This is a genomic window from Streptomyces sp. NPDC021093 (assembly GCF_044333135.1).
Taxonomy (GTDB): domain Bacteria; phylum Actinomycetota; class Actinomycetes; order Streptomycetales; family Streptomycetaceae; genus Streptomyces.
This window is the reverse complement of record NZ_JBIRQJ010000011.1, coordinates 283653-332079: the sequence shown is the minus strand read 5'-3', so window position 1 is coordinate 332079 and position 48427 is coordinate 283653. Positions and strand designations below refer to the sequence as shown.

At 70.9% G+C, this 48427-nt stretch carries 34 protein-coding genes and 1 pseudogene; 16 read left to right on the top strand and 19 right to left on the bottom strand.

The genetic code is table 11. From position 1 onward, the window contains the following. Positions 1-133: 133 nt before the first annotated feature. The 6 genes from cobT to ACH4SP_RS32685 all read right to left on the bottom strand — a co-directional run bounded on the left by cobT (position 134) and on the right by ACH4SP_RS32685 (position 9775). Complete coding sequence (gene cobT, locus ACH4SP_RS32710) at positions 134-4417, bottom strand: nicotinate-nucleotide--dimethylbenzimidazole phosphoribosyltransferase (protein ID WP_398420275.1); 4284 nt, start codon at positions 4415-4417, stop codon at positions 134-136. Positions 4418-4915: 498 nt separating this feature from the next. Next, positions 4916-6175 carry a precorrin-6y C5,15-methyltransferase (decarboxylating) subunit CbiE gene (gene cbiE / locus ACH4SP_RS32705; RefSeq protein WP_398420273.1) on the bottom strand — a complete coding sequence of 420 codons (1260 nt, stop codon included), beginning with the start codon at positions 6173-6175 and terminating at the stop codon, positions 4916-4918. 78 nt (positions 6176-6253) lie between these two features. Continuing rightward, complete coding sequence (locus ACH4SP_RS32700) at positions 6254-6904, bottom strand: GNAT family N-acetyltransferase (RefSeq protein WP_398420271.1); 651 nt, start codon at positions 6902-6904, stop codon at positions 6254-6256. A 173-nt stretch (positions 6905-7077) separates the two neighbouring features. Then, entirely contained in the window at positions 7078-7935 is an 858-nt protein-coding gene (locus ACH4SP_RS32695; protein WP_398420328.1) for a MetQ/NlpA family ABC transporter substrate-binding protein, read from the bottom strand. Positions 7936-8039: 104 nt separating this feature from the next. Continuing rightward, positions 8040-8708, bottom strand: a complete 669-nt coding sequence (locus ACH4SP_RS32690; RefSeq protein WP_398420269.1) for a methionine ABC transporter permease — start codon at positions 8706-8708, stop codon at positions 8040-8042. Beyond that, positions 8705-9775 carry a methionine ABC transporter ATP-binding protein gene (locus tag ACH4SP_RS32685; RefSeq protein ID WP_398420267.1) on the bottom strand — a complete coding sequence of 357 codons (1071 nt, stop codon included), beginning with the start codon at positions 9773-9775 and terminating at the stop codon, positions 8705-8707. The genes ACH4SP_RS32690 and ACH4SP_RS32685 overlap by 4 nt, the downstream gene beginning before the upstream one ends. 529 nt (positions 9776-10304) lie before the next feature. Here ACH4SP_RS32685 and ACH4SP_RS32680 point away from each other — a divergent pair. Beyond that, positions 10305-10664, top strand: coding sequence for a hypothetical protein (locus ACH4SP_RS32680; protein WP_398420265.1), 360 nt, complete (start codon positions 10305-10307; stop codon positions 10662-10664). Further along, positions 10664-11074: a hypothetical protein gene (locus ACH4SP_RS32675; protein WP_398420263.1), complete on the top strand. Its 411-nt coding sequence runs from the start codon at positions 10664-10666 to the stop codon at positions 11072-11074. The genes ACH4SP_RS32680 and ACH4SP_RS32675 overlap by 1 nt, the downstream gene beginning before the upstream one ends. A gap of 229 nt (positions 11075-11303) precedes the next feature. On the opposite strand, the gene ACH4SP_RS32670 is transcribed toward ACH4SP_RS32675, so the two are convergent. The 3 genes from ACH4SP_RS32670 to ACH4SP_RS32660 form a co-directional block, all read right to left on the bottom strand. After that, positions 11304-11810 (bottom strand): GNAT family N-acetyltransferase, encoded by a 507-nt coding sequence (locus tag ACH4SP_RS32670; RefSeq protein ID WP_398420261.1) that lies wholly within the window; start codon positions 11808-11810, stop codon positions 11304-11306. 36 nt (positions 11811-11846) lie between these two features. Next, positions 11847-12371: a sigma-70 family RNA polymerase sigma factor gene (locus tag ACH4SP_RS32665; RefSeq protein ID WP_398420259.1), complete on the bottom strand. Its 525-nt coding sequence runs from the start codon at positions 12369-12371 to the stop codon at positions 11847-11849. A 75-nt stretch (positions 12372-12446) separates the two neighbouring features. Then, on the bottom strand, positions 12447-13610 hold the full coding sequence (locus ACH4SP_RS32660; protein WP_398420257.1) for a glycerophosphodiester phosphodiesterase: 1164 nt from the start codon (positions 13608-13610) through the stop codon (positions 12447-12449). A gap of 260 nt (positions 13611-13870) precedes the next feature. On the opposite strand from ACH4SP_RS32660, the gene ACH4SP_RS32655 reads away from it, so the two are divergent. After that, positions 13871-14542, top strand: a complete 672-nt coding sequence (locus ACH4SP_RS32655; RefSeq protein ID WP_398420255.1) for a lysophospholipid acyltransferase family protein — start codon at positions 13871-13873, stop codon at positions 14540-14542. 86 nt (positions 14543-14628) lie between these two features. Here ACH4SP_RS32655 and ACH4SP_RS32650 read toward each other — a convergent pair whose 3' ends face one another. From ACH4SP_RS32650 to phsA, 4 genes are all read right to left on the bottom strand, one after another. Further along, positions 14629-16182, bottom strand: coding sequence for an MFS transporter (locus ACH4SP_RS32650; protein ID WP_398420253.1), 1554 nt, complete (start codon positions 16180-16182; stop codon positions 14629-14631). Further along, positions 16179-16727 carry a TetR/AcrR family transcriptional regulator gene (locus ACH4SP_RS32645; protein WP_398420251.1) on the bottom strand — a complete coding sequence of 183 codons (549 nt, stop codon included), beginning with the start codon at positions 16725-16727 and terminating at the stop codon, positions 16179-16181. The genes ACH4SP_RS32650 and ACH4SP_RS32645 overlap by 4 nt, the downstream gene beginning before the upstream one ends. Before the next feature lie 290 nt (positions 16728-17017). Next, on the bottom strand, positions 17018-18445 hold the full coding sequence (gene argH / locus ACH4SP_RS32640) for an argininosuccinate lyase (RefSeq protein WP_398420249.1): 1428 nt from the start codon (positions 18443-18445) through the stop codon (positions 17018-17020). A gap of 292 nt (positions 18446-18737) precedes the next feature. Next, complete coding sequence (gene phsA, locus ACH4SP_RS32635; protein ID WP_398420326.1) at positions 18738-20591, bottom strand: O-aminophenol oxidase PhsA; 1854 nt, start codon at positions 20589-20591, stop codon at positions 18738-18740. Positions 20592-20923: 332 nt separating this feature from the next. Between phsA and ACH4SP_RS32630 the strand changes: the two genes are divergently transcribed. The 3 genes from ACH4SP_RS32630 to ACH4SP_RS32620 all read left to right on the top strand — a co-directional run bounded on the left by ACH4SP_RS32630 (position 20924) and on the right by ACH4SP_RS32620 (position 24080). Next, complete coding sequence (locus ACH4SP_RS32630) at positions 20924-22282, top strand: NAD(P)/FAD-dependent oxidoreductase (RefSeq protein WP_398420247.1); 1359 nt, start codon at positions 20924-20926, stop codon at positions 22280-22282. Positions 22283-22309: 27 nt separating this feature from the next. Beyond that, complete coding sequence (locus tag ACH4SP_RS32625; RefSeq protein WP_398420245.1) at positions 22310-23011, top strand: L,D-transpeptidase; 702 nt, start codon at positions 22310-22312, stop codon at positions 23009-23011. Positions 23012-23105: 94 nt separating this feature from the next. After that, on the top strand, positions 23106-24080 hold the full coding sequence (locus ACH4SP_RS32620; protein WP_398420243.1) for a bile acid:sodium symporter family protein: 975 nt from the start codon (positions 23106-23108) through the stop codon (positions 24078-24080). 125 nt (positions 24081-24205) lie between these two features. Here the strand turns inward: ACH4SP_RS32620 and ACH4SP_RS32615 are convergent, their stop codons facing one another. From ACH4SP_RS32615 to argC, 5 genes are read right to left on the bottom strand one after another with little or no spacing between them, the layout of a single operon-like run. Next, positions 24206-24754 carry an arginine repressor gene (locus ACH4SP_RS32615; protein ID WP_398420324.1) on the bottom strand — a complete coding sequence of 183 codons (549 nt, stop codon included), beginning with the start codon at positions 24752-24754 and terminating at the stop codon, positions 24206-24208. A 5-nt stretch (positions 24755-24759) separates the two neighbouring features. After that, on the bottom strand, positions 24760-25968 hold the full coding sequence (locus tag ACH4SP_RS32610) for an acetylornithine transaminase (RefSeq protein ID WP_398420241.1): 1209 nt from the start codon (positions 25966-25968) through the stop codon (positions 24760-24762). Beyond that, complete coding sequence (gene argB, locus ACH4SP_RS32605; RefSeq protein WP_398420239.1) at positions 25965-27017, bottom strand: acetylglutamate kinase; 1053 nt, start codon at positions 27015-27017, stop codon at positions 25965-25967. The genes ACH4SP_RS32610 and argB overlap by 4 nt, the downstream gene beginning before the upstream one ends. After that, complete coding sequence (gene argJ, locus ACH4SP_RS32600) at positions 27014-28165, bottom strand: bifunctional glutamate N-acetyltransferase/amino-acid acetyltransferase ArgJ (RefSeq protein ID WP_398420238.1); 1152 nt, start codon at positions 28163-28165, stop codon at positions 27014-27016. Before argJ ends, argB begins: the two co-directional genes overlap by 4 nt. Then, positions 28162-29190, bottom strand: a complete 1029-nt coding sequence (gene argC / locus ACH4SP_RS32595; RefSeq protein ID WP_398420236.1) for an N-acetyl-gamma-glutamyl-phosphate reductase — start codon at positions 29188-29190, stop codon at positions 28162-28164. The genes argJ and argC overlap by 4 nt, the downstream gene beginning before the upstream one ends. Before the next feature lie 198 nt (positions 29191-29388). On the opposite strand from argC, the gene ACH4SP_RS32590 reads away from it, so the two are divergent. From ACH4SP_RS32590 to ACH4SP_RS32545, 10 genes and pseudogenes are all read left to right on the top strand, one after another. Next, positions 29389-29796: a YciI family protein gene (locus ACH4SP_RS32590; protein ID WP_398420234.1), complete on the top strand. Its 408-nt coding sequence runs from the start codon at positions 29389-29391 to the stop codon at positions 29794-29796. Beyond that, positions 29793-31006, top strand: a pseudogene (locus tag ACH4SP_RS32585) (RNA polymerase sigma factor). Before ACH4SP_RS32590 ends, ACH4SP_RS32585 begins: the two are co-directional and overlap by 4 nt. 552 nt (positions 31007-31558) lie before the next feature. After that, a complete protein-coding gene (locus ACH4SP_RS32580) occupies positions 31559-32155 on the top strand; it encodes an ATP-dependent Clp protease proteolytic subunit (protein ID WP_398420322.1) in 597 nt (198 codons plus the stop codon). A gap of 64 nt (positions 32156-32219) precedes the next feature. Beyond that, positions 32220-32879: an ATP-dependent Clp protease proteolytic subunit gene (locus ACH4SP_RS32575; RefSeq protein WP_398420232.1), complete on the top strand. Its 660-nt coding sequence runs from the start codon at positions 32220-32222 to the stop codon at positions 32877-32879. A gap of 394 nt (positions 32880-33273) precedes the next feature. Next, on the top strand, positions 33274-34329 hold the full coding sequence (locus tag ACH4SP_RS32570; RefSeq protein ID WP_398420230.1) for a methyltransferase: 1056 nt from the start codon (positions 33274-33276) through the stop codon (positions 34327-34329). Positions 34330-34546: 217 nt separating this feature from the next. Continuing rightward, positions 34547-35275 carry an SDR family NAD(P)-dependent oxidoreductase gene (locus ACH4SP_RS32565; protein ID WP_398420228.1) on the top strand — a complete coding sequence of 243 codons (729 nt, stop codon included), beginning with the start codon at positions 34547-34549 and terminating at the stop codon, positions 35273-35275. 77 nt (positions 35276-35352) lie between these two features. Then, complete coding sequence (locus tag ACH4SP_RS32560; RefSeq protein WP_398420226.1) at positions 35353-36498, top strand: SIS domain-containing protein; 1146 nt, start codon at positions 35353-35355, stop codon at positions 36496-36498. Positions 36499-36552: 54 nt separating this feature from the next. Further along, on the top strand, positions 36553-43776 hold the full coding sequence (locus ACH4SP_RS32555; RefSeq protein ID WP_398420224.1) for an amino acid adenylation domain-containing protein: 7224 nt from the start codon (positions 36553-36555) through the stop codon (positions 43774-43776). Further along, positions 43773-44951 carry an FAD-dependent monooxygenase gene (locus ACH4SP_RS32550; protein WP_398420222.1) on the top strand — a complete coding sequence of 393 codons (1179 nt, stop codon included), beginning with the start codon at positions 43773-43775 and terminating at the stop codon, positions 44949-44951. The genes ACH4SP_RS32555 and ACH4SP_RS32550 overlap by 4 nt, the downstream gene beginning before the upstream one ends. Positions 44952-45113: 162 nt before the next feature. Then, complete coding sequence (locus ACH4SP_RS32545; protein ID WP_398420220.1) at positions 45114-45914, top strand: hypothetical protein; 801 nt, start codon at positions 45114-45116, stop codon at positions 45912-45914. A 98-nt stretch (positions 45915-46012) separates the two neighbouring features. On the opposite strand, the gene ACH4SP_RS32540 is transcribed toward ACH4SP_RS32545, so the two are convergent. Continuing rightward, entirely contained in the window at positions 46013-48232 is a 2220-nt protein-coding gene (locus ACH4SP_RS32540; protein ID WP_398420218.1) for an NADP-dependent isocitrate dehydrogenase, read from the bottom strand. Between the last annotated feature and the right edge of the window lie 195 nt (positions 48233-48427).

Here is a 48427-nt window from a genome sequence, read left to right as displayed (position 1 = left end):
ATCCCCTTCCCGGTCGGCCGCCCCCGGTTCTCCCGGATCTCGAACTCCATCGCATCCCCTGAGCTGGGGTGTTGCGACAACCACTAGAACTCAAGGGTCAGGCGGAGGCTCCGGCGGTCGGCTCGGGAGCCGGTTACTTCTCCGTGACGCCGGCCGAGTCGAACGTCGCCACCTCGTGCATCGCCCGCGCCGCGCTCTGCACCACCGGCAGCGCCAGCAGCGCGCCCGTGCCCTCGCCGAGGCGGAGGTCCAGGTCGACGAGCGGGCGCAGGCCCAGCTTGTTGAGGGCTGCGACGTGGCCGGGTTCCGCGCTGCGGTGGCCCGCGATGCAGGCCGCGAGGGCCTCGGGGGCGACCGCGCGGGCGACCAGGGCTGCCGCGCCCGCGCTCACGCCGTCCAGGATCACGGGCGTACGCAGCGACGCTCCGCCGAGGAGGAAGCCGACCAGTGCCGCGTGCTCCAGGCCGCCGACGGCGGCGAGGACGCCGATGGGATCGGCCGGGTCCGGCTTGTGGAGGTCCAGCGCGCGGCGGACGACGTCGACCTTGCGGGCGTGCATCTCGTCGTTGATGCCGGTGCCCCGGCCGGTGACCTCGGCCGGGTCCTGACCCGTGTAGACGCAGATCAGGGCGGCGGAGACGGTGGTGTTGGCGATGCCCATCTCACCGGTGAGGAGGGCCTTGTTGCCTGCCGCGACCAGGTCGCGGGCGGTCTCGATGCCGACCTCGATCGCGGACAGGACCTCTTCGCGGGTGAGCGCGGGACCGGTCGTGAAGTCGGCCGTGCCCGCGCGCACCTTGCGGGGCAACAGGCCCGGCGTGGCGGGGAGTTCACCGGCCACGCCCACGTCGATCACGCAGACCTCCGCGCCGACCTGGTTGGCGAACGCGTTGCAGACCGCTCCCCCGCCGAGGAAGTTGGCCACCATCTGCATGGTGACCTCCTGGGGCCACGCCGTGACGCCCTGGGCGTGCACGCCGTGGTCGCCCGCGAAGATCGCGACGGCCGCGGGCTCCGGGATCGGCGGCGGGCAGACCCGGGACAGACCGCTGAGCTGCGCGGAGATGATCTCCAGCATGCCGAGCGCACCGGCGGGCTTGGTCATCCGCTTCTGGCGTTCCCACGCCTCGCCGAGCGCCTTGGCGTCCAGCGGGCGGATGTTGGTGATCGTCTCCTGGAGGAGGTCGTGCGGCTCCTCGCCGGGCAGGGCGCGGCGGCCGTACGTCTCCTCGTGGACGACCCAGGACAGCGGGCGGCGCTTGGACCAGCCCGCCTGGAGCAGTTCGGGCTCCTCGGGGAACTCGTCGACGTACCCCACGCAGAGGTACGCGACGACTTCGAGGTGCTCGGGCAGGCCCAGCGCCCGTACCATCTCGCGCTCGTCGAAGAAGCTGACCCAGCCGACGCCCAGGCCCTCGGCGCGGGCCGCGAGCCACAGGTTCTCGACGGCGAGCGCCGAGGAGTACGGGGCCATCTGCGGCTGCGTGTGGCGGCCGAGGGTGTGCCGGCCGCCACGGGTCGGGTCGGCGGTGACGACGATGTTGACCGGGGTGTCGAGGATGGCCTCGATCTTCAGTTCCTTGAACTGCTTGGCCCGGCCCTTGGGCAGCGACTTGGCGTACGCGTCGCGCTGGCGGGCGGCCAGTTCGTGCATCGCGCGGCGGGTCTCGGCCGAGCGGATGACGACGAAGTCCCAGGGCTGGGAGTGGCCGACGCTCGGCGCGTGGTGCGCGGCCTCCAGGACGCGGAGCAGGACCTCGTGCGGGATGGGGTCGCTGCGGAAGCCGTTGCGGATGTCGCGGCGCTCGCGCATGACGCGCAGCACGGCCTCGCGCTCGGCGTCGTCGTAGCCGGGGGCGGCGGGGACCGCCGGGGTCTCGGGGGCGGGCTGCTCCGCCGCGGGGTCGGTCTCGGCGCCAGGTGTTTCTGCCTGCACGGGTTCTTCCTGCACGGGCTCCTCCTGTACGGACTCGGCGTCCGCGGCACCGGTCCGGGCCGGCCCGGACCGCCCGGGTTCGGTGTCCACCGGCCCGGCGGGCGCCTCGGTGTGCGTCCCGGTGGCTTCGGCCGTCTCGATGACCTCCGCCGTCTCGATGACTTCGGCCGTCTCCGCCTCGTCGGCCGACTGCTCCGGCAGAGGGGGCAGCGGCGCGGCCGGGCCGCCGTTCAGCGGGGCGGGGACCGTCGCGGACGGCTCCGCCGGTACGTCACCTGCGGCGGGGGCGGCTGCGGGCTCGTCCTGGGGGACGACCGCCTCGGGCTCGGCCCCGGCATCGGCCTGACCGGCCTGACCGGTCTCCTCCGGTACGGCGGCGGGCTCGGGCACCTGCTGCGCGGATGCGTCGGGTCCGGGAGTCGCTTCGACGGGGGCCGCCGCGGCGACGGGATCGGCAGTGGGCTCGGGCAGGGCGGCCTGCGCAGCCTCCGCGGAAGCGGAAGCGGGTGCGGGTGCGGGTGCGGGTACACCCTCCGCGGGTACGGCAACGAGCTCCTGCTCGGGGGCCGCAGCAGCGGCGGGCGCGGCGGCCTGTTCGGGGGCCGCGGCGGGCTCCGTCACGGGCGGCACCGGGATCGGCGCCAGCTGCGAATCGACCGGTACCGAGCCTTCCACCTGTACGAACTGCCCGGCGGGCGGCGTCGCCTGCGCACCGGCCGGAACCTGGGCGGGTACCGGGACCACCGGGGTGGCGTGGGCCGGGCCCGGCTGGAACACCGGCTCCGGAACGGCGGGTTCGGCGGAGGCGTCGGCGGCCGGGGCAGGAGCGGCGGCCTCAGGGGCCGTCTGGTCCGGAGCCTCGGGGGCCGTGTGCCCGTGGGCGGGAGTGGCTGCTTCCGGAGCGCTCTCGGGGGCGGGACTTCCGGCGACGGCGCCTTCGGGCGCGCTCGCGGGCGGAACGACCACGGCATCCGGAACGATGCCGTCCGGGGCTGCGCCCCCTGGAACGGTCCCTTCCGCCGCGACGACCGCCGGAGCAGCAGCCGCCGGGACGTCGGCCTCAGCGGCCGGAACCGGAACCGCACCCTCCGCGCCGACAACGGCAACGGCGTCGGCGTCAGGAGCGGTGACCTCTGGAGCAACGGTTTCCGGAATGACCTGTTCCGGAACGACCGTTTCTGCAGTACTGCCCTGAGGCTCCTGGTGCGGCTGCGACTGCGACTGCGACTGCGACGGAACGGCCTCCGCCGTCTGGTCCACCGCCTGATCCCGCACCTCGTCCGGCACCTGGGCCTGAGCCTGGACCTGCACATGCGTCTCGGCCTGATCCTGGACCTGCACCTGGCCCGGGACAACGGCCGATGCCGGGGCCGTGACCTGAGCCGCCTGGGCGGCGGGGGCCTGGGCCATCGCGTGGCCCGCTCCCTGCGACTGCCCCTGCGCGGGCACCGGAACCGGCACCTGCACCGGCGCGACCTGTGCCTGCGGGACCTGTACCTGCGGCGCCTGCGACTGCGGCTGCGCGAACTGCCCGGACGAGCCCGCGGGCACCGCCGCCGACTGCATCGGGGCCGACTGCATCGGGTCCCGGGCCTCCTCAGCTGCCACCTGCGGCTGCGGCTGCGGCGTCCACGACGTCGGGCCCTGCGAGGGGATCTCGCCGAGCTGCGGGCCGGGCAGCAGCGCGGTCCCGTCGCCCGGGACGTCGAGGTACTCGGGGCCCGTCGTCGGCGGCCCCGCATTGCGCATCGGCACCGGCGTGGGGAGCTGACCCTGGGGCTGAGTCCGAGGCGGGGTCTGGGTCTGCGGCAGGCCCGACGGAGCGCCGGGCACCGCGCCCGGCGTGATGCCCTGGCTCGGCACGGGGCCCTGGGCAAGGCTCTGCGCCGGCACCGGGGCCGAGCTCTGGACCGGAGGAGCCTGGACCGTGTTCTGCACCGGAGCGGCCTGGTTCTGCACCGCCGCGGGTCCACGGTCGGCCAGCGACCGCACGACGCCGCCCGAGGCATCCGGGACGGGCGGGCCCATGTGCAGCGGGCGACGGGCCGGCGGAGGCGTCGGCGCGGCCGTGGACGCGGGCGGCGGAGGCATCCGTACGCCCGAGAGGTCGACCGAACCGGAGTCCCGCCCACCGGCCTCGTGCGCACCGGACTCCACGAGGTGCGGCGCGGCCGCAGCCAGGTGCGGCGCGGACTCCGCGAGATGCGGGGCCGCCTCGGCGAAGTGCGCGGCCGCCTCCGCGGGATGCGGGGCCGGTGCGGGGGGAGCCTGTGCGGGCACCACCTGCGGGTCGCTCCACGCGCCCTGCGAGGCAGGCATCAGCAGGAGGTCGTCGTCCTCAAGTCCGGACTCTGCGGCGTTCCCTGAAGGATCGGAGGGGTCGAGGAAGGTGTAGGCGCCTGGGGCGGGGATGCCCGGCTGCTCCACCATGCCTGCGTTCTCCGGCAGTCCCTCGCCCGGGACCTGGCCGGTGTCAGTCATGCGTACCCCTCGCCCATCTGTAGCGCCAGCGCTTCTTCGGCCCGGCCGCCTTCCCTTCCGCCGGCAGGACCCCGTCGCCCGGAACGACCGCTCGACACGACCGCGCCCGTCAATGGTTGAACGAGCGGGGGTGCCGCGCGGCACGAAAGGTTCCGCGGACACCAAGCATTGTCGCGGCCCTTCGGAGCCGGGGCAGGAAGAACTGCCACGGCCCGCTGTGGGCTGCGCCACGTCGCGCACGTCCCGGGTGTGCCGTACCGCACGCGACCCCAAAGAGGGCCCCTTTTCCAGACATTGGCGAACGTTCCACCAACCGCCCATCTGCGGTACAACGATCGGCCAGCCTACCCCGCGCCACCGACAGCGCTCGCCCTGGGGAGCGATCGGCAGAACATCCGTGCGAAGAAAGGGACATGGTCCCGCCGGATCAGGTACGAGGGTCCAGAAACGCCCCCGGGACGGCCCCCGGTCGGGTAGGCGGCCGGCCGACGGCCCCGGTCAGGTACGGGCGTCCCGCGTCGCGCGCTCCTTGCGGCGCCCCGTCACCAGGAACACCACCGACCGCCTGCGCTCCTCCCAGTCCCCCGCCGGGTCGAGGTCGACCGTCTGGAACAGCGTGCACTCCACGGCGTAGCCGCCCTCGTCGAGGGTGCGGGCGATCGCCTCGGCGTCGTCGCGGTTCTGCGCGTGCGTGACGATCCGCTCGGGCCGCCGGTCGACGCAAGCCTGAACGACGGGTGCGCCACCGCCCCCGATGCGTACGACATCCGGTTCGGGGAGGTCCTCCAGTACGTACGGGGCGTGGCCACGCACCACCTGGAGCTGTACGCCGAACCGCCGAGCCGCGGCCGCGCTCCGTACGCAGGCGTCCGCGCTCTCGTCGACGGCGATGACCGCCGCACCGAACCGGGCGGCCTCGACGGCGAGCGCGCCGCTGCCGGAGCCGATGTCCCACACGAGGTCCCCGGCGCGCGGGCCGAGCCGGGCGAGCTGGGCCGCGCGCAGGCCGGGGGTCTCGCCGTCGGCCAGGTCCTCGCCGTACTCGTCCGACTTCAGCGCCCAGCCGCGCGGTTCCTGCGGGTAGCCGGGTTCGCTGCCGGCGAGCCAGCCGCCGCCCTGGGCGGCGGCCTGCGCCGGGGCCTGCGCGGGTGCCTGGCTGCCGCCGATGACGATGACGACGTTCGGGTCGCGCCAGACGTGGTCGGCGACCCGGTCGGAGGTGAGGACGGTGATGCTCTCACGGTCGGTGCCGAGCTCCTCGCAGATGACGAACGTGCGGTGCACGCCGTCGAGGAGCAGGGCGAGCTCGGCGGGCCCCGCTCCCGGCGAGGTGAGGACGGCGACCTTGGTGTGCGCCCGGCAGACGTTGACCGCGCGGCGCAGCGTGCGGCGATGGGCGACGACCACCTGGGCGTCGTCCCACGGCATTCCGGCGCGGGCGAAGGCGGTGGCGACGGCCGACACGGCGGGCACGACCTCGACCTCAAGTCCGAAGGCGGGTGCCCGCAGGGTCCGTACGACGCCGAAGAAGCCCGGGTCCCCGTCGGCCAGGACGACGGCGGTGCCGCGGTGGCCCGCGATCCGGCGGGCGGCGAGGTCAACGCTGCCGAGCCGGATGCGCTCGGCGCCCTGCGGCACTTCGCCCAGGGCGAGATGGTGCGGGGCTCCCGCGACGAGGGTGGCCGCCGAGAGGGCGGACCTGGCCGCCGCGGTCAGGGGCGAGCCGTCCCAGCCGATCACCGTGACGCGGTCGGCCATCGTGGTCTGTCTCCTGAGCGATCGTGGGGGGAGGCTGAGACTACCTGGTCCAGACCACTCGGGGGGTCTGGACCTGCCTCAGTTCCAGTCGGTGTAGGCGGACGCGTAGCCGCCCGCGTCCGCCATCCGGTCGGCGACCCCTTCGAGGTCCTCGGGGAGCAGGCTCCAGACGATCAGGTCGGTGCGGATGTTCGTCCAGCCTCCGTCGGTGCCGTTCTCCGTGCGCGTACGCGCTATCCAGGCGTTGCGCAGCACGCCCTCGCTGATGCAGCCGATCTTCTGGGCGACCTGCTGGGCGGCGGTGTTGTCGGCCGGGGTGCGCAGCTCGATGCGTTCGAAGCGCTGGTCGCGGAAGAGCCACTGGGCGACGGCGAGCACGGCCTCGGTCGCGTATCCCTCGCCGCGTGCCCAGGGGGCGGTGATGTACGAGATCTCCGCGGCCTGGATGTGCCAGTCGGTGCGGGAGAGGTGCACGAGGCCGACGAGGCGCTGGGTGAGGAATTCGGTGACGGCGAAGATGATGCCGCGCCCCTGGGTGCGCTCGGTGGGCGCGATGCGGCGGACCCAGCGTTCGGCGTCGCGCGCGGTGTAGGGGTGCGGGACGGTCGTCCAGGCGGTGACGGCCTCGTCGTTCATCATCTCGATGTGCGCCGGGACGTCCGCCTCCTCGTAGGGGCGCAGCACCAGCCGGTCCGTGCTGATCGAGACGTCCGGAAAGGTGGTAGTCATGCGCTGCTCCATACCGAAGGGGCGTGAACGGACAGCATGCAGCATGGGGCGGGCGCCGTGCATGGCCGGGTCCGTGGTGCGGGTGACGGTCGCAGCACGGACCGAAGCCCCGTACTCCGCGCGGGAGTACGGGGCTTCAGCACCGCAGGGCGACAAGTATCGTACGATATCTACTACTTGACGGCACCGAAGGCGGGCACGACCGAACCGGTGTACTTGTCCTCGATGAACTTCTTGACCTCGTCCGAGTTGAGCAGCTTGGCGAGCTTCTCGACGCGCGGGTCCTTCTCGTTGCCCTTCTTGACGGCGAGGAAGTTGGCGTACGGGTTGCCGTCCGCCTTCTCGATCACCAGGGAGTCCTTGGACGGCTTGAGGTCGGCCTCGATGGCGTAGTTGCCGTTGATGACGGCGGCGTCGACCTGGTCCAGGGCGCGGGGCAGCGTGGCCGCCTCCAGCTCCTTGAACTCCAGGCCCTTCTTGTCCTTGATGTCGGACAGCTTGGCGTCGGTGCCGACGCCGTCCTTGAGGACGATCACGCCGTTGTCCGCGAGCAGGTGCAGCGCGCGGCCCTCGTTGGTGGTGTCGTTGGGGACGGCGACGGTCTGGCCGGCCTTGAGGTCCTTGAGGTCCTTGACCTTCTTGGAGTAGAGGGCCAGCGGCTCCAGCTCGACGTTGACGACCGGGACGATGGTGGTCTTCTGCTTCTTGTTGAAGTCGTCGAGGTAGGGCTTGTGCTGGAAGAAGTTGGCGTCGACCTCGCCGGACTGGGTGGCGGTGTTCGGCAGGACGTAGTCCGTGAACTCCTTCACCTCCAGCTTGAGTCCGGCCTTGTCGGCCAGCTCCTTCTTCACGTAGTTGAGGATGTCGGCGTGCGGCGTCGGGGACGCGGCGACGACGAGCGGCTTGCTGGTGTCGGTCGTGCCGTCCGCCGACTTCGCGGCGGGGTCGGACGCGGTGCCGCAGGCAGTGGCGCCCAGGGCGAGCGCGGTGACGGCAGCGGCGGCAACGGAGATCTTGATGTTCTTGCGCACGAAAAGTGCCTCTTTCTTGATCTTGTTGATGGTTCGCCCGGACAAGGAGTGCGGGCTCTTCGGAAGGAAGGTTTCGGGGAGGTCCTCGGTGGTTCCGGAAGGTCCTAGGCGGTACGGCCGCGGCGGGCGAGCAGGCGTACGACGCCGTCGCCGAGCAGCTGGACGACCGTGACCAGGACGACCAGGATCACGACGGTGGTGAGCATGAAGGTGGTCTCGAAGCGCTGGTAGCCGTAGGAGACCGCCACGCTGCCGAGTCCGCCGCCGCCGACCGCTCCGGCCATCGCCGAGTAGCCGACCAGGACGATCACCGTGGTGGTGACGGCGGAGATCAGCGACGGCAGGGCCTGCGGCAGCAGCACCTTGAAGACCACGGTCGGCACTCCGCCGCCCATGGCCTGGGCGGCCTCGACGAGCCCGTGGTCGACCTCGCGCACGGCCGTCTCGACGAGCCGGGCGAAGAACGGGATGGCGCCGATGGCGAGCGGCACCACCATGGCGCTGGGGCCGATGAACGTGCCGACCACCAGGGTCGTGAAGGGGATCAGCGCGATCAGCAGCACGATGAACGGCAGCGACCGGCCGATGTTCACGATCACGCCGACGATCTTGTTGACCACCGTGTTCTGGAGCAGGCCGCCCTTGTCGGTGAGGACGAGCAGCAGGCCCAGCGGCAGGCCGCCGAGCACGGAGACGACAGTGGCCCACAGGACCATGTACAGCGTGTCGATGACGCCCTGTTCGAGCAGGGGCTGCATCTCTGACCAGGTCACTTCGCGGTCTCCTTGACGAGCTGGGTCTCCTTGACCGGGGCAAGAACCTGCGCCGGTACGTCGGCGGGCTCGACCACGTCGACCTGGAGGCCCTGCTCGCGCAGGAAGCCGACCGGGACGACGTTCTCCTCGTACCGACCGGGGAGCTCGATGCGCATCCGGCCGATCTGCCGGCCGGCGACGGTGTCCATCGCGGCACCCAGGATCGAGATGTCGATGTTGTACGTACGGGAGAGCTGCGAGATGACCGGCTGGCCGGTGCTCTCGCCGTGGAAGGTGACGTCGATGACGGTGCGGCCGGGGCCGGTCGCCTGTCCGGTCACCGGGAACAGCTCGGCGGCCAGCTCGGAGCCGGGGGTGGCGAGCAGTTCGGCGACCGTGCCGGTCTCGACGACGCGGCCGCGCTTCATCAGGGCGGCCGAGTCGCAGATCGTCTTGACGACGTCCATCTCGTGCGTGATGAGCAGGACGGTCAGGCCGAGCTGCTGGTTGAGGTCGCGCAGCAGCTGGAGGATCGAGCGGGTGGTCTCCGGGTCGAGGGCGCTGGTCGCCTCGTCGGAGAGCAGCACCTTCGGGTCGCCGGCGAGGGCGCGGGCGATGCCCACGCGCTGCTTCTGGCCGCCGGACAGCTGACCGGGGTACGACTTCGCCTTGTCGGCGAGACCGACCAGGTCGAGCAGTTCCAGGGCCTTGCGGCTGCGCTCTTTGCCGGAGACGCCGAGGATCTCAAGGGGCAGCTCGATGTTGCCCTGCACGGTGCGCGAGGACAGCAGGTTGAAGTGCTGGAAGACCATCCCGATCCGGGAGCGGGCCTCGCGCAGCTGCTTGCCGGCGCGCTGACCGCGTCCGGCGAGTGCGGTGAGGTCCGTGCCGTCGACGGTCACGGTGCCGGAGGTGGGGCGCTCCAGCAGGTTGACGCAGCGGATGAGCGAGGACTTGCCGGCGCCGCTCTGACCGATCACGCCGAACACCTCGCCCTCGCGGACGTGCAGGTCGACGCCGTCGAGGGCGGTGACCTCACGGCCGCGCGAGGCGTAGACCTTGGTCAGGCCAGTAGTGGTGATCACAGGGTTTCCATCACTGTTGTCGAGTGCGCGGCGGTTCTTGCCGCCGGGCGCACGGGGCAGGTGTCCGGGGGCGCGGCACGGCTCGGCTCGGAGATCTCGGGGAACCGGGGGGCGCGCGGGGCGGGCGGCGCGATGCGTACGTCCGCGGGCGTTGCGGATGCGTACGAACGCGGCCGGACCAGGTCTCGCTTCGGGGCGCGAGGCTCAGGCAGGGGCCCTCAGAAGTCGCACATTCGACACATACAACGAGCACCGGGCGTCATCATCGCCTCGGTCGCAAGGGTGCGGCTGCTCGTCGTGGTCATGGGAACGAGTAAACCAGACGTGCGTCCGAGCCGATCACTCCTGTCCGAATAGCGGACAGGAAGTGTCCATCCGTGGACACCGGAACGGTGGGACGCCTTGCCTCGCGCGGCCTCCGGCGCACCGGCTGTGGCCAACGCCACGCCGCACGGCGGGCCCGGGACCCGGGGCGACGGGACCGGGGGTCAGCGGCGGCCGCCCGGAAGCGCCCAGTACGCTCCTTTCCATGCTTGACGCCCTGACGGTCGCGGTCTCCGTGGCCGCGCTCGCCCTCGCCGCGTGGTGCGGTTACGCCGCCTTCCGCGACCAGCCCACCAAGGACTGGCACTTCATCGGCATGGCCGTGGTGACGGTCCTCGCCCTTGCCCAGCTGGTGATCGGCATCGTGCAACTGGCACGCGGCGAGAAGCCGGCCGAGGGCAACGTGATCTTCGTGTCGTACCTGGTCGGCGCGTTCGCCGCGGTCCCGGCCGCCGGGTTCATGTCGCTCGCCGAGCGGACCAGGTGGGGCTCGATCACGGTGGCGGCGGGCGCGGTCGTGCTGGCCGTGCTCGAAGTCCGGCTGTACGACATCTGGAGCGGCTGATGACCGCCGAGACGGCACCGGGCGAGCGCAAGCGCCTGGTCAAGGGACCCGGGCTGCTGCTGGTGTGGCTGTACGGGGTGATGTCGGTGGGCGCGGTGTCGCGCTCGGCGTACCAGATCGCGACCGAGTTCGACCGGGCGCCGCTGGCGTACACGCTGTCGGCGGTGGCCGCGGTGGTCTACGCGTTCATCACGTACACGCTGGTACGGGGCGGGGAGACGGCTCGGCGGGTGGCACTGGGGTGCTGCGCGGTGGAGCTGCTGGGCGTGCTCGTGGTGGGGACGTGGACGGTCGTTTCACCGGGGTCGTTCCCGGACGCGACCGTGTGGTCGAAGTACGGGGCGGGGTACTTGCTGATCCCCGTGATCCTGCCGGTCACCGGGCTGATGTGGCTGCGTAGGCGGCGGTAGCGGGGGCGCGCCGTTGGACGGGCGAGGGCGGCCGGTGGTCTTCGTGCGGGTGCGTCGTGGCTGGCCGCGCAGTTCCCCGCGCCCCTAAATGCCTGCCCCCTACCCCCCAGCCGCCTTGGGCAGCGGGGCCGCCCCCCCGGGGGCAGTGGGGTCTCCCCTGCTCCTTAAGAGCTTGGGGAAGGGTGGGCAAGGGGGCGGCCCCCACTGCGGCACGCCCCCTCACGATCGCCTACGCGCTCGCGGCGAAGGCTCCCGCCTCCGCCTCCTTCTCCAGCGTGACCACCGTCAGCCTCGGCCCCGCCTGTTCCTTCGACACCGTCGCGTACCCCCTGCTCCGGTAGAGCCGCAGGTTCGTCTCACTGCGGTGCCCGGTGAAGAGCCGGAAGCGCTTCGCCGCCAGTTCCGCCGTCAAGTGACCCTCTATGGCGGCGAGGAGCCGCCCGCCCAGCCCGTGCCGCCGCATCCTCGGGTGCACGATCAGCTTCGCGATCCGCGCCGTGCCGCCCTCGTCGACCACCGCCCTTACCGAGCCCACGACTTCGTCGCCGAGGCGGGCCACCAGTGCGTACCCCCGGCCGAGTTCGGCCGTCAGATCCACGAGGGTCTGGGTGAGGGGCTCGATCGTGTAGTCGTCGTAGAGCTCCGCCTCGCTCTGGTAGCAGAGGTACTGGAGTTTGAGGATCTGCTCGGCGTCCCGCTCGCCCGCCACCGCAGAGATGATCACGCTCGTGCCCATGTGCTGCCTCCTGCTCGCCCGCTCCACCGGCTGGTTCTACGGCTCCATTCCCCTGCGCGCAGGGGGCGCAACCTCAGCCAGCTCCGCCGCGAGCATTCTGCGCAGGCATCCAAGGCAACGGGAACGCATGGGCCCCAAACTCCCTTGTGACATTCCCAACTCCCCTGCGATTTCCCGGTAGGTGGGGTCGGTCGGGGAGAGCAGGAGGGCGAGCAGGGGGCGGCAGCGCGCCGGGAGGCGGCGGACGGCGGCCCGCAGCGCCCGGCGCCGTTCGGCGGCGAGCACCTCGGGTTCGGGGCCGCTGTCGTACGCCGCCGGCGGCTCGGCGGCGTACGGCAGTTCGCGCAGCGCGCGGCGCCTGGCGAGCCGCGCCTCGGCACGTACCGCGCCCCGCAGCCAGTCGGCCGGCTCCGCGGGCACCCCGTCCGGGTGCTCCAACAGCCGCACCCAGACGGCCTGTTCGAGATCGGCGGCCTCGACCCCCGCACCCGGCGCCTCCGCCGCGGCCTCGGCGGCGAGCAGCGGAGCCAGGGCCTGCACCTCTTGCAGCAGTAGATCCATGCCCGGCGGGACGCGCCCGTCGGCGGGGCCGGTTGCCGGTGGGGGCCCGTCTCACCCGTACGGGTAACGAATCGATTACGCCCTGAAGTCCGCGGCGGCGAGCAGCGCCGTGTCCGCGTTGTCCGAGAAGATGCCGTCGATGCCGGTCGCGAAGTACGCCTTGAAGGCGCCGAAGACGTCGCCGTAGGCGGCCGGGTCGGTGCCGCGGCGGAAGTCCGCGGGCAGGAAGCTGTTCTCGTTGCGCATCGTGTACGGGTGCAGGACCAGGCCCCTGGCGTGCGCGTCCCGTACGAGCGTGGTCGGCCTGCCCAGCTTGCCCGCCGCGTCACGCGGAATGACCAGGTCCAGGCTCGGGCCGATGCCCTGCGCGAAGCCGGAGATCCACTTCAGCCCCGCGGGCTCGACCAGGTCGGCGACGGTGCGCGGGTCGCCGGACTGGACGAAGTCCCAGGGCCTGTCGGTGCGGCCGCCGAGCAGGACGACGCGCGGCCCCGCCACCAGCTTCGCCATCCGCTGTATGCTGCTCGGCTCGAAGGACTGGAGGAAGGTCGTGGAGTCCTTCTTGTGCCGGCCGTACTTGCGCAGCAGGCGGGCGAGCGGCTCCTCCAGACCGAGACCCAGGCCCCGGAAGTAACTGGGGTGCTTGGTCTCGACGTGCAGCCAGACCGGGCGCCCGCGCCTGCGGCCCTCCTGCTCGGCCCAGCGCAGCACCTCCTCGAAGGTGGGTATCTGCCAGCGGCCGTCGTAGAGGGTGTTCTCCTGGCGCACGGCGGGGATGCGTTCCTTCGCCCGCAGGGTCTTGAGCTCGGCGAGGGTGAAGTCCTCGGTGAACCAGCCGGTCAGCTCGGCCCCGTCGACCTTCTTCGTCGTCCTGCGGGAGGCGAACTCGGGGTGTGCGGCGACGTCGGTCGTGCCGGTGATGTCGTTCTCGTGGCGGCAGACCAGGTGACCGTCCTTGGTGGGGACCAGGTCCTGCTCGATCACGTGCGCGCCCATGTCGAGGGCGAGCTGGTACGAGCCGAGGGTGTGCTCGGGGCGGTAGCCGCTGGCGCCGCGGTGGGCCACGACGGTCGGTACGGGCAGGTTCCGGTAGGCCGGTCCGCCGTGACCGTGGCCACTTCTCGCGGGGCTCGCGGCACTCGCCGTACCGGAGAGCCCGAGGGCGGCGCCCGAGGCGCCCAGCACCGCGGCGCCCAGCAGCGCGCGCCGCCCGGGACCGAATTCCGCACCTTGTGTCATGAAAGCTCCTCGTTGTCCTGACCGGCCCTTGACCTGCTCTTGACCGGCCCCTGCCTCAGTGGGGCCCGATGGTAGGCGGCTACGCATTACAGAGGGGAGACCTGGGACGGAACGCAGTGGAAACACACGTCAACACTGCGTATCCACCTGATGAACCCGATGTGCGATCAGCGGCAACCCGCGAGTATCGTCCTCACCTGCGCGGAACCCGCGCGGGCCTGAAGCTTCCAGCCTGAAACTCACCGACTTCGGAGGAACCGTTGTCCCGTCTCGCGCTCATCAAGGCAGTGCTCGGACCGATCCTGCGCCTGATGTTCCGCCCCCAGGTGGAAGGCGCTGAGAACATCCCCGGGACGGGGCCGGTCATTCTCGCCGGAAACCACCTCACCTTCATCGACTCGATGATCATGCCGATCTGTCTGGACCGCCCGGTCCACTACATCGGCAAGGACGAGTACGTGACGGGCAAGGGCTTCAAGGGCCGTCTGATGGCCTGGTTCTTCACCAGCTGCGGCATGATCCCGGTGGACCGGGACGGCGGGCGCGGCGGCGTCGCGGCGCTGATGACCGGCCGCCGGGTGCTGGAGGAGGGCAAGATGTTCTCCATCTACCCCGAGGGCACCCGCTCCCCCGACGGCCGGCTGTACCGGGGCCGTACCGGCATCGCGCGCCTCACGCTGATGACCGGTGCGCCGGTGGTCCCCTTCGCGATGATCGGCACCGACAAGATCCAGCCGGGCGGCTCGGGTCTGCCGCGCCCCGGCAAGGTGACGGTCCGGTTCGGCGAGCCGATGGAGTTCTCGCGGTACGAGGGCATGGACCGCGACCGTTACGTGCTGCGGGCGGTGACCGACTCGGTGATGTCGGAGGTCATGCAGCTGTCCGGCCAGGAGTACGTGGACATGTACGCCACGAAGGCCAAGGCGGCCTGACCGTACGGCAGTCGCCACGCAGGTGTACGAGGAAGGGCCCCGCCGGGAAACTCCGGCGGGGCCCTTCCTCGTACACACCGCGTACGTCAGTGCTCGATGCCCTCTTCGAGCTTCTGGCCGCGCAGCATGGTCCACGCGGCGACCGCCGTGGCGAACAGCACCAGCGCACCGGCCAGGGCCGCCGTCTGGAATCCGTCGGTGAAGGAGTCCCGGGCCGCCTCCAGGAGTGCGAAGGCCTGGTCCTTGGGCAGTTCGGCCGCCGACTCGACGGCGCCGCCCAGCGAGTCGTGGGCCGAGGCCGCCACGTCGGCGGGGACCCCCGCCGGGACCGGGAAGCCCCGGTAGATGCCGGTCACGATGGAGCCGAGCAGGGCGATGCCGAGGGCCGCGCCGAGTTCGTACGCCGTCTCGGAAACGGCGGACGCGGCGCCCGCCTGCTCCTTGGGGACGCTGGAGAGGATGACGTCGGCGGTGACCGTGAAGGCGAGTCCCGCGCCGAGTCCGCCGAGGAACAGCGCACAGCCGAGCGCGACCACCCCGGTGTCGGAGGTGAACAGCGTGCACGCGAGGAGGGAGAGGCCGACGGCGGTCAGTCCGCCGGACACCGCGAGGCGTACCGACGTACGGCGGGCCAGGAATCCGGCCGTGAGGCCCGCGCCCACCGCGCCGACGGCCGCCGGGAGCTCGATGAGTCCGGCGTTCAGCGGGGAGCGCTCCTGGACCAGCTGGAGGAACTGGGAGAGGAAGAAGACCAGTCCGGAGAGGCCGAGGATGGTCAGCAGGTCGGCCAGTACGGCGCCGGAGAAGCCCTTGTGCTGGAAGAGCCGCATGTCGAGCAGCGGGGACGGCAGTCTGCGCTGGCGCCGTACGAACCAGACCAGCGCGCCCACGCCGACCACCGCCGACACGGCGATGTCCCAGCGGAAGCCGTGCACCGCCGCTTCCTTGATCGCGTACACGACGGCGACCATGCCGACGAGCGAGAGCAGCACGCTCAGCATGTCCCACGGGCCCGGCGAGGGGTCCTTGGACTCGGGCAGCAGCTTGATGCCGACGACGACGAGGACGGCCATCACGGGGAGGTTGATGAGGAAGACCGAACCCCACCAGAAGTTCTCCAGGAGGAATCCGCCGACCACGGGGCCGACCGCGGCGCCGGCCGAGGCGGCGGCGCCCCAGATGCCGACGGCGAGGCTGCGCTCCTTGGGGTCGTGGAAGATGTTGCGGATCAGCGCGAGCGTGGACGGCATGAGCGTCGCACCGGCGACACCGAGCAGCGCACGGGCGACGATCATCATCTCGGGGCTGGTGGCGTACGCGTTGAGCACCGACACCGCACCGAACGCGACGGCACCCGTGAGCAGCAGCTTCTTGCGGCCGATGCGGTCGCCGAGGCTGCCCATCGAGACCAGCAGGCCCGCGATGATGAACGAGTAGACGTCGCCGATCCACAGGAGCTGGGTGCCCGAGGGCTTGAGGTCCTCGCTCAGGAACGGCGTCGCGAGGCCGAGCACGGTGGCGTCGACGGCCACCAGGAGCACGGCGAAGACGAGCACGGCGAGCGCGAGCCAGCGGCCGGGGCTGGCTATGCCTCCGTGGCCGGGCCCGGCGGCCGGATGCTGCTGGTCGGTGCTTGTCATTTCTCCACGCTCCGTCGTGCGCCGCCGAGCAGCAACTCGACGATCATGTGCTGGAAGTCCTTCGCGGCGCTCCGCCCGTCCTGGACGGACCAGGCGGCGGCCGAGACGAGCCCGTACAGGGCGTCGGTCAGCCAGGCCGGGCTGAGGTCGATGCGGAACTCGCCGCTCTCCTGGCCGCGCCGGAACAGGGCGGCCAGTCGGGCGTCGACGCGGGCCCAGCCGGGGTTCTGGTTCGCCTCGAAGAGCTGGTTCTCGGTGATGAGGAAGGCGAACAGTCCGGCGACCGGCTCGACCTCTGCGACGAGGCGGCGGACGGCGTCCGTGGCCCGCCCCTCGTCGAGGTCGGCGGCGTCGAGTGCCGCGTCCAGCTCGCTCAGCCCGAACTCTTCGAGCGCCCTGATGAGGGCGTCGCGGCCGGCGAAGTGCCGGTGCAGGGTGGCCCGTCCGATGCCGGCGGCCTTGGCGACCTCGTCCATGGTGGAGGTCGCCTTCCGGGTGAGGAGGGCGGCGGCGGTACGGAGGACGCGCTCGCGGTCGACTGTCATGAGACGAGCATAGCCCGCGTGAGACATGGATGTCTCAGAGCGGGCTATGGGGCGGGGCGGTGGCGAGGGCATGCGGTCGGGGAGGGCCGTGCCGCAGCGGGGCCGCCCCCTTGCCCACCCGTCCCGCCCCCGGGGGGGCGGCCCCGCTGCCCAAGGGGTCGGCGGGGGTCGGCGGCGTCAACCGCCCACGGGGGCAGGCATTTAGGGGCGCGGGGAACTGCGCGATCAGCCACGACGCACCCGCACGACGACGACCACCAGCCCCCGCCCCACCCGCACCCCCGGACGGGCTACCCCTTGGCCGTGGCCCAGGCGTGCTGGGTTGCCAGGTCCGCCTTCAGCTCGGCGAGTTGGACCGCGACGGCCGAAGGGGCCGTACCGCCACGCCCGTTGCGGGACGCCAGCGCGCCCGGGACGTTCAGGACCGCCCGTACCTCCGGCGTCAAGTGTTCGGAGATCTTGGCGAATTGAGCGTCCGTCAGCTCGTCCAGCTCGATCCCCTCCCCCTCGCACACCTTCACGCACTCGCCCGCGACCTCGTGCGCGACCCGGAACGGCACGCCCTGCTTGACCAGCCACTCCGCAATGTCCGTGGCGAGCGAGAAGCCCGCCGGGGCCAGCTCCTCCATCCGCTCGCGGTTGACCGTGAGGGTGGCCATCATGCCGGTGAAGGCGGGGAGCAGGACTTCGAGCGTGTCGCAGGAGTCGAAGACCGGCTCCTTGTCCTCCTGGAGGTCCCGGTTGTAGGCGAGGGGAAGGGCCTTCAGGGTCGCCATCAGCCCCGTCAGATTCCCGATCAGCCGCCCCGACTTGCCGCGCGCCAGCTCCGCGATGTCCGGGTTCTTCTTCTGCGGCATGATCGACGAGCCGGTCGAGAAGGCGTCGTGGAGGGTGACGAAGGAGAACTCCTTCGTGTTCCAGATGATGATCTCCTCGGCGATCCGCGACAGGTTCACGCCGATCATCGCCGTGATGAACGCGAACTCGGCGACGAAGTCCCGGGACGCCGTCCCGTCGATGGAGTTGCCCACCGAGCCGTGCTCGAAGCCGAGGTCGGCGGCGACCGCCTCCGGGTCGAGCCCGAGCGAGGAGCCCGCCAGCGCGCCCGAGCCGTACGGCGACACGGCGGTCCGCTCGTCCCACTGCCGCAGCCGCTCCGCGTCCCGGGACAGCGGCTGGACATGGGCGAGTACGTGGTGCGCGAAGAGGACCGGCTGCGCGTGCTGGAGGTGGGTGCGCCCCGGCATCGCGACGTCCGGGTGTGCCTCCGCCAACCCCACCAGCGCGTCCTGGAGTTCGGCGATCAAGCCGCCGATGATCCGGGCGTGGTCCCTCAGGTACATCCGGAAGAGGGTGGCGACCTGGTCGTTGCGGGACCGCCCGGCCCTGAGCTTGCCGCCGAGGTCGGCGCCGAGGCGTTCGATGAGGCCCCGCTCCAGTGCCGAGTGCACGTCCTCGTCGGCGACCGTACCGACGAAGTCCCCGGAGGCGACATCCGCTTCGAGCCGGTCGAGCCCGGCCAGCATGCCGGTCAGCTCGTCGACGGTGAGCAGCCCGGCCTTGTGCAGTACGCGGGCGTGGGCGCGGGATCCGGCGATGTCGTACGGCGCGAGGACCCAGTCGAAGTGGACGGAAGCGGACAGCTTGGCCAGGGCCTCGGCCGGACCGTCTGCGAACCGGCCGCCCCAGAGCCGACCTTCACCGGTGTTGCTGCTCACAGCTGGAACTCCTCAGAGATACAGAGATGCGGGGATACGGAGATGTCGATGTGCGGCGGCCTCCCCGCGCGGAGGAACGGGGAGGCCGCAGGTCTCACGGGTAACGAGTGACGGTCAGGCGAGGTCGCGCCGGGCCGCGATCTTCGAGGACAGGCCGATGACCTCGGTGCCCGTCCCTTGCGTTCCCCGCAATGCCCATGCAGTGATGGGCATAACTATGCAGAGGGCCGTATGGTTTGTCAAAGCAGTGGGACGGGGGCCGCCCTCATCGACAGCCCCCGTACGCGGCAGCTCAGTGGTGCCCGCCGTGCCCCGCCCCGTGGTCGAACTTCACGGCCTCCGGCGGCATCACCACGAAGGGCCGCATCATCCCCATGTCCTCGTGCTCCAGCAGGTGGCAGTGGTACATGAAGCGTCCGTACGCCCCGTCGAACCGCCCGATCACCCGCAGCAGCTGCCCCGGCGGGACCAGGAAGACGTCCTTCCAGCCGCGCTCGTTGGGAGCAAGCGGAATCTTCTTCTCCGGGTCGAACTCCACCGGCGTCCGGGTCCCGCCCGCCCCGAGGTCGAAGCCCGCCACCTTGTACGCGTCGCGGCCCGTCAGCTGGAAGTCGGTGAGGTGGATGTGCATCGGGTGGCGCGGTCCGCCCAGGTTGAGGAAGCTCCACTGCTCGTACGCGCCTTCGGCGATGGTGAAGCCGAGTCCGTCGTTGAAGGTCCTGGCGGTGCGCCGGTAGGTCCTCACCTTCCCGTCGGCCCCCTTGACCTGGACGATCCCGTCGGTCGGGAGCCGGATCCCGGCGGCCTCCTCCGGTGTCAGCTCGACCGTCTCCCAGATCTCCGGGTGACCGCCGCCGCCGACCGTGCCCGGGGTGGTGAGCAGGATCAGCCGGTGGTTGTGCTCGACCTCCGCGTGCTCGTACGCCCGGAAGGACCCGGACAGCACCGCGGGCAGCTCGAAGCCGTCGCACTCGCCCGCCTCGCCCACCCGGAACTCCATGACCTGCGGGTAGCGGACGTCGTTGGCCGCGTCCGGCACCCCCGCGGGCTGCCCGCGCCCCTTGTTGACCAGCCGCAGCCGCCTGCCGGAGAGGGCCCGGAAGTCGATCAGGAGGTCCATCCGCTCGGCGGGCGCCACGGTCAGCGCGGGCAGCGCCCCGTCGAAGTCGACCGGCACCGGGTGCGGCAGCAGGCCGCCGTCGCTGCCGATCTGGTGGAGGACGCCGGGGACCGGTTCGTTGTCCTCGTCGACCAGGACGAGGTCGTAGACGCGGGCGTTGGAGGCGTTGACGAGGCGGTAGCGGTACCAGTCGGCGGCCACGTCCTGGTACGGCCAGATGCGGCCGTTGACCGTGGTGTACGGGCCGGTGAAGGGCAGCGTCACGGGCTTCTTGGTCTCGGAGTTCTCCGGGTCGACGATCACCGTCTTGTGCAGCAGCCGCCCGTTGAGCCGGCCGTCCGCGTCGGTGTCGAGGTTGCGGTCGGCGAGGATCAGCGGCAGCTCGCGGTCGCCGGACGGCAGCCCGAGCGCGTCCTCCTCGTCGTCGCGGACCAGATAGGTGCCGACCAGCCCGGCGTGGACGTTCCACCGGGTGATGTTCATGGCGTGGTCGTGGTACCACCACTGGACGGCCTGGTGGTCGTTCGGGTACTCGGACAGCTGGGCATCCCCGAAGCCGACCGCGTTGTCGGCCCAGCCGTCGTTGCCGCCGCCGGTCTGCGCGCCGTGCAGGTGCGTGACGGACCAGGCGGGCAGGGCCGCGACGTCCTTGCTGGGCTCGGCGCCGCCCCGGCCGGGCTCGGTGGAGGCGGGCGGCTCGCCCGCCGGGCGGACCGGCACCTCGACGACGGTGACCGGGTACTCACTGCCCTTGGGTATGCGGTTCGTCCAGGCGACGCGGATGCGCTGGCCGCGCCGCACCTCGATGGTCGGCCCCGGCACCGTACCGCCGTATCCCCACATCAGGGTGGGCGGCAGTCCGCGGTGCAGCCTGGCCCAGACGGGGCGCAGGGCGATCTCGGTCTCCCGGCGCACGTCGCCGTGGTCGCCCGCGTACGGGCGCAGGACCGGTGGGACGGTCAACTCGTCGACGAACGGCTGGAGTTCGTTCCCCTCCGTGCTCCACTCCGCGAACTTCGCGCCGATCCTGCGGCTCAGTTCTTCGATGGTGTCGGTCAAGGCGTTTCCCCCGTACCAGTGGTTCGCGTTTGTACTTCCTTCTCCTGTGAAGACCCCCCTTCCACGGCCGGGGTTTTCCGTCCCACCCGATGTGTCCGAAATTGGGCGGGGTGGTGCCGCATCCCACCAGGTCAGGAAAATCCGATCTTTCCCGACCCGTCGGATTCCCGCCGCGCCCCTCTGAACGCCCCCCTGAACACACCCCGGCCACCCCCGAACGCACCCCGCCGACGCGCGGCCCCGGCGCCGAGCCCCGATGCTGGAGAAGATTCCCGACGTACCGAAGGAGCAGTGAGACCATGACGCGACCGAGGATTGTGGTGGTCGGCGCAGGCTTCGTCGGGATCGAGTGTCTGCACCGGCTGGAGCGCAAGCTCTCCCCGCGCGACGCCGAACTGATACTGATCTCGCCGACGGACTACCAGCTCTATCTCCCGCTGCTCCCCCATGTCGCGGCGGGCGTCCTCACCCCGCAGTCCGTCGCGGTCTCGCTCCGCCGCCGCCTGCGCCGTACGAAGATCGTGCCCGGCGTGGCGATCGGCATCGACGCGGCGGCCCAGGTGTGCGTCGTCCGCAGGTCGACGGGCGAGGTGACGGTCAAGCCGTACGACCACCTGGTCATCGCCGCCGGTTCCACCACCCGCACCTTCGACATCCCGGGCCTCACGGACCACGCGCTCGGGGTGAAGACGCTGGCCCAGGCCGCGTACATCCGCGACCACGTGATCGCCCAGCTCGACCTGGCCGCGGCCACCGTCGACGAGGAGGAGCGCAGGGCCCGCCTGCAGTTCGTGGTCGTCGGCGGCGGTTACGCGGGCGTGGAGACGGCCGCCTGCCTGCAGCGGCTCACCACCAACGCCCTCAAGCGCTACCCCCGTCTGGACCCCGCCCAGCTGCGCTGGCACCTGGTGGACGTGGCCCCCCGCCTGCTCCCGGAGCTGGGCGACCGGCTCGGCATCAAGGCGATGGCGATGCTCCGCGAACGCGGCATCGAGTTCTCGCTGGGCACCTCCGTGGCCTCCGTCGACGAGAACACCATCAAGCTCACCGACGGCCGCACCCTGCCGTCCCGCACCCTCATCTGGACGGCGGGCGTCGCCGCGTCGCCCCTGGTCACGACGCTCGGCGCGGAGACGGTGCGCGGCCGCATCATCGCCTCGAACCAGCTCACCGTCCCCGGCCACCACGGCCTGTACGCGGCCGGCGACGTGGCCGCGGTGCCCGACGTCGCCAAGGGCGGCGACGCGATCTGCCCGCCGACCGCCCAGCACGCCCAGCGCCAGGGCAAGGTGCTCGCCGACAACATCGTGGCGAGCATGTCCGGCACCCCCCTGAAGCCGTACATCCACAAGGACCTCGGCCTGGTCGTGGACCTGGGCGGTGCCGACGCCGTCTCCAAGCCCCTGGGCATCGAGCTCCACGGCCTGCCCGCCCAGGTGGTGGCCCGCGGCTACCACCTGATGGCCCTGCCGACGATGACCGCCCGGTCCCGCGTGGCGGTCAACTGGGGCCTCAACGCGGTCGCGGGCGACGACTTCGTCCGCACCGGCTTCCAGGACAACAGGCCCAAGACCCTCCAGGACTTCGAGCGCACGAAGTCGTACCTGACGCCGGACGAGGTGAAGAAGTACAGCGAGACGCTGAACGCGCGGGCCTGACCGCCACCCGTCTCCTAATGTCGGGGGATGACCTTGCTGCGCACCGCCGCCGGTTCCGCCGTCCTGATCGCCGTCCTCGCCCTGCCGGACGGAGGTCGGCAGGTCCCGTTGCCCGAGCGGATGGCCGACACCGGCGGCGGGCGCCAGCTCGTCACCGCCGTCGCGGCCGGCACCCGGGCGACCACGGGCACGGTGACCTGGTGGGACCGGCGGGGCGGGCGGTGGGCCGAGGCGGGGCGGGCTCCGGCGCGGTTCGGGGCGAAGGGGCTCGTGGAGGGCGCCGTACGGGTGCAGAGCACGAACACCACGCCGACCGGTCTCTACGACCTGCCCTACGGATTCGGGACCGAGGCCGCGCCGGAGGGCACGGAGGTCGTGTACCGGCGGATCGGGCCGAAGTCCTGGTGGTGCCAGGACAATCGGTCGCTCTCGTACAACCGGTGGGTGGAGGGGCTGCCGAAGGACTGCCGCCCCGGCGAGGCCGAGAAGCTCGACGAGTACGGAACGCAGTACGCGCACGCGCTGCTCGTCGGTTTCAACTACACGAAGCCGGTACGAGGGCGCGGCGCGGGCATCTTCCTGCACGTCAACGGGAAGGGCGCGACGGCCGGTTGCGTGTCCGTGCCCAGGGACGCCATGCGGGAGATCCTGCGGTGGGCCGAGCCGCGGCGGCGGCCTCACCTCGCGATCGGGACCGTCGGCGGGGCGACGGCGATCACTCGCTACTGAGGCCGCGGCGGAAGCCTCCGCCCGCCGCTGCGTGTAGCGACCACATACCGAGACGGTGTTGCGCGGTACGCCCGCCGGGGCGTTGCATCACCGCGTGCACACCGAATCCGAATCCCCGTCCGGCATAGCTCCGACCAGCAAGAACGACAGCGATCGGGCCGCCCGCCGGGCCGTCACGGTCTTCCCCGTACTGGTCCTCGTGGCGGGGGTGCTGGGGCTCGTCACCCCGGGCACCTTCGCCGACTGGAAGACCTCCGTGCCGTACCTGCTCGGCATCGTCATGTTCTGCATGGGGCTGACGATGACCCCGCTGGACTTCAAGGGGGTCGCGAAGCGGCCGTGGGCGGTGGCGCTCGGGCTCGGGGCGCACTACGTGATCATGCCGGGGCTCGGCTGGCTCATCGCGCACGCACTGGACCTGCCGCCGCAGCTCGCGGCCGGGGTGATCCTGGTCGGCTGTGCGCCCAGCGGCACCGCGTCGAACGTGGTGACGTACCTGGCCCGGGGCGACGTGGCGCTCTCGGTGTCCGTGGCGACCGTGTCCACGGTCCTCGCACCGCTGGTCACGCCGCCGTTGACGCTGCTCCTCGCGGGCGAGTACCTGCCCGTGGACGCCGGGTCGATGGTCGAGGACATCCTCAAGACCGTGCTGCTGCCGGTGATCGCGGGACTGCTGGTGCGGCTGGTGGCCGGGCGGTACGTGGACCGGGTGCTCGACGCGCTGCCGTGGCTGTCGGCGGTGACCATCGCCGTGATCGTGGCGGTCGTGGTGGCGGGGAGCGCCGCCGCGATCAAGTCGGCCGCGCTGCTCGTCTTCGTCGCGGTCGTCCTGCACAACGGGCTCGGACTCGCGCTCGGGTACGGGGCCGGGAAGCTGGCCCGGCTCGGGCGGCCCGCGAGCCGGGCGATGGCCTTCGAGGTCGGCATGCAGAACTCGGGCCTCGCCGCCTCCCTGGCCACCGCCCACTTCAGCCCGCTGGCCGCGCTGCCGTCCGCGGTCTTCTCGGTCTGGCACAACGTGTCGGGCGCGCTGGTCGCCGCCTGGATGTCCCACCGCAAGCACCACTAGGGGCGCGGGGCCGTACTGGATGTGCGGCTCCGCCACGTGGGCGCGACCGGCCGCGACGGAGCCGCAGCGGGCCGACGGCACCCGGCGGCAGGTCCGGCGGACCGGTGGCAGGTCCGGCGGACCGCTCAGCGTTCCTTCTGCGCCAGCCGCAACAAGTGGTCGGCCAGGGCCTGGCCGCCCGCCGGGTCGCGGCTGATCAGCATCAGGGTGTCGTCGCCCGCGATCGTGCCGAGGATCGCGCGCAGTTCCGCCTGGTCGATGGCGGAGGCCAGGAACTGGGCGGCGCCCGGCGGAGTGCGCAGGACGACCAGGTTGGCCGATGCCTCGGCGGAGATCAGCAGCTCCGCCGAGAGGCGGCGCATCCGCTCCTCCTTGGCCGACTCGCCGAGCGGTGCCTGCGGGGTGCGGTAGCCGCCCTCGCTGGGCACCGCGTAGATCAGCTCGCCGCCGGTGTTGCGGATCTTGACCGCGCCGAGCTCGTCGAGGTCGCGGCTGAGCGTCGCCTGGGTGACGCTCAGCCCGTCGTCGCTGAGGAGCTTGGCGAGCTGGCTCTGCGAGCGCACCGGCTGCCGGTTCAGGATGTCCACGATCCGGCGGTGGCGTGCGGTCCGGGTCTGGGGTACCGCGGGCCCGCCGTTGCCGTGCTCGTTGTCCCGCGCCTGCGCCTCGGTCATCGTCGTCATTCTCCGGATCGTTGGTCCCCGTGTGCTGCGGCGTACGCCTCGTCGAGGATGCCGGGGAGGGTCTGGAGGAAGGCGTCCAGCACGTCGTCCCCGATGGTCAGAGCAGGCATCAGCCGTACGACATCGGGGGCGGGCGCGTTCACCAGGAAACCGGCATCCTGAGCCGCCTGCTGCACCTGGGGAGCGAGGGACTCGGACAAGACGATACCCAGGAGCAGGCCCGCACCCCGGACGTGGGAGACCAGCGGGTGTCCGAGTGACTGGATTCCGTCCCGCAGTTTCTCGCCCTTGCGCTTGGTTTCGTCGAGCAGCCCGGCACTGGCGATGGTGTCCACAACGGCGATTCCGGCGGCGCACGCGACGGGGTTGCCGCCGAAGGTGGAGCCGTGGTGGCCGGGCTGCAGGAGGTCGGCGGCCGGGCCGTAGGCGATCGTCGCGCCCAGCGGGAGGCCGCCGCCGATGCCCTTGGCGAGCGTGACGACGTCCGGGTCGATGCCCTCCTCGGCCTGGTGGGCGAAGAAGTGTCCGGTACGTCCGGTCCCGGTCTGCACCTCGTCGAGGACCAGGAGCGTACCGGTGGCACGTGTGATCTCGCGGGCCGCCAAGAGGTAGCCGGGCGGCGGCACGACGACGCCGATCTCGCCCTGGACGGGCTCGATGACCAGCAGCGCGGTGTCCTCCGTGACCGCCGCGCGCAGCGCTTCCACGTCTCCGTACGGTACGTGCGTGACGTCGCCGGGGAGCGGCAGGAACGGCTCGCGCTTGCCCTGCTGGCCTGTGAGGGCGAGGGCGCCCATGGTGCGGCCGTGGAATCCGCCGGTCGTGGCGACCATGTGGGTGCGTCCGGTGAGCCGGCCGATCTTGAAGGCGGCCTCGTTGGCCTCGGCGCCCGAGTTGCAGAAGTAGACGCGGCCGGGACGCCCGGAGGCCTCGATCAGCCGCTCGGCGAGCGCGACGGGCGGCTCCGCGACGAAGAGGTTGGAGACGTGGCCGAGCGCGGCGACCTGGCGGGACACGGCCTCGACGATCGCGGGGTGGGCGTGGCCGAGGGCGTTGACCGCGATGCCGCCGACGAAATCGGCGTATTCCTTGCCGTCGGCGTCCCAGAGGCGGGAACCCTCGCCGCGGACCAGGGCGAGCTCCGGGGTGCCGTAGTTGTTGGCCAGGGCGCTCTGCCAGCGCCCGGTGAGTTCCGCGTTGCTCATGACTCCCCCTGTGTGTCCTGCGCGTCGGGCACGACCATCGTGCCGATTCCCTCGTCCGTGAAGATCTCCAGCAGGATCGAGTGCTGGACCCGCCCGTCGATCACGCGGGCCGTGGTGACGCCGTTGCGTACGGCGTGCAGACAGCCCTGCATCTTGGGGACCATGCCGCTGGCCAGCTCGGGCAGGAGCTTCTCCAGCTCGGTGGCGGTGAGGCGGCTGATGACGTCGTCGCTGTTCGGCCAGTCCTCGTAGAGGCCCTCGACGTCGGTGAGGACCATCAGCGTTTCGGCGTCCAGCGCCGCAGCGAGCGCCGCAGCCGCCGTATCAGCATTGACGTTGTAGACATGTCCGTCGTCCTGGGAGCGGGCGATCGAGGAGACGACCGGGATGCGGCCGTCGGCGAGGAGCGCTTCGATGGCGCCCGTGTCGATCGCGGTGATTTCGCCGACCCGGCCGATGTCGACCGACTCGCCGTCGATCTGCGGGAAGTGCTGGGTGGCGGTGATGGTGTGCGCGTCCTCGCCGGTCAGGCCGACGGCGAGCGGGCCGTGCTGGTTGAGCAGGCCGACGAGCTCGCGCTGCACCTGGCCGGCCAGGACCATCCGTACGACGTCCATCGCCTCCGGCGTGGTGACCCGCAGCCCGGCCTTGAACTCGCTGACGATGCCCGCGGCGTCGAGCTGCCTGCTGATCTGCGGGCCGCCGCCGTGCACGACGACCGGCTTGAGGCCGGCGTGGTGCAGGAAGACGACGTCCTGGGCGAAGGCCGCCTTCAGGTCCTCGTCGACCATGGCGTTGCCGCCGAACTTGATGACGACGGTCTTGCCCTGGTGACGGGTCAGCCAGGGCAGGGCCTCGATGAGGATCTGCGCCTTGGGGAGGGCGGTGTGCTTGCGGGCGGTGGGGTGCGCCGGTGCGTCGGCGGTCGTGCCCGTGGCGGTGTCGGCGGTCGCGCCGGTGGCTGTGGCGGCGGTCGTGCCCGCGCTCGATTCGGCGGTCGACGCGGCGCTCGCGGCGCTGCTCGGGTCGCTGCTCGGGTCGCTGCTCATGAGGAGTACGCGCTGTTCTCGTGGACGTAGTCGGCGGTGAGGTCGTTCGCCCAGATCACGGCGGACTCGGAGCCCTCGGAGAGGTCGGCGGTGATCTTGATCTCCCGGTAGCGCATGTCGACCAGGTCGCGGTCGTCGCCGACGGAGCCCTTCTTGCAGACCCAGACGCCGTTGATGGCGACGTTGAGCGCGTCCGGGTCGAAGGCGGCCTTCGTGGTGCCGATGGCGGAGAGCACCCGGCCCCAGTTGGGGTCCTCGCCGTGCAGGGCGCACTTGAGGAGGTTGTTGCGGGCGATGGACCGGCCCACCTCGACGGCGTCGTCCTCGGTCGCCGCGTTGATCACCTCGATCCGGATGTCCTTGCTGGCCCCCTCGGCGTCGCCGATCAGCTGCCGGGCGAGGTCGTCGCAGACGGTACGTACCGCGGCCGCGAACGCGTCGTACTCCGGGGCGACTTGAGCAGCCCCCGAGGCGAGCAGCAGCACGGTGTCGTTGGTGGACATGCAGCCGTCGGAGTCGACCCGGTCGAAGGTCTGCCGGGTCGCGTCGCGCAGCGCCCGGTCGAGCACGGCGGCTTCGAGGTCGGCGTCGGTGGTGAGGACGACCAGCATGGTGGCGAGGCCGGGGGCGAGCATGCCCGCGCCCTTGGCCATGCCGCCGACGGTCCAGCCGCCGCCGTCCACCACCGCCGTCTTGTGGACGGAGTCCGTGGTCTTGATGGCGATGGCGGCCTTCTCCCCGCCGTGCACGGACAGCTCGGTGGCGGCCTTCTCGATGCCGGGGAGCAGCTTGTCCATGGGGAGCAGTACGCCGATGAGGCCGGTCGACGCGACGGCGACCTCGCCCGCGCCGATCTCCAGCACCTCTCCCGCCTTCTCGGCGGTGGCGTGGGTGTCCTGGAAGCCCTTCGGTCCCGTACAGGCGTTGGCGCCGCCGGAGTTGAGGACGACGGCGGAGATCTCGCCGCTCTTGACGACCTGCTCGGACCAGAGGACCGGGGCGGCCTTGACGCGGTTGGAGGTGAAGACGCCCGCGGCGGCTCGGCGCGGTCCGGTGTTGACCACGAGGGCCAGGTCCGGGTTGCCGTTCGCCTTGATCCCGGCGGCGATGCCCGCCGCCGTGAATCCCTGTGCTGCCGTGACGCTCACGGTGCCACTCCGATCGTGGTGAGGCCTGTGGACTCGTCGAGTCCGAGGGCGATGTTCATGCTCTGTACCGCGCCGCCGGCGGTGCCCTTGGCGAGGTTGTCGATGGCGCTGACGACGACGATGCGGTGTGCGGCGGCGTCGTACGCGACCTGGATGCGGACGGCGTTGGAGCCGTACACGGAGGCGGTGGCGGGCCACTGCCCCTCGGGGAGCAGCGTGACGAACGGCTCGGCCGCGTAGGCCTTCTCGTACGCGGTCCGTACGTCCTCGGCGCCCACTCCCGGCTTCGCCTTCGCGCTGCTGGTGGCGAGGATGCCGCGCGGCATCGGCGCCAGCGTCGGCGTGAAGGAGACGGTGACCCGCTCCCCCGCGACCGCGCTGAGGTTCTGGATCATCTCGGGCGTGTGCCGGTGACCGCCGCCCACTCCGTACGGGGACATGGAGCCCATGACCTCGGAGCCGAGCAGGTGCGGCTTGGCCGCCTTGCCCGCGCCGGAGGTGCCGGACGCGGCGACGATCACGGCCTCCGGCTCGGCCAGCCCCGCCGCGTACGCGGGGAAGAGACCGAGGGTGACGGCCGTCGGGTAGCAGCCGGGCACCGCGATGCGCTTGGTACCCGCCAACGCGGCACGTGCGCCCGGCAGTTCGGGAAGTCCGTACGGCCAGGTACCGGCGTGCGGCGAACCGTAGAACCGCTCCCAGTCGGCGGCGTCGGCGAGCCGGAAGTCGGCCCCCATGTCGACGACCAGGACCTCGTCGCCGAGCTGCTCGGCCACCGCGGCGGACTGGCCGTGCGGCAGCGCCAGAAAGACGACATCGTGGCCGGCAAGCACCTCGGGGGTGGTCGGCTCCAGGATCCGGTCCGCGAGCGGACCGAGGTGGGGCTGTACCGCACCGAGCGTCTGACCTGCGTTGGAGTGCCCGGTCAGGGCGCCGATCTCCACCTCGGGGTGGGCGAGGAGAAGGCGCAGCAGTTCCCCGCCCGCATATCCGCTCGCACCAGCCACTGCTGCACGTACCACCATCGAACCCTCCTCGTCGATGGCATGACTATACGTATAGGCGTAGTTTTATGCAAAGCCCTGGAAGATCCGAGCCCGGCCCGATGGGCTGTTTGAAGTCCGGCAGAAGAATTTCGCGAGGGGATGTCGAGATCCCGTACCCGGCTCCGTCCCAGGGGCGAAGGCGGCCACAATGGGCCGCATCTCACCAAGGAGAGCATCATGGCCAAGTACCTGCTGCTGAAGCACTACCGCGGCGCTCCGGCACCGGTGAACGACGCGCCGATGGACCAGTGGGAGCCCGAGGAGGTCTCGGCCCACATGCAGTACATGCGCGATTTCGCCGCTCGGCTCGAAGGCACCGGCGAGTTCGTCGACGCTCAGGCGCTCTCCCCTCAGGGCACGTTCGTCCGCTACGACGGCGAGGGGCGGCCGCCGGTCACCGACGGCCCGTTCGCGGAGACCAAGGACCTGATCGCCGGCTGGATGGTGATCGACGTCGAGACCTACGAGCGCGCGCTCGAACTGGCCGGCGAGCTGTCCGCGGCCCCGGGCGCGGGTGGGAAGCCGATCCACGAGTGGCTCGAAGTGCGCCCGTTCTACGGCGAGCAGCCCACGGCCACCGGGTGAACGAGTCGCTGCTCCGGGAGCTGGTGCCCTCGGTGATCGGTGTCCTCGTCCGCCGCGGAGCGGACTTCGCGGCGGCCGAGGACGCCGTGCAGGACGCCCTGGTCGAGGCCGTGCGCGGGCGGCCGGACGACCCCTCCGCCGGCTCTTCGGACAGCGGGCAATCCGTGCGGGACCCCAAGGGCTGGCTGATCACGGTGGCCTGGCGCAAGTACCTCGACGCCGTCCGCGCCGACACCTCCCGGCGGCGGCGGGAGGAGCTGGTCGAGGCCGAGCCGGTGCCGGGCCCCGGCGAGGCGGGGGACGACACGCTGCAGCTGTACTTTCTGTGCGCGCACCCGTCCCTGACACCGGCCTCGGCCGTCGCGCTCACGCTGCGCGCGGTCGGTGGTCTCACCACGCGGCAGATCGCGCAGGCCTACCTCGTGCCGGAGGCGACCATGGCAATGGGGTATCCCCTGCTCGAGCGAAGCCGAGAGCTTGGGGAAGGATCAGCAGGGCCAAGCGGACCGTCTCCGGCGTCCGGTTCGACAGGACCGGCAACGTCGCCACGGTGCTGCGCGTGCTCTACCTGGTCTTCAACGAGGGCTACTCCGGCGACGTCGACCTCGCCGCCGAGGCGATCCGGCTCACCCGCCGGCTGGCGGCAAGGACCGACCACGAGGAGGTCGCGGGCCTGCTCGCGCTCATGCTGCTGCACCACGCGCGGCGCCCGGCACGGACCGGCCCCGACGGCAGGCTCGTGCCGCTCGCCGAGCAGGACCGCGGCCGGTGGAACACCCGGCTGATCGCCGAGGGCGTCGAGGTACTCCAGGCCGCCCTGGCCCGCGACCGGCTGGGCGATTTCCAGGCCCAGGCGGCCATCGCCGCGCTCCACGCCGACGCCCGTACGGCCGAGGAGACCGACTGGGTGCAGATCGTCGAGTGGTACGACGAGCTGGTGCGCCTCACCGACAGCCCGGTGGCCCGCCTCAACCGGGCCGTCGCGGTGGGCGAGGCCGACGGGCCACGGGCAGGTCTTGCCGCCCTGGCGGTGCTCGACCCCGCCCTGCCGCGGTACGCCGCCGTCGCGGCGTACCTGCACGAGCGCGACGGCGATCCGGTGACCGCGGCACGGCTCTACGCCCAGGCCGCCGGGTCGGCGCCCAACATCCCCGAGCGCGACCACCTCGTGCGACAGGCCGCCCGGCTCAATGCGCGGCTGCGCGGTTGACCGGCCAGGCCCGCCGGCGGGCCCACTGCACCGGCCCTCCCGCATTCCGAACACATCGAGCAGATCGAGCAGACCGAGTAGACCGAGCAGATCAAGCAGATCGAGCGCGCCGAATTTCTCCTCGGTCCGCCCGGAGCCGCCCGTACTTCCGGATCCCGCTCGCACTGCCATCTCCGGTGCCGGGAGCGCCACTTCGCACCTGGCCGGATTCAAGCGCCCATTGCTTCCCTTTGCGCCGATTCTTTGCGGACGCCTTTGGAGTGCGGCCACCCTCTTGACCGTCGCCGTCCTTCAATACCGCCCAATTTCAAGCCACTTGACCGCCGCTTGACCGTCGCTCGCACTCTCCGCTCTCAGCGAACGGCTTCGTGGCCCCCACCGGTCTGCGTGTTAGCTTCGCCATGCATGAGGTCAGGAGTGAACTCTCCTGAATCTCCGCCTGGTTGGACACCGGCTGAACGGACGGAGTCCGGGCCCTCCAGGGGGCCGCGCAAGGACAGAGGAGTAAATCGCATGACCCCTCGACAGTTACCTCTCGAAGCAGGGCAGATGATGCCCTACGCCCGTGGTGCCGGTGACGCCGGCGGCGTGGACGCGGTCTACAACCGCCTTCTCGACGACCGCATCATCTTCCTCGGCAAGGAAGTCGACGACGACATCGCCAACCGCATTACCGCGCAGATGCTGATGCTCGCCACCGACCCGACCCGTGACATTTACCTGTACATCCACTCACCGGGCGGTTCGGTCACCGCGGGCATGGCGGTCTACGACACCATGCAATACATCAAGAACGATGTCGTGACCATTGCGATGGGATTCTGTGCCTCCATGGGCCAGTTCCTCCTCACCGCCGGTACACCGGGCAAGCGCTTCGCACTGCCGCACACCAAGATCCTGATGCACCAGCCCTCGGCGGGCTTCGCCGGCTCGGCCTCGGACATCAAGATCTACGTGGACCAACTGGTGCGCACCAAGCGGGAGATGGCCGAGCTCATCGGGCAGCACTCCGGCCAGGACACCGAGACGATCACCCGTGACTCCGACCGGGACCGCTGGTTCACCGCCCAGGAGGCCAAGGAGTACGGCCTGATCGACGAGGTCATGACGTCGACGGCGGATCACCCGGGCCTGGGCGCGGCGGCCTAGTCCTCCTCCCGACGGACCAGTACACCTATCCACCCCGGGAGGACCACACACAGTGAGCACGCGCATGCCCACCTCAGCATCGTCCCCGTTCGGCTCCGGCAACCTGCTGCCGGAAAGCCGTTATGTCGTCCCGCGCTTCGTGGAACGCACGTCGCAGGGCACCAGGGAGTACGACCCCTACGCGAAGCTCTTCGAGGAACGCGTGATCTTCCTCGGCCAGGAGCTCGACGAGGTCGTGGCGAACGACATCATGGCCCAACTGCTGTGCCTGGAGTCCCAGGACCCCGACCGGGACATCTCCATGTACATCAACTCGCCCGGCGGCGGCCTCACCGCGCTCACCGCGGTGTACGACACCATGCAGTTCGTACGCCCCGACATCCAGACGGTCTGTCTGGGGCAGGCCAGTTCGGTGGCCGCCGTGATCCTGGCGGCCGGCACCCCCGGCAAGCGGCTGGCCCTGCCGGGCGCCCGGGTCCTCCTCCAGCAGCCGCACAGTCCCGGCACCCAGGGCCAGATCTCCGACCTGGAGATCCAGGGCCGTGAGGTGCAGCGCCAGCGGGAACTGATCGAGGGGTTCCTCGCCAAGCACACCGGGCGGGACGTCTCGCAGATCCATGCGGACGTCGAGCGGGACCACGTCCTCACCGCCGACCAGGCCCTGGAGTTCGGGATCGTCGACCAGGTGGTGGCCCCTCGCTCCACCGCACACGTACGCGGATGACCGATACCGGGATCCGGGACTCGACGCGGGTGGTCGAGGCCTAGAAGGTCTGCGGAAATCCTGGGGTCCGGCCCCGGCCCTGTGGGGCCGGGGCCGGACCCATGGGCATGCGAAAAAGCGGGAACCTCTGTCGAACAGACCGTTTTCGGCCTTGTAGTCGAACGGGCTTCCGGTCGCCTCCGGTGCTCCGGCGGCCCCAAGTGACCGGATGTCGAGGGGGCCACCACACGATTCGCGCCATCGACGGAGCCTCTGTGGCCTGAGAGGCCTTGTGTGACCCACGAGTTTGTTGTTGCCTCTTGGTGCATAGAGACCCACCCAGGTTGGCTGGACTTCACCACAACTCGGCCGATGGTGCACACCTGAGGCCCGCAACACCGCGAAGGGGATCAGCATGACCAAACCGTCGGCGACCGCCATGGACGAGCTGTGGAAACTGGTGTACGGCAGCTTCCGGTTCCCGTTCCTGCATGCCGCGTTACGCCTGAAGTTATTCACGCTGCTCAAGGAACAGCCGGGCAGCACCCTCGACGAGATCACCGCTGAGCTGGGGCTGGAGAAGCGCGCGGGACACGTACTCCTGCTGGGGTGCAGCACGTTCGAGCTCGTACGCAAGGAAGGCGACGGGTATCACAACTCCGCCGCGACCGATCTCCTGGCGGGCGATCCGGACGCCTTCATGCCCGTCATCATCCGCTACACCCACGAGATGCTGTACCGGCCGATGGGCTGGCTCTACGAATCGCTGGTGGAGAACGACAACCTGGGGCTGCACCGCGAGCTGCTCGCCGGGTCGTCGGCGACCACGCTCTACGAACTCCTCGGCGAGGACAAGAACCTCGAAAAGGTCTTCACCGCCATGATGGAGCACCAGAGCCGCTCGGTGGTCGAGGACTTCGTCAACGCCGTGGACTTCTCGTCGTACCAGCACATCCTGGACGTCGGCGGCGGCACCGGCACCAACGCCATCGGCTTCGCCCGGCGTTGGCCCGATCTCCAGGCGACGATCCTCGAACTGCCCAACGTGGCGAAGATGGCGAACGACCAGATCGCCGAGGCCGGTCTGTCCGAGCGGGTCCGCGCGGTCGGCACCGACATCATGCAGGACGAGTTCCCCACGTCCTCCCACGACTGCGTCGTGTTCTCCCGCTTCCTCGAAATCTGGTCCCCCGAGCAGGTCCGCTCCCTCTTCGCGAAGACCTACCGGGCGTTGAAGCCGGGCGGTCACCTGGTGATCGTCGCCTGCGCCCAGGACGACGACGAGACCGGCCCCGCCCACGCCGCGTTCATGTCGGCGTACGTCCACACCATCGCCTCGCCCGAAGGCCGCGTGTACACACCGCGGGAATTCGAGCAGTGGTACACCGAAGCGGGCTTCGAGCCGATGGACCGCCAGCACCCCGGGCGGTTCGACGTCATCCTCCGCGCCCGCAAGCCCGAGGCCGGCTGACCCTGCCCACCCGGCAGGCACCGGCGGGAACCGCTCCTTGACGATCCGCAGGCAGGTACGGAACCTGCCTGCGGACCGACCCGTGTGCGCGGTCGTCGCCGACCGCCGGGGACGGGCTTCGATTCCACGGTGAACCGGCCGCCTCCACGGCATGCCCTGCCGCTGCCGCAGGACGATTCTTGGACGAAACGGAACTTGAGTGAAATCACCTGACAAGTTGGCCATTGTTACCGGCGGCACCAAGGGCATCGGGCTCGCATTCAGCCACCGGCTCACCCGGATGGGATATCGGGTGGTCGCGACGTTCCGCAGTGACGAGGAGTCCGCGAACCGGGCCCTGCAGGAGATAAAGAAGGGCCTTTCGGTCGTCCGGTCGGACGTGTCGGACCCCGACGACGTGGCACAGCTGGCCGAACTCGTGCGCACCGGACACGGAATTCCGCAGGTGCTGGTCAACAATGCCGGACTGAACATCGACCGGCCGGTGCTCGAAATCTCCGACTCGGACTGGCGCCGTGTACTGGACACCAATCTCTCGGGGCCCTTCTACATGACCCGGGCTTTCGCTCCGCACATGTTGGAGGCCGGTGGCGGCTCCATCGTCAACATCGCTTCGACCACCGCGATACGCCCCCGGCTGAACGGCGCAAATTACTGTTCGAGCAAAGCGGGCCTGCTCCACCTGACCAAATGTCTGGCCATGGAACTCGCGCCGAGCATCCGGGTGAACTGCCTCATCCCGGGAATGATCGACACGGAAGAGATGCGGACCCGCTACCGGCTGGCCGAGCCCGAATACCTGACCGCACTGCTGGACGAGATTCCGCAGGGCAGGATCGGCGCCACCGACGAGATGGCGAACGCATTGGAATTCCTGGTGGGCGAGGGTGCCGCCTACGTCACGGGCCAGAAGCTCATTGTGGACGGCGGCCAGTTCATGTGGTGAGGGATTCGGCAGTCTCCTGAAGATCATGAATCACCGCCCGCTGACATCACCAGTCATTGACGAGGAGAGAAAAGTCCATGCGATCACGCCTTGAGCGCTATCAGGAATTCCTGGAGCAGGAGTACCGCACCGGCTTCACGAAGTCGGACGAGTACGACATATCCGGGATCTCGGAAGATCTCGTGAAACAAATGTGGGACGGCCGGTTCACCCGCATCGTGTTCAGCGGCATGGGCTGCTCGGCCATCGTGTCGGACGTGATCAAGGTCTTCTTCAACTCGATCAGGAGCGACCTCGAAGTACATGTCTTCAACGACTACGACTTCGAGTACCTGATCCCGCGCTCGGTGATCGAGGACGAGCGGACGCTCATCATCCTGAGTTCGTACAGCGGTCACTCCAACGAGCCGGTCCGGGCCTTCCACGCGCTGCGCCCGATGCACGACCGGGTGCTGCTGCTCACCTCCGGCGGCCGGCTCGGCGAGCTGGGCGAGGAGCACGGGGTGTCCATCGCACGCTGGACCCTGAGCAGGCCGGACCGTGAGTACCCGCTGTTCCACGTCGGTCAGTACTTCTCGATTCTGGTCGACATGTTCCTGAAGCTCGGGCTCCTCGAAACGGATCACGGCCCGGAGGTCCGTGCCCTGGCCAAGACGCTGGAGACCGACTTCACGCCTTCTCTGCGGGAGTTGGCGGCCGATGCCGCCGCCCGGAGCGAGAACGCCAACATCATCATGCTCGGCTCGCCGAAGTGGCACGAGAGCCTGCTGAAGCTCGCCAAGATGCACTTCAACGAGATCGCCATGGTGCCCGCGACGCGGAACTACTTCCACGAGTTCTGCCACAGCGAGGTGGCCACGCTTTCCGATCCCGAGCGCCGGCACAGCATTCTCATCTTCTCCGACCCGGAGGAGGACGACTACACCCGGGCCAAGCGCAGGAACCTGGTGTCGTTGCTGACCGCGCCGATCCCGCAGAACGCGAACGTCACGGTGACCGAGATCGAACTCGACCAACCGACCTTCATGCGCCAGTACTTCACCGCGCTGGAATTCGTCCAGTACCTGACCCTGGATCTCGGCAGGGCGCGGGAGACGCAGTCGCGCAATCTCATCTCCGAGGCGGCCGGAAACCCCTGGTACCACGGCAGCACGATCGACGCGGAGAACACAGCGAACACGGCGAACACCGAGAACACGGAGAACACCGAAAGCGCTCGCTGAAGAAGTTGCACGGCTCGGACATCGAAGGCAACAGGCGAGGAAAATGGAGCGATCGTGAATCTCCGGGGGCGCAACTCACTCACGGCCTATCAGCAGGACATCTGGGCGGCGAATTCCCTCTTCCCGGATCTCCCGCAGTTCAACTGCTTCATCACCGACCGGTTCACCGGTGAGGTCGACGTCGACCTGCTCAAGGAGTGCCTGCGCCGTGCGGCCGACCGCAACGACGCGTTCCGGCTCCGGATCGACCCCGAGGACGGAACCCCGAGCCAGTGGGCCGAGCACGAGCCGTTCGACATCCCGACGGTCGACCTCTCCGCGGCTGCCGCGCCGCGTGCGGCCTGTGAGACCTGGATCAAGGACGCGTTCGACGTCCCGTTCGAGGTGGAGCGCCGCCGGTTGTTCACGATCGCGGTCCTCAAGGAGCGCGAGGACGTCGTCCACGCCTACGTCAAGGTGCATCACATCGTCGCCGACGCCTGGGGCCTGAACCTGTTCATGTCCCAGGTCCGCGCCGAGTACGACCAGGTGCGGCGGACCGGGAAGTACGACGACCGGCCCGTGCCGTCGTACCTGGACTTCGCCGAGGAGGAGCGCAGCTACCGGGGTTCGGACGACCACGAGCGGGACCGTGAGTTCTTCCAGGAGCAGTTACGGGGCGTCGCTCCGGCCTTCTTCCGCCGCGCCGCACCGGCCGGCACCCGGCGGAGCGCCCGGCACAGCTTCCTGATCGAGCGCGCTCTCATCGAGCGCATACGTGACCGCGGGCATTCGGTCTTCGCGTTCGTCGCCAGTGCCTTCGCCGTCTACCTCTCCCGGATCCACGGCAGCGACGAGGTCGTTCTGGGCATCCCGCTGCTGAACCGGCCCACCGCGGGACAGAAGGAGACCGTCGGCCACTTCGCCAACACCCTGCCGCTGCGGGTGACTGCGGCCCCGGAGCGCACGATGACCGAACTGGTCACCGGGGTGCAGGCCGCGACCCGGGCGCTCAAACCCCACGAGCGGTTCTCCGTGGGAGACCTGCTGCGCTCGGTGCCGCTCCAAGGCAGCGGCCCCAAGCGGCTGTTCGACACCACCATCGCCTATCTGCGCTGGCCGAGCCCGCTCGACGTACAGGGCGTGGCGTACGAAACCGTCGTGCAGGCCCGCGCCCACGACGACGACGTACTGGCGGTCGTCGTCAACGAGCTGGACGACGTCAGCGACGTCCTGGTCGACATGGACCACGCCCTCGACGTCTTCGACGCGGACTTCCCCATCGAGTCGGTGGCCACCCACATCGAGGCGATCCTCCGGGGCACCCTCGACCGGGCGGACCGCCCGCTGTCGGAGGTCCCCATGGTCGGTGCCGCCGAGCGTGCCGCTCTGATCGCGACGGGCACAGGCCCGGTGACCGAGTACTCCCACGACACCACGGTCCATGCGCTCTTCGAACGGCAGGCGGCCAGGACACCCGACCGGTTGGCCGTCGTCGCGGACGATCCCGCCGATGCGCTCACCTTCGCGCAGCTGGACGCCTGGGCGAACCATGTCGCGCACGAGTTGCGCGGCGACGGCGTGGCCGTCGGCGACCGGGTGGCCGTGCTGGCCGAGCGCGGCCCGCAACTGGTCGCCGCCGTCCTGGGGGTGCTCAAGGCCGGTGGCGCGTACGTACCGGTCGACCCGAGCCATCCCGCCGAGCGGGTCGGGTTCCTGCTGGCCGACAGCGGGACGAAGTCCGTGCTGCTGGGCACTACCGTGTCCGCTGCCCTGATCGGCGACGCCGTGCCCGTGCGGCACCTGACGGCCGCCCCGCTCGCCGCGTCCGCGCCGCCCGTGCCCGTCGGCGGCCCGCACGATCTCGCCTACGTCATCTACACCTCGGGGTCCACGGGGCAGCCCAAGGGTGTGCAGGTCGAGCACCGTTCCGTGGTGAACCGGCTGGAGTGGATGCAGCGCGGCTATCCGGTCGGCGTCGGGGACGTGCTGCTCCAGAAGACACCGGCGACCTTCGACGTCTCGGTGTGGGAGCTGTTCTGGTGGGCGATCACCGGTGCCGGAGTCGCGCTGCTCCCGCCCCGGGGCGAGCGGGATCCGGGGGCCGTCCTCAAGACCGTCAAGGCGCACGGGGTGAGTGTGGCCCACTTCGTGCCCTCGATGCTCGGCCCCTTCCTCGACCTGCTCGAAGAGACTCCGGCGCTGCTGGACGACCTGGCGTCCCTGCGTCTGGTGTTCTGCAGCGGTGAGGCGCTGACGCCCGCCCAGGTGAACCGGTTCAACCAGGTCTTCGCGGCGGCCGGCGCCGCTGCGCCACGGCTGGTCAACCTCTACGGCCCGACCGAGGGCACGGTCGACGTCACGTACTACGACTGCCCGGCGGACCCGGCCGACGAGGTGCGACGGGTGCCGATCGGGCGGCCGATCGACAACATCCGGCTGTACGTGGTCGGGGCGCACGGCGATCTCCAGCCCGCCGGGGTGCCCGGTGAGCTGTGCATCGCGGGCGCGGGCGTGGCCCGCGGCTATCTGGACCGGCCCGAGCTGGACGCGGCGGTGTTCGTGGCCGACCCGTTCACGCCCGGCGGGCGGCTGTACCGGACCGGGGACCGGGCGCGCTGGCTCGCGGACGGCACCCTCGAATACCTGGGCCGGCTGGACGACCAGGTCAAGATCCGCGGAAACCGGGTGGAGCTCGGCGAGGTGCGGGGCCGCCTGACGGCCTTCCCCGGCGTCCGGGACGCGGTCGTCGTGGACCGGAGCACACCGGCCCACGGAGTCCACCTGGTGGGCTACTACGTCGCGGACGAGGACGTGCGGCCGGCCGACCTCAGGGCCCGACTCCTGGACTCACTCCCGGAGTTCATGGTCCCGTCCTTCTTCGTACGGATCGACCGGATCCCGCTCACCGCCAACGGCAAGACCGACCGCCGCGCGCTGCCCGCTCCCGCCGTGGAGACGGAGGCCAGGCCCGCGGCACCGGCCAACGAGATCGAGGCGAAGATCGCGGCGGCCTGGGCGGCCGTACTCGAAACCGACCGGGTCGGCGTCGACCAGGACTACTACTCCCTGGGCGGCGACTCGATCCTGATGCTCCGCATCCAGGCCGAGGCACGCCGCGCGGGCGTCCACTTCACCCTGGCCGACATGGTCCGCAACCCCACCGTGGCGACGCTCGCCACCACCGCGACCACCTCGTCACCGGACGCACAGGATGCCCCGCTGGAGCCGTTCGCGCTGGTGTCGGGCGTCGACCGCGCACGCCTGACCGGTCTGGCGGACGCCTACCCGGCGACCCGGCTGCACCTCGGCCTGCTCTACCACAGCCGGGAACACGAGCGGACGGCCGTCTACCACGACGTCTTCCGCTACTCCCTCACCACGGTCTGGAACGAAGAGGCACTGCGCCGCGCCTTCGACGACCTGGTCCTGCGCCACCCCGTCCTGCGCTCCGCGTTCGACCTCGGCGGCTACTCCGAACCCCTGCAGCTCGTCCACCGGGAGGCCGACGGCGGACTGCAGATCGCGGATCTGCGCGACCTCGGCGAGGAGGCGGCGCAGGCCGAGATCGACCGGCACGTCGAGGAGCGGCGCTACCACGAGTACCGGCTGGACCGGCCGCCGCTCTACCTCTTCCGCGCGCATGTCCTGAACAACGACACCGTGGAGCTGGTGTTCAGCTTCCACCACGCGATCCTGGACGGCTGGAGCGTGGCCACCCTCGTCCGCGAACTGCTCCAGGACTACCTCCACCACGCCGGCAGTCCTGTCGAAGCCGTCCCGTCCGGACAACTGCCGTCCCCCGCCCTCTACGTGCGCGAGGAACGGCGGGCCCTCGCCTCCGACCTCAGCAGGCGCTACTGGCAACGGCTGCTCACCGGCGCCGAACTGGTCCAGATCGACGGACTGCGACCCTACGAGCCCGCGGGCGACGAGGGCATCGTCGTCCACCGGGTGGAACTGCCGGACGGCCTCGACACCACGCTGCGCCACCTGGCGCGCGCCCACAGCCTGCCCGTCAAGTCCCTGCTGCTCGCGGCGCACTGCCTGACCCTGCGGCTGTTCTCCGACACACAGGACATCACCACCGGCCTGGTCACCGGCGGACGGCCGGAGGAGGCCGACGCCGAACGGATCACCGGACTCTTCCTGGAGACACTGCCACTGCGCCTCGACACCCGGCCGCGCAGCTGGATCGGCGCGGCGCGCGAGGTCTACCAGCAGGAACAGGACAGCCACCCGCACCGGCGCTACCCGCTCAGCGCGATCCAGGAGGACCGCGGCGGCGACGTCGTCTTCGAGACGGCCTTCAACTACGTCCACCCGCACGTCCTCAGCTCGCTCTTCGAGAACACCGACATGGCGCTGACCGACTTCAGGACCTGGGAGGAGACGAACTTCAAACTCCTGGTCAACGCGGTCGTCGACCCGGTCGACGAACGCCTCTGGCTGCGCATGGACTGCGACGGACGCACCTTCTCCCGGTCCCAGGTGGAGAGCATCGGTCAGACCTACGTCGCCGTCCTGCGGCAGATGACCGAACACCCCGACACGGACGCCGACTTCGCCTTCCTGCGCGATCCTCGGGCCGAAGCGGCACTGCGGGCCGACTCCGCCCCCGTCGGGGACGCTCCCCTGAACGTCATCCGGCGGATCGAGGAGCACGTCGCACGCACTCCCGACGCGGTGGCCGTCTCCTGCGGCTCGCGGCAGTGGACGTACGCCCAGCTCGACGAGGCCGCGAACCGGATGGCCCGCGGTCTGATCGAGGCCGGAGCCCGGCCGGGTTCGACCGTCGGCATCGCCATGGACCGCTCTCCCGAGACGCTCGCCACCGTCCTGGGCGTCGGGAAGGCAGGCTCCACCTGCGTCCCGCTCGACGTCAGCTATCCCCCGGCCAGGCTCGCGGCGATGGTCGCCCAGGCCGACCCGCTGCGGATCCTCACGGACCGGGCGCACGCGCACCTCTTCGAGGACTCCTCCCGGCTGTTGTACGTCGCCGACCTGCTCGCCGCAGAGCCGGCGCCCGGGGGTCAGCCGGAGCTGCCGGACATCACCGGCGAGACCGTCGCCTACCTGCTGTTCACCTCCGGGTCCAGCGGCGAGCCCAAGGGCGTCGAACTCCCGCACCGGGTGCTCGCCAACTACATGGAGTGGCAGATCCCCTCGGCCAGCGGCGCGGCGGGCGGCAGGACCCTTCAGTTCGCACCGCTCAGCTTCGACGTGGCGTTCCAGGAGATCTACTCCACCCTGTGCGGCGGCGGCACCCTCCAGCTGCTCGCCGAGGACGAGCGACGCGACATGCCCGCGCTGCTGCGGCTCCTGGACCGCGAGGAGGTGGAGCGGGTCTTCATGCCGTGTGTCGCGCTCCAGCAGCTCGCGGAGACCTCCCAGGCGCTGGGCATCCGGCCGCGCGCGCTGCGGGTCGTGATCTCCTCCGGCGAGCAGCTGCGGATCACCGACGAGATCCGGCGGTTCTGCGCCGCACTGCCCGGCACCGTACTGGAGAACCAGTACGGACCGACCGAAACGCATCTGCTGACCCACCACACGATGACCGGCGACCCGGCCGGCTTCCCCGACCTGCCGCCCATCGGCGTCCCGGTCGACGGGATCGGGATCCACCTGCTCGACGGGCTGATGCGGCCGGTGCCGCCGGGCGCGAAGGGCGAGGTCTACGTCGGCGGGGTGTGCCTGGCCCACGGTTACCGCAACCGGCCCGACCTGACCGAGCAGCGCTTCGTACCGCATCCCTCCGGCGAGCCGGGCGCCCGCCTCTACCGCACCGGCGACCTGGCCAGGGTCATGCCCGACGGCAACCTCGTCTGGCTCGGCCGTGCCGACTCCCAGGTGAAGGTGCGCGGCTTCCGGGTCGAGCTCGCCGAGGTGGAGATCGCGATCGCCAAGCTCGCCGAGGAGCTGCCCGGCATCCGGGAGGCCGCGGTGGTGGCCCGGCGCAGGGAGGGCGCCGACGCGTTCCTCGCCGCGTTCCTCGTCGGAGACGCGGCGGCCGTGGACCTGGACGAGGTGCGGACCCGGCTGCGCGCGGTGCTGCCGGACTACATGATGCCCGCGCACCTGGAGTGGCTGCCTGGCCTGCCGCTGACGCCCAGCGGCAAGCGGGACGACGCCCTGCTGCGCCGCATGCCGCTCGCCGCGCCGACGGCGGACGCCACCCCGCCGGGCGACGCGTACGAGAGGGCGCTGGTGGACATCCTCGCGGAGCTGCTGGAACTGCCCACGGTGGGCGTGCGGGACAATTTCTTCGACATCGGCGGCACCTCACTGACCGCGATGCGGCTGGTGATGACGATCGAGAAGCGCTACGGCGTCAGCGTCCCGCTCTCCGCGTTCGTCGCCGCCCCGAACGTGGCCGGGCTCGCGCAGCGGTTGCGGGCCGGGGAGTCGGCGGCGGAGTTCGACCCCGTCGTACCGATCCGCACCGGGGGCGGCAAGCCGCCGCTGTTCCTGGTCCACCCGCTCGGCGGCCATGTGCTGTGCTACGTACGCCTCGCCCGCCACCTCCCCGAGGACCAGCCGGTGTACGCGCTCCAGGCCGCCGGGACCGCCCCCGGCACGGAGCCGCTCAGCTCCGTCCCCGAACTGGCCGACAGCTATCTGAAGGCGATGCGCCGGGCGTGCCCGGAGGGCCCGTACGTGATCGGCGGCTGGTCGTTCGGCGGCTTCGTCGCCTTTGAGATGGCGCGTCAGCTGCGGAGCACCGACCCGGGAGCCCTCCGGGGCACCGTGCTGATCGACCCGATCGCCGTCAAGCAGGGCGAACGCCCCGACGTCGCCGACCACTCGCTCCTTGAGTGGTTCTTCTGGGAGCTGCTGTGGATGGAGCGCGGCGGCACCGCACCGGTGGTCCCGCTGCCGGAAGGCCTGGACGACGAGGCGAAGTTCGACTTCATCGTCGGACACGCCACACAGGCGGGCGTCCTGCCCGCGGGCAGCTCACGCACCACCGTGCGCCGCCTGTTCCGGATGTTCAAGGCGCACTGGCAGGCGATCCTCACCTACCGGCCGGAACCTGCCGACGGGGACCTGGTCCTGCTCCGCGCCACCTCGGAACTGCCGGAGATCCTCCAGCCGATGCACGGAGCCGCGCAGAGCCTGCACGAGGACCCCACCAACGGCTGGGGCGACCTGACCACAGGACGGCTCCAGGTGGTCGACGTCCCCGGCGACCACCTGGTCCTCCTGGAGGAACCGCACGTGAACGACGTCGCCCGAACATTCGTCGAAGCGATGGCCGACCACCTCGACCGGCGGCCGACCGACAGGAGCGGAAAATGACGCAGCACTCCCCGCGCAAGGCCCTCGTCATCGGGGCAGGGATCGGCGGGCTCGCGGCCGCGGCCACACTCCGCAGGGCCGGTGTCGAGGTCCAGGTCTTCGAGCAGGCTCCCGAGCTGCGCCCCGGGACCACGGCGGTCTCCCTGATGTCCAACGCGATCCTGGCGCTGCGCACCCTGGACATCGACATCGCCCCGGGCCTGGCCAAGCGCGGTGAGATGTTCGACGAGCTGAAGTTCCTCACCAGGCGCGGCCGGACGATCAGGGCGCTGCCGTTCCGTGACCTCGCGGACCGGCTGGGCGCGTCGAACTACGCCGTCCACCGGGCCGACCTCCAGCAGACGCTCCTGGACGCGCTCGGAGACGACTCCGTCATCGAACTGAACGCCGCGGCAAAGGAGTTCGTCTCCGGCGACGACGGGGTCGAGGTGACCTTCGAGGACGGCCGGAAGGCCTCGGGCGACGTCCTGATCGGCGCGGACGGCTTCAACTCCGTGGTGCGCCGCCAGGTGGCCACGGTCGACGACGAGCCGCGGCCGGGCAACTACATGTGCTGGCTGGCGACGGTGCCCTTCAGCCATCCCCGGCTGACCAAGGGCTACGCCGCGCACTACTGGGGGCGTGGCCAGCGCTTCGGCCTGGCCGACATCGGCCACGGCCGCGCGTACTGGTGGGCGACGAAGAACGTCCCCGACTGGGTCACCGGGAAGCCGCGGCTCGGCAAGGAGAAGGTCGCCGGTCTCTTCGCCGGCTGGGCCGACGAGGTGCGGGAGGCGATCCGGGTCACCCCCGAGGAGACGATCGTCAGCATCACCGCCCAGGACCGCCCGTACCTCCAGCGGTGGGGCACCGGGCGCACGACCCTGCTCGGCGACGCGGCGCACCCGATGCTGGTGAGCCTCGGCCAGGGCGCGGCGCTCGCCATCGAGGACGCCGTCGTCCTCGCCCAGCACCTGAAAGCGACAGCGGACCCGGTCGCGGCGCTGCGCGGTTACGAGGACGAGCGCAGGCCGCGTACCGAGGCGCTGGTCGCCACGGCCCGCGCGCTCAGCGAGACCGAGCAGTTCGAGGGCCCGCTCGACTCCCGGCTGCGCGACCTCTACTTCCGGTTCGCGCCCCTGGCCAAGCTCACCGGCCAGAACGAAGCAGTCCTCACCTGGCCCCCGCAGGGATGACCGCGCGCCCCCACTGAGCGTCGCGGCGGGCACCCAGGTGCCCGCCGCGACGGCTGTCCCCCCGTCCGGCGGCGGGCGTGGGAGTGCTACTGCGGGCGGAGCAGGTGCGGTGCCTCCGGGCGTACGACGACGGGGGCGCGGCGGCTCGCGAAACTGGACGGCATGACGACGAACCGCGCACCCGCGTACCGCATCCGCGGCAGGACCGCCCACCGTGCCCTGCGTGCCCTGCGCCCGGTCGAGCGGGTCTGTGTCCTGGTCGGGGGCCTGCTCGTCGTCTCAGGGCTCGTGCACCTCGGGGTCTTCGCGGTGGACGGCGGGCCGTGGACCGGTCCTGTGTCGTGGCGCAAGCCGGTGACGTTCGGGCTGTCCTTCGGGGTGACGCTGCTCGCGGTCGCGTGGGTGGCGTCGTACCTGCGCGTCGGGGAGCGGACGCGGGCCGTGGTGCTGGGGCTCTTCGCGGCGGACTGCGTACTGGAGGTCGGCGGGATCACGCTCCAGGCGTGGCGCCGCCGCCCCTCGCACCTCAACATGGAGACCAGCTTCGACTCGGCCGTGTCGATGTCGCTCGCGGTGGGCGGCGGGCTGCTGGTGGTGCTGCTGACGGTGCTGGCCGTGGCGTCGTTCCGGCAGCGTCCCGCCGGGCCCGCAGGGATGGCGCTCGCGCTGCGGGCCGGGTTCGCGATCCTGCTGGTGGGGCTGGTGTCGGGGGCGGTGATGATCGCGCGCGGGGTGGTCCTGACCCGTACCGGGCACCAGCTGGACGCGTACGCCTCGACGGCCGTACTGAAGCCGCTGCACGGGGTGAGCCTGCACGCGGTGCTGGTGCTGCCCGCGCTGGCGTGGCTGATGGCGGCGCGTACGGCGTGGCGCGAGGACGTGCGGGAGCGGGTAGTACGGGGAGGGGTGTGGGTGTACGGGGCGGCGGTGGCGGGAGCGGCCGCCTGGGGGTTCCTCGCCTGACCACCCAGGAACCAGGACACCTGGACACCTGGACACAGGGCTGCCCCGGACGGTGAAGTACCGTCCGGGGCAGCCCCGTTGATGCGGCGTCAGGCAGTTCAGGCGAGGATGGACAGCGCCTGGTTCAGCGTCTTCGACGGGCGCATGACGGCCGCGGCCTTCTTGGCGTCCGGCTGGTAGTAGCCGCCGATCTCGACCGGCGAGCCCTGCACGGCGATCAGCTCGTCGACGATGGTCTGCTCCTGCTCGGCCAGCGTCTTGGCCAGCGGGCCGAACGCCTCGGCGAGCTTGGCGTCGTCGGTCTGCTTGGCCAGCTCCTGGGCCCAGTACAGGGCCAGGTAGAAGTGGCTGCCGCGGTTGTCGATGCCGCCGAGCTTGCGGCTCGGGGACTTGTCCTCGTTGAGGAAGGTGCCCGTGGCGCGGTCCAGGGTGTCGGCGAGCACCTGGGCGCGCGCGTTGCCCGTGGTGGTGGCGAGGTGCTCGAAGGAGACGGCCAGCGCCAGGAACTCACCGAGGGAGTCCCAGCGGAGGTAGTTCTCCTTGACGAGCTGCTGGACGTGCTTCGGGGCGGAGCCGCCGGCGCCCGTCTCGAAGAGGCCGCCGCCGTTCATCAGCGGGACCACGGAGAGCATCTTGGCGCTGGTGCCCAGCTCCAGGATCGGGAAGAGGTCCGTGAGGTAGTCGCGGAGCACGTTGCCGGTCACCGAGATGGTGTCCTCGCCGCGGCGGATGCGCTCCAGGGAGTAGGCGATGGCCTTCTCCGGCGCCATGATCTCGATCGTCAGGCCGTCCGTGTCGTGGTCGGCGAGGTACGTCTTGACCTTGGCGATGAGCTGCGCGTCGTGGGCGCGGTCCTCGTCCAGCCAGAACACGGCCGGGACGCCGGTGGCGCGGGCGCGCGTGACGGCCAGCTTGACCCAGTCCTGGATCGGGAGGTCCTTGGTCTGGCACATCCGGAAGATGTCGCCGGCGCCGACGGCCTGCTCCAGGACTGCGGTGCCGTTGGCGTCGACGACGCGGACGGTACCGGTGGTCCGGATCTCGAAGGTCTTGTCGTGGCTGCCGTACTCCTCGGCCTTCTGCGCCATCAGACCGACGTTGGGTACGGAGCCCATGGTCGACGGGTCGTAGGCGCCGTGCGCGCGGCAGTCGTCGATGACGACCTGGTAGATGCCTGCGTACGAGGAGTCCGGGAGGACCGCGAGGGTGTCGGCCTCGCCGCCGTCCGGGCCCCACATGTGGCCGGAGGTGCGGATCATGGCCGGCATCGAGGCGTCGACGATGACGTCGGACGGCACGTGCAGGTTGGTGATGCCCTTGTCGGAGTCGACCATCGCCAGCTCCGGGCCCTCGGCGAGCTCGGCGTCGAAGGAGGCCTTGATCTCGGCGCCCTGGGGCAGGCCTTCGAGGCCCTTGTAGATGCCGCCGAGGCCGTCGTTCGGGGTGAGGCCGGCCGCGGTGAGCACGTCGCCGTACTGGGCGAAGGTCTTCGGGAAGAAGGCGCGGACCACGTGGCCGAAGATGATCGGGTCGGAGACCTTCATCATCGTGGCCTTGAGGTGCACGGAGAAGAGCACGCCCTCGGACTTGGCGCGGGCGAGCTGCGCGGTGAAGAACTCGCGCAGCGCGGCGACGCGCATGACCGAGGCGTCGACGACCTCACCGGCGAGGACCGGTACGGACTCGCGCAGCACGGTGGTGGAGCCGTCGTCGCCGACCAGCTCGATGCGGAGCGAGCCCGCGTCGGCGATCACGGCGGACTTCTCGGTGGAGCGGAAGTCGTCGGCGCCCATGGTGGCGACGTTCGTCTTCGAGTCCGGGGTCCACTTGCCCATGCGGTGGGGGTGGGCCTTGGCGTAGTTCTTCACCGAGGCGGGGGCGCGGCGGTCGGAGTTGCCCTCGCGCAGGACCGGGTTGACGGCGCTGCCCTTGATCTTGTCGTAGCGGGCGCGGACGTCCTTGTCCTGCTCGGACTTCGCCTCGTCCGGGTAGTCCGGAAGCGCGTAGCCCTGCGCCTGGAGCTCGGCGACCGCGGCCTTCAGCTGCGGGATCGAGGCCGAGACGTTGGGCAGCTTGATGATGTTCGCGCCGGGCGTCTTGGCCAGCTCGCCGAGCTCGGCGAGTGCGTCATCAATACGCTGCTCCTCCTTCAGGAACTCGGGGAAGCTCGCGATGATGCGGCCTGCGAGGGAGATGTCGCGGCTTTCGACCGTGACACCGGCCGTGGAGGCGTAGGCCTCGACGACGGGCAGGAACGAATACGTCGCGAGGGCCGGGGCCTCGTCGGTGTGCGTATAGATGATGGTCGAGTCAGTCACCGGGTACTCCGCTCCACGTCTGCAACATTGCTTGACGTCAAGATATCTCGTGAGGGCGGGTGAGGGTGACTGGGGGGCTGGGCGGGGTTCGCGGGCGCGGGCCGGTGGGTGGCCGGCGTTGCCTGCGGCGCGGTCCCCTACCCGCCCTTCACCCGTTCTCCGGGCGCTGCCCGGACCCGGACAGCCCTCCGGGCT

Coding starts and splice junctions, on each gene's coding strand:
- cobT (WP_398420275.1), bottom strand. CDS start 4,417: ATGACTGACACCGGCCAGGTCCCGGGCGAGGGACTGCCGGAGAACGCA.
- cbiE (WP_398420273.1), bottom strand. CDS start 6,175: ATGGCCGACCGCGTCACGGTGATCGGCTGGGACGGCTCGCCCCTGACC.
- ACH4SP_RS32700 (WP_398420271.1), bottom strand. CDS start 6,904: ATGACTACCACCTTTCCGGACGTCTCGATCAGCACGGACCGGCTGGTG.
- ACH4SP_RS32680 (WP_398420265.1), top strand. CDS start 10,305: ATGCTTGACGCCCTGACGGTCGCGGTCTCCGTGGCCGCGCTCGCCCTC.
- ACH4SP_RS32675 (WP_398420263.1), top strand. CDS start 10,664: ATGACCGCCGAGACGGCACCGGGCGAGCGCAAGCGCCTGGTCAAGGGA.
- ACH4SP_RS32670 (WP_398420261.1), bottom strand. CDS start 11,810: ATGGGCACGAGCGTGATCATCTCTGCGGTGGCGGGCGAGCGGGACGCC.
- ACH4SP_RS32665 (WP_398420259.1), bottom strand. CDS start 12,371: ATGGATCTACTGCTGCAAGAGGTGCAGGCCCTGGCTCCGCTGCTCGCC.
- ACH4SP_RS32660 (WP_398420257.1), bottom strand. CDS start 13,610: ATGACACAAGGTGCGGAATTCGGTCCCGGGCGGCGCGCGCTGCTGGGC.
- ACH4SP_RS32650 (WP_398420253.1), bottom strand. CDS start 16,182: ATGACAAGCACCGACCAGCAGCATCCGGCCGCCGGGCCCGGCCACGGA.
- ACH4SP_RS32645 (WP_398420251.1), bottom strand. CDS start 16,727: ATGACAGTCGACCGCGAGCGCGTCCTCCGTACCGCCGCCGCCCTCCTC.
- ACH4SP_RS32630 (WP_398420247.1), top strand. CDS start 20,924: ATGACGCGACCGAGGATTGTGGTGGTCGGCGCAGGCTTCGTCGGGATC.
- ACH4SP_RS32625 (WP_398420245.1), top strand. CDS start 22,310: ATGACCTTGCTGCGCACCGCCGCCGGTTCCGCCGTCCTGATCGCCGTC.
- ACH4SP_RS32615 (WP_398420324.1), bottom strand. CDS start 24,754: ATGACCGAGGCGCAGGCGCGGGACAACGAGCACGGCAACGGCGGGCCC.
- ACH4SP_RS32610 (WP_398420241.1), bottom strand. CDS start 25,968: ATGAGCAACGCGGAACTCACCGGGCGCTGGCAGAGCGCCCTGGCCAAC.
- argB (WP_398420239.1), bottom strand. CDS start 27,017: ATGAGCAGCGACCCGAGCAGCGACCCGAGCAGCGCCGCGAGCGCCGCG.
- argC (WP_398420236.1), bottom strand. CDS start 29,190: ATGGTGGTACGTGCAGCAGTGGCTGGTGCGAGCGGATATGCGGGCGGG.
- ACH4SP_RS32590 (WP_398420234.1), top strand. CDS start 29,389: ATGGCCAAGTACCTGCTGCTGAAGCACTACCGCGGCGCTCCGGCACCG.
- ACH4SP_RS32580 (WP_398420322.1), top strand. CDS start 31,559: ATGCCCTACGCCCGTGGTGCCGGTGACGCCGGCGGCGTGGACGCGGTC.
- ACH4SP_RS32575 (WP_398420232.1), top strand. CDS start 32,220: ATGCCCACCTCAGCATCGTCCCCGTTCGGCTCCGGCAACCTGCTGCCG.
- ACH4SP_RS32570 (WP_398420230.1), top strand. CDS start 33,274: ATGACCAAACCGTCGGCGACCGCCATGGACGAGCTGTGGAAACTGGTG.
- ACH4SP_RS32560 (WP_398420226.1), top strand. CDS start 35,353: ATGCGATCACGCCTTGAGCGCTATCAGGAATTCCTGGAGCAGGAGTAC.
- ACH4SP_RS32550 (WP_398420222.1), top strand. CDS start 43,773: ATGACGCAGCACTCCCCGCGCAAGGCCCTCGTCATCGGGGCAGGGATC.
- ACH4SP_RS32545 (WP_398420220.1), top strand. CDS start 45,114: ATGACGACGAACCGCGCACCCGCGTACCGCATCCGCGGCAGGACCGCC.